Annotated in this window: 45 protein-coding genes and 2 pseudogenes (2 of these 47 cut by a window edge); 32 read left to right on the forward strand and 15 right to left on the reverse strand. The window is 45.2% G+C overall.

Going from position 1 to position 57,671, the window contains the following annotated elements:
- The 6 genes from ACQSGY_RS21225 to ACQSGY_RS21250 form a co-directional block, all read left to right on the forward strand.
- Window positions 1–1,042, forward strand: partial view of a peptidoglycan DD-metalloendopeptidase family protein gene (locus tag ACQSGY_RS21225; protein WP_289376263.1) — the 3' portion only. The gene continues 491 nt to the left of window position 1, outside the view; 1,042 of the gene's 1,533 nt are visible here — the last part of the coding sequence; the start codon falls outside the window, past its left edge; its stop codon occupies window positions 1,040–1,042.
- A 268-nt stretch (window positions 1,043–1,310) separates the two neighbouring features.
- A complete protein-coding gene (gene yycF / locus ACQSGY_RS21230) occupies window positions 1,311–2,033 on the forward strand; it encodes a response regulator YycF (protein ID WP_248063869.1) in 723 nt (240 codons plus the stop codon).
- Window positions 2,033–3,883: a cell wall metabolism sensor histidine kinase WalK gene (walK, locus tag ACQSGY_RS21235; RefSeq protein ID WP_427180499.1), complete on the forward strand. Its 1,851-nt coding sequence runs from the start codon at window positions 2,033–2,035 to the stop codon at window positions 3,881–3,883. Before yycF ends, walK begins: the two co-directional genes overlap by 1 nt.
- Complete coding sequence (locus ACQSGY_RS21240; protein ID WP_427180500.1) at window positions 3,858–5,147, forward strand: YycH family regulatory protein; 1,290 nt, start codon at window positions 3,858–3,860, stop codon at window positions 5,145–5,147. Before walK ends, ACQSGY_RS21240 begins: the two co-directional genes overlap by 26 nt.
- A gap of 357 nt (window positions 5,148–5,504) precedes the next feature.
- Window positions 5,505–6,248, forward strand: a complete 744-nt coding sequence (gene yycI, locus ACQSGY_RS21245) for a two-component system regulatory protein YycI (protein ID WP_145405233.1) — start codon at window positions 5,505–5,507, stop codon at window positions 6,246–6,248.
- Between the two features lie 6 nt (window positions 6,249–6,254).
- Window positions 6,255–7,061, forward strand: coding sequence for an MBL fold metallo-hydrolase (locus tag ACQSGY_RS21250; protein ID WP_111269826.1), 807 nt, complete (start codon window positions 6,255–6,257; stop codon window positions 7,059–7,061).
- Here ACQSGY_RS21250 and ACQSGY_RS21255 read toward each other — a convergent pair.
- Window positions 7,030–7,242, reverse strand: a complete 213-nt coding sequence (locus ACQSGY_RS21255; RefSeq protein WP_427180502.1) for a hypothetical protein — start codon at window positions 7,240–7,242, stop codon at window positions 7,030–7,032. The genes ACQSGY_RS21250 and ACQSGY_RS21255 overlap by 32 nt on opposite strands.
- A gap of 619 nt (window positions 7,243–7,861) precedes the next feature.
- Between ACQSGY_RS21255 and ACQSGY_RS21260 the strand changes: the two genes are divergently transcribed.
- The 7 genes from ACQSGY_RS21260 to ACQSGY_RS21290 all read left to right on the forward strand — a co-directional run bounded on the left by ACQSGY_RS21260 (window position 7,862) and on the right by ACQSGY_RS21290 (window position 17,234).
- A complete protein-coding gene (locus ACQSGY_RS21260; RefSeq protein WP_427180679.1) occupies window positions 7,862–9,139 on the forward strand; it encodes a S1C family serine protease in 1,278 nt (425 codons plus the stop codon).
- Window positions 9,140–9,557: 418 nt separating this feature from the next.
- Window positions 9,558–10,082, forward strand: coding sequence for a hypothetical protein (locus ACQSGY_RS21265; RefSeq protein WP_427180503.1), 525 nt, complete (start codon window positions 9,558–9,560; stop codon window positions 10,080–10,082).
- A 268-nt stretch (window positions 10,083–10,350) separates the two neighbouring features.
- The gene (locus ACQSGY_RS21270) at window positions 10,351–10,518 is read left to right on the forward strand and encodes a CxxH/CxxC protein (protein WP_090923561.1); all 168 of its coding nucleotides are present in this window, start codon (window positions 10,351–10,353) and stop codon (window positions 10,516–10,518) included.
- A gap of 1,054 nt (window positions 10,519–11,572) precedes the next feature.
- Window positions 11,573–12,052 carry a 23S rRNA (pseudouridine(1915)-N(3))-methyltransferase RlmH gene (gene rlmH / locus ACQSGY_RS21275; RefSeq protein ID WP_427180505.1) on the forward strand — a complete coding sequence of 160 codons (480 nt, stop codon included), beginning with the start codon at window positions 11,573–11,575 and terminating at the stop codon, window positions 12,050–12,052.
- A gap of 125 nt (window positions 12,053–12,177) precedes the next feature.
- Complete coding sequence (locus ACQSGY_RS21280) at window positions 12,178–12,558, forward strand: Imm1 family immunity protein (RefSeq protein ID WP_427180507.1); 381 nt, start codon at window positions 12,178–12,180, stop codon at window positions 12,556–12,558.
- Between the two features lie 1,266 nt (window positions 12,559–13,824).
- The gene (locus ACQSGY_RS21285) at window positions 13,825–14,784 is read left to right on the forward strand and encodes an AAA family ATPase (RefSeq protein ID WP_427180509.1); all 960 of its coding nucleotides are present in this window, start codon (window positions 13,825–13,827) and stop codon (window positions 14,782–14,784) included.
- Between the two features lie 11 nt (window positions 14,785–14,795).
- Window positions 14,796–17,234 carry a S8 family peptidase gene (locus ACQSGY_RS21290; RefSeq protein ID WP_427180511.1) on the forward strand — a complete coding sequence of 813 codons (2,439 nt, stop codon included), beginning with the start codon at window positions 14,796–14,798 and terminating at the stop codon, window positions 17,232–17,234.
- Between the two features lie 605 nt (window positions 17,235–17,839).
- On the opposite strand, the gene ACQSGY_RS21295 is transcribed toward ACQSGY_RS21290, so the two are convergent.
- The 10 genes from ACQSGY_RS21295 to ACQSGY_RS21340 all read right to left on the reverse strand — a co-directional run bounded on the left by ACQSGY_RS21295 (window position 17,840) and on the right by ACQSGY_RS21340 (window position 28,679).
- The gene (locus ACQSGY_RS21295) at window positions 17,840–18,859 is read right to left on the reverse strand and encodes an endonuclease/exonuclease/phosphatase family protein (protein ID WP_427180513.1); all 1,020 of its coding nucleotides are present in this window, start codon (window positions 18,857–18,859) and stop codon (window positions 17,840–17,842) included.
- Window positions 18,840–19,892, reverse strand: coding sequence for an NAD-dependent epimerase/dehydratase family protein (locus ACQSGY_RS21300; protein ID WP_111269821.1), 1,053 nt, complete (start codon window positions 19,890–19,892; stop codon window positions 18,840–18,842). Before ACQSGY_RS21300 ends, ACQSGY_RS21295 begins: the two co-directional genes overlap by 20 nt.
- A gap of 4 nt (window positions 19,893–19,896) precedes the next feature.
- Window positions 19,897–20,895 (reverse strand): glycosyltransferase family 2 protein, encoded by a 999-nt coding sequence (locus ACQSGY_RS21305; protein ID WP_426333808.1) that lies wholly within the window; start codon window positions 20,893–20,895, stop codon window positions 19,897–19,899.
- 6 nt (window positions 20,896–20,901) lie between these two features.
- Window positions 20,902–21,762, reverse strand: coding sequence for a glycosyltransferase family 2 protein (locus tag ACQSGY_RS21310; RefSeq protein WP_427180515.1), 861 nt, complete (start codon window positions 21,760–21,762; stop codon window positions 20,902–20,904).
- Window positions 21,763–21,802: 40 nt separating this feature from the next.
- A complete protein-coding gene (locus ACQSGY_RS21315; protein ID WP_427180516.1) occupies window positions 21,803–23,113 on the reverse strand; it encodes an oligosaccharide flippase family protein in 1,311 nt (436 codons plus the stop codon).
- 38 nt (window positions 23,114–23,151) lie between these two features.
- Complete coding sequence (locus tag ACQSGY_RS21320) at window positions 23,152–24,087, reverse strand: decaprenyl-phosphate phosphoribosyltransferase (protein ID WP_427180518.1); 936 nt, start codon at window positions 24,085–24,087, stop codon at window positions 23,152–23,154.
- A gap of 41 nt (window positions 24,088–24,128) precedes the next feature.
- Window positions 24,129–25,091 carry an aldo/keto reductase gene (locus ACQSGY_RS21325; RefSeq protein ID WP_427180519.1) on the reverse strand — a complete coding sequence of 321 codons (963 nt, stop codon included), beginning with the start codon at window positions 25,089–25,091 and terminating at the stop codon, window positions 24,129–24,131.
- Between the two features lie 899 nt (window positions 25,092–25,990).
- On the reverse strand, window positions 25,991–26,881 hold the full coding sequence (locus ACQSGY_RS21330; RefSeq protein ID WP_427180521.1) for a hypothetical protein: 891 nt from the start codon (window positions 26,879–26,881) through the stop codon (window positions 25,991–25,993).
- A gap of 455 nt (window positions 26,882–27,336) precedes the next feature.
- Window positions 27,337–28,209 (reverse strand): LysR family transcriptional regulator, encoded by an 873-nt coding sequence (locus ACQSGY_RS21335; RefSeq protein WP_427180523.1) that lies wholly within the window; start codon window positions 28,207–28,209, stop codon window positions 27,337–27,339.
- Between the two features lie 11 nt (window positions 28,210–28,220).
- Window positions 28,221–28,679, reverse strand: coding sequence for a hypothetical protein (locus tag ACQSGY_RS21340; RefSeq protein ID WP_216515406.1), 459 nt, complete (start codon window positions 28,677–28,679; stop codon window positions 28,221–28,223).
- Window positions 28,680–28,905: 226 nt separating this feature from the next.
- Here ACQSGY_RS21340 and moaA point away from each other — a divergent pair, with 226 nt between their 5' ends.
- The 9 genes and pseudogenes from moaA to ACQSGY_RS21385 all read left to right on the forward strand — a co-directional run.
- Complete coding sequence (moaA, locus tag ACQSGY_RS21345) at window positions 28,906–29,943, forward strand: GTP 3',8-cyclase MoaA (RefSeq protein WP_427180525.1); 1,038 nt, start codon at window positions 28,906–28,908, stop codon at window positions 29,941–29,943.
- A gap of 63 nt (window positions 29,944–30,006) precedes the next feature.
- Window positions 30,007–32,130, forward strand: a complete 2,124-nt coding sequence (locus tag ACQSGY_RS21350; RefSeq protein WP_427180681.1) for a molybdopterin-containing oxidoreductase family protein — start codon at window positions 30,007–30,009, stop codon at window positions 32,128–32,130.
- A gap of 100 nt (window positions 32,131–32,230) precedes the next feature.
- Window positions 32,231–33,454 (forward strand): molybdopterin molybdotransferase MoeA, encoded by a 1,224-nt coding sequence (locus ACQSGY_RS21355; RefSeq protein ID WP_427180527.1) that lies wholly within the window; start codon window positions 32,231–32,233, stop codon window positions 33,452–33,454.
- 25 nt (window positions 33,455–33,479) lie between these two features.
- Window positions 33,480–34,223: pseudogene (locus ACQSGY_RS21360) on the forward strand (molybdenum cofactor biosynthesis protein).
- Entirely contained in the window at window positions 34,210–34,710 is a 501-nt protein-coding gene (gene moaC / locus ACQSGY_RS21365) for a cyclic pyranopterin monophosphate synthase MoaC (RefSeq protein ID WP_427180529.1), read from the forward strand. Before ACQSGY_RS21360 ends, moaC begins: the two are co-directional and overlap by 14 nt.
- Window positions 34,711–34,753: 43 nt before the next feature.
- The gene (locus tag ACQSGY_RS21370; protein ID WP_427180683.1) at window positions 34,754–35,770 is read left to right on the forward strand and encodes a MoeB/ThiF family adenylyltransferase; all 1,017 of its coding nucleotides are present in this window, start codon (window positions 34,754–34,756) and stop codon (window positions 35,768–35,770) included.
- Between the two features lie 97 nt (window positions 35,771–35,867).
- A complete protein-coding gene (locus tag ACQSGY_RS21375; RefSeq protein ID WP_427180530.1) occupies window positions 35,868–36,854 on the forward strand; it encodes an NAD(P)/FAD-dependent oxidoreductase in 987 nt (328 codons plus the stop codon).
- A gap of 50 nt (window positions 36,855–36,904) precedes the next feature.
- Window positions 36,905–37,135 carry a ferredoxin gene (locus ACQSGY_RS21380; RefSeq protein ID WP_427180685.1) on the forward strand — a complete coding sequence of 77 codons (231 nt, stop codon included), beginning with the start codon at window positions 36,905–36,907 and terminating at the stop codon, window positions 37,133–37,135.
- A 264-nt stretch (window positions 37,136–37,399) separates the two neighbouring features.
- Window positions 37,400–37,632, forward strand: a pseudogene (locus tag ACQSGY_RS21385) (aspartate/glutamate racemase family protein); the annotation flags it as partial.
- 253 nt (window positions 37,633–37,885) lie between these two features.
- On the opposite strand, the gene ACQSGY_RS21390 reads toward ACQSGY_RS21385, so the two are convergent.
- Window positions 37,886–38,755 (reverse strand): AraC family transcriptional regulator, encoded by an 870-nt coding sequence (locus ACQSGY_RS21390; RefSeq protein ID WP_427180532.1) that lies wholly within the window; start codon window positions 38,753–38,755, stop codon window positions 37,886–37,888.
- Between the two features lie 85 nt (window positions 38,756–38,840).
- Here ACQSGY_RS21390 and ACQSGY_RS21395 point away from each other — a divergent pair, with 85 nt between their 5' ends.
- Window positions 38,841–39,563 carry a DUF4386 domain-containing protein gene (locus ACQSGY_RS21395; RefSeq protein ID WP_427180533.1) on the forward strand — a complete coding sequence of 241 codons (723 nt, stop codon included), beginning with the start codon at window positions 38,841–38,843 and terminating at the stop codon, window positions 39,561–39,563.
- 124 nt (window positions 39,564–39,687) lie between these two features.
- Entirely contained in the window at window positions 39,688–39,966 is a 279-nt protein-coding gene (locus ACQSGY_RS21400) for an alpha/beta-type small acid-soluble spore protein (RefSeq protein WP_427180687.1), read from the forward strand.
- Between the two features lie 40 nt (window positions 39,967–40,006).
- On the opposite strand, the gene ACQSGY_RS21405 is transcribed toward ACQSGY_RS21400, so the two are convergent.
- Together ACQSGY_RS21405 and ACQSGY_RS21410 are read right to left on the reverse strand one after the other, a co-directional pair.
- Complete coding sequence (locus tag ACQSGY_RS21405; RefSeq protein WP_427180534.1) at window positions 40,007–40,573, reverse strand: DUF4062 domain-containing protein; 567 nt, start codon at window positions 40,571–40,573, stop codon at window positions 40,007–40,009.
- 197 nt (window positions 40,574–40,770) lie between these two features.
- Entirely contained in the window at window positions 40,771–42,795 is a 2,025-nt protein-coding gene (locus ACQSGY_RS21410; protein WP_427180535.1) for a DUF1565 domain-containing protein, read from the reverse strand.
- A gap of 568 nt (window positions 42,796–43,363) precedes the next feature.
- On the opposite strand from ACQSGY_RS21410, the gene ACQSGY_RS21415 reads away from it, so the two are divergent.
- Together ACQSGY_RS21415 and ACQSGY_RS21420 are read left to right on the forward strand one after the other, a co-directional pair.
- Window positions 43,364–43,756 carry a hypothetical protein gene (locus ACQSGY_RS21415; protein ID WP_427180536.1) on the forward strand — a complete coding sequence of 131 codons (393 nt, stop codon included), beginning with the start codon at window positions 43,364–43,366 and terminating at the stop codon, window positions 43,754–43,756.
- A gap of 86 nt (window positions 43,757–43,842) precedes the next feature.
- The gene (locus ACQSGY_RS21420; RefSeq protein ID WP_427180537.1) at window positions 43,843–44,571 is read left to right on the forward strand and encodes a hypothetical protein; all 729 of its coding nucleotides are present in this window, start codon (window positions 43,843–43,845) and stop codon (window positions 44,569–44,571) included.
- A gap of 251 nt (window positions 44,572–44,822) precedes the next feature.
- On the opposite strand, the gene ACQSGY_RS21425 is transcribed toward ACQSGY_RS21420, so the two are convergent.
- On the reverse strand, window positions 44,823–45,773 hold the full coding sequence (locus ACQSGY_RS21425) for a YndJ family transporter (protein WP_427180539.1): 951 nt from the start codon (window positions 45,771–45,773) through the stop codon (window positions 44,823–44,825).
- A gap of 257 nt (window positions 45,774–46,030) precedes the next feature.
- On the opposite strand from ACQSGY_RS21425, the gene ACQSGY_RS21430 reads away from it, so the two are divergent.
- The 6 genes from ACQSGY_RS21430 to ACQSGY_RS21455 all read left to right on the forward strand — a co-directional run.
- On the forward strand, window positions 46,031–46,564 hold the full coding sequence (locus ACQSGY_RS21430) for an endonuclease V (RefSeq protein WP_427180540.1): 534 nt from the start codon (window positions 46,031–46,033) through the stop codon (window positions 46,562–46,564).
- Window positions 46,565–46,583: 19 nt separating this feature from the next.
- Window positions 46,584–47,912: an SMI1/KNR4 family protein gene (locus ACQSGY_RS21435; protein ID WP_427180541.1), complete on the forward strand. Its 1,329-nt coding sequence runs from the start codon at window positions 46,584–46,586 to the stop codon at window positions 47,910–47,912.
- A 134-nt stretch (window positions 47,913–48,046) separates the two neighbouring features.
- The gene (locus ACQSGY_RS21440) at window positions 48,047–49,786 is read left to right on the forward strand and encodes an ABC-F family ATP-binding cassette domain-containing protein (protein WP_427180542.1); all 1,740 of its coding nucleotides are present in this window, start codon (window positions 48,047–48,049) and stop codon (window positions 49,784–49,786) included.
- Between the two features lie 219 nt (window positions 49,787–50,005).
- Window positions 50,006–51,091, forward strand: coding sequence for a 5-methyltetrahydropteroyltriglutamate--homocysteine S-methyltransferase (locus ACQSGY_RS21445; RefSeq protein ID WP_427180543.1), 1,086 nt, complete (start codon window positions 50,006–50,008; stop codon window positions 51,089–51,091).
- Between the two features lie 14 nt (window positions 51,092–51,105).
- Window positions 51,106–52,596, forward strand: a complete 1,491-nt coding sequence (locus ACQSGY_RS21450) for an aldehyde dehydrogenase family protein (protein WP_427180545.1) — start codon at window positions 51,106–51,108, stop codon at window positions 52,594–52,596.
- A gap of 393 nt (window positions 52,597–52,989) precedes the next feature.
- Window positions 52,990–57,671: the 5' portion of a DUF7601 domain-containing protein gene (locus ACQSGY_RS21455; RefSeq protein WP_427180547.1), read on the forward strand. 1,447 nt of this gene lie beyond the right edge of the window; 4,682 of the gene's 6,129 nt are visible here — the first part of the coding sequence; it begins with the start codon at window positions 52,990–52,992; its stop codon lies off the right edge, out of view.

Below are 57,671 nucleotides of genomic sequence, written 5' to 3' on the forward strand. Positions count from 1 at the left end.
CATCGGTATTGTGAAGGATCAGGAAACGGCAGACGCGATCCTGCAGCAGGTACAGAGCAAATACATACCGGCATCGGCTGTGCGAAGCTCCCTGAAGACCAAGTCGGTATCGGCGAATTCTTCCAAGAAGGATAAAGGCCCAAGCACAACGTTAAAATCGGTAGACATTAAGGAAGATGTCACTACGGATGCGGTGAAGGCTGATCCGAATAAAATATGGGATGTGTCGGAGGCGGTTAAGGCGTTAACCGTTGGTAAAGACGCGCCTGTAACTTATGTCGTTCATGAAGGAGATACGATCTCTTCCATTGCGGCACGTTATGATATTACACAAAAAGAGATTCGCCAAAATAACCCGGGGATCAAGGAGACTTCTCTCCAAATCGGACAAGAGTTAACGCTGACTGTACCGAAGCCGGCAATTACGGTTAAATCGGTGGAGCAAGTGGTGGAGCAGATCGAAGTGAAACCTCAGGTTGAGGTGCGTAAAAGTGCCGAGCTGAAGGCAGGAACGACCAAAGTTGTTCGTCCAGGCCAAAGCGGACTGAAAAACATGCAGTATCGCATCACCAAAGAGAATGGTGAAGTGGTTCGGGAAGAATGGCTGGGTCAAGAAGTGATCAAAACAGCTGTGACGGAGGTTGTGCTCAAGGGAACCAAGGTTGTTGGTGAGGGCACAGGACAATTTGCGTGGCCTGTATCCAATGCAACGATGAGCAGCAGCTATGGGCAGCGTTGGGGCCGTCAGCATAAAGGTGTCGATCTGGTCGGTAACCGTGATGTCAAATCTGCGGATGAGGGTGTAGTTACTTTTGCAGGACAGAAGAACGGTTATGGGAATGTCATCATTATTAACCATCGTAACGGATACGAAACACTATATGGTCACTTGGACAGCATTGGTGTGAACGTTGGCCAAGTGGTTGAGAAAGGTGACAGTATCGGTGTAATGGGAAATACAGGGCGTTCCACGGGAACACATCTGCATTTCGAGATTCTCAAAAACGGCAGTGCCGAAAACCCGATGACGTATCTGAATTAATTGTAAAGCAAAGGCATCGCATATGTGATGCTGACATGGGAACAAGGTTGGCTGTACAGCTGGCCTTGTTTTTTGGTGTGAAATATTTTTAAAGGAAACAGCTTCCAAGTGCCCGAGCAGGATGTGACCGTGCCTCAGGTATGTTAAACTAGAGTATAGATCGTTGACTATAGTCAACAAACACGATATGGATTTATAGACTATCAAAATAGATCAGAGAGACAGCGCCAGTGGCGGATCAAGCAGGATATAGGGGTGAATTCAGCCGATGCAGGGAAAGATTTTGGTAGTGGACGACGAGCAGCCCATCGCAGACATTCTGAAGTTTAATCTGGAAAAAGAGGGTTACGAGGTTATCTGCGCATTTGATGGTATTCGTGCGGTAGAACTGGCGTTATCCGAAAAACCCGATCTGATGCTTCTGGATCTGATGCTTCCGGGCAAGGACGGGATGGATGTGTGCCGCGAGGTACGGGCTCATCTGGAGATGCCGATTATTATGCTGACAGCCAAAGACGGGGAGATCGACAAAGTGCTCGGTCTGGAACTGGGGGCAGATGATTATGTCACCAAACCTTTTAGTACTAGGGAGCTGCTTGCAAGGGTTAAGGCCCAGATGCGCAGACAGCAGAAGCCAACAGCGATTGTAGAAACGCCGGAGGAATCAGGGAAACAGGTGCTGCGGCTGTTTGATCTGGCGTTTGATATGGATATGTACACGGCGTACAAGGGCGGCGAGCCGCTTGATCTGACGCATCGGGAGTATGAGCTGTTATATTATATGGCCAAGCATTCCGGCAAGGTGATGACACGGGAGCATCTGCTGCAGGCTGTATGGGGATACGAATATTTTGGTGACGTACGTACGGTGGATGTGACCATCCGCAGGCTGCGGGAGAAGATTGAAGAAAATCCAAGCAAGCCGGAAACGATTCTGACTCGCCGGGGGCTTGGTTATCTCGTGCGCAGTGCCAAAAGCGTGGGGATATAATGGGCCGATTCGCGCGATTTTCGTTCTTTCGAACGATTCAGGCGAAACTGATTATTATCTATGTGCTGCTGATTCTGATTGCGATGCAATTGATCGGCGTTTATTTTGTCAGTGCGATGAAGAACTCGCTCACCAGCAACTTTACGGAGGATTTGCAAGCCCGGGCGGAGATGCTGTCCGTTCTGGTAGGTGAGACGATGGCTGGTGGAGAAGCGGAGGCTGGCGAGGACAAAACGGAGAATCTGCGGGTGCTGGTGAACAACCTGTTCAACATTAACGGTGCGGAGATTCAGGTGCTGGATGCCAGTGGCAAGGTGCTTACCACCTCGCTAAGTTCACATTCCGACTATATCGGGCGCAAAAACACCCAGACCGTTGTCAGCCGTGCGCTGCAGGGCATTCGGGACAATGAGGAATATATCGTAGATGAGGATAATGTTCGCAAAAAGGTTGTGGCCAAACCGGTATTATCCGGCGGCAAAATCATTGGAGCGGTCTACATCGCCGCTTCGATGAACGAGCTGTACGCGACGATGGAGGGCATCAACAAAATTTTCATCTCCGGCATTCTGATTGCTCTGGTATTAACCGCGGTGCTGGGGGTCATTCTGTCTCATACAATTACGCAGCCGATCAAGGAAGTAACGAGGCGGGCAACGGCTGTGGCTGAGGGGAATTTTGATCAACAGACACCGGTATTTGGCACAGACGAGATTGGTCAGCTTAGCCGTGCGTTCAATTATATGACAAGCAGACTGCGGGACGCACTCTCTCAGAACGAAGAGGAGAAGGAAAAGCTGACCTCCATTCTGACCAACATGAGTGATGGGGTTGTTGCGACCGATGAGTTTGGCAAAGTGATTCTGGTGAATCGCCGCGCCAGCAGCATTCTTGGCATGCGCCCATCCGACATTGAAGGCAGGCATTTCGCCGTTCTGCTCGGCATTGATCCAGAGGACGCGGAAGCTCTGGCGAGCGGTTTTACCGGTTCTACGCTGCTCCAGATTGCTCCGGCAGGTCAGGAGGAGCCGGTGGTGATTCGCATGACGTTTACTCCCGTTCATCGGCGTGAGCTTGGAATTACGGGTACCATTGCGGTGCTGCAGGATGTAACGGAGCAGGAGGAGCTCGAGGCGTCGCGGCGTGAATTCGTGGCCAATGTATCACATGAGCTGCGTACACCGCTGACTACGATTAAAAGTTATGCTGAAGCACTGGATGATGGGGCCTTGGAAGATCCGCAGCTTGCCGGACGTTTTGTCGGCGTCATTCAGAATGAGACGGAACGGATGATTCGTCTAGTAACGGACCTGCTGCACTTGTCCAGGCTGGATTCGAAGGAAGCACTGCTGCGCAAGCAGCCGATTGATATTTTGGAGATGCTGGAGGAAGTGACCGATCGTTTCTCCTTCCAGATGCATCAGAAGGATATTCAGTCTGTGCTGTCTGTGGAACATGATATTCCGCCCGTACCGCTGGACCGTGATCAGATTGATCAGGTACTGGATAATGTCGTATCCAATGCGCTGAAATATACGCTCGAGGGCGGTACGATTACGATTGCTGCCCGGCGCAGTGATGAACATACGCTGGCTATCTCCGTATCCGATACGGGCATGGGTATTCCACAGCGGGATCTGGATCGCATATTCGAGCGCTTCTATCGTGTAGATAAAGCACGTTCTCGCAGCATGGGCGGCACAGGGCTCGGACTGTCCATTGCCCGGGAAATTGTAAAGGCCCATGACGGCAGCATCTCACTGGAGTCTGAGGTGGATGTTGGCACAACGGTAACTTTTACACTGCCAATGCGTGATAAAGGGGGTGAGCACCTTGAAGGAACGGATTAAATCTTTGGTGCTCGCTGCTCTGGTTGCAGCCAGTCTGGTGCAAAGCTACTTCCTGATCTATCGTTTGCCCGGAGGCGGCGATTCGATCGTGACCTCGGAAACAAATTATGTGAAGACGGAAAATATGGGCCAGGAGCGCAGCATTGAGGAATTAATTTTCCCAGATCAGATGATTATTCATATGGGTCAGGACAAACATACCGTGTTTTACCCCGGTAACACGTTCTATCAGCTCATCTATTCCAGGTTAAAAGGCCGGACGTTTGAGGATTTTCAGCGCCGCAATGTGCAGTCGGTCCATTGGGATCAGATTCGCAAGGAAAGCCCGGGGTTTGAGTTATCTTTCAAAGAGGGCATGCCGGTTGCTTTGCTGCAGCGGGTGATGCGTCTGGGTACGGATACTCTTTTTCAGGGAGAGACGATCAATCGTATTGCTATATATACAACCCCGAATGATACGAAGGCACATGCGTTGTTCTTCAGTGCCAAGGGCGATGTGGTCTATGAGGCTACACAGGCGGATTTGACGGTGCAGGATGTGCAGCAGCACGTTGATTTTGGCACGAGCTGGACACCGTACACGTTGATGGAAGGCGGGTATTATATTCCCGCACAGGCACTGGATGCGATTGAGGCCGATGTGCCGACAGGCCAGTTCACGGTAGAGCAGATGCAGCGCAGTTTGTTCTTTGATCCAAGCATGACCCGGAATATTCGGGAAAAGGACGGCTCAGAGATTTATACCGACAGCAAACGCAGTCTGCAAGTGAAACAGTTTCAGCGCTGGATCAGCTATACGGACCCGGCGGCACCGCCTGCGGGACAGAGTGATGCGTCCAAGGATGCGCTGTCGGCGGTCGATTTTGTAAACCAGCATGGCGGCTGGAAAGGGCGTTCCCGCATGATGCTGAGGTCAACGGACAATAAAACGCAGCTGCAGTTCCAGCAGTATTATGGCAGTTTTCCAATCATGGATTCCATGCAGTTTCGCTTCGGCACGATCAATATGGAAATGCAGCAGGAGACGGTGTCGAGTTATGAGCGATCTTTGGAATATTTGAACGAGGGTGCGGAAACGAAGAAGTCGATCAAGCTGCCTGGCGGGGACAAGCTCAAAAATTTGATCCGAAAGGTAGCTGGCGAAAATCGCAAAGTTGTGGACGTGTACCCGGCCTATCGCACATCGGCAATGGAGGACGGCCTGCGGCTGATCCCGGTCTGGGTGATCCGGTTCGGAAACGGCGAGGAAACAACGGTATCTTAGCTGTTATTCAGGAGCATGACATGAAGAGTAGATGAGGCTGCTTTTGATGGGGTAGGCTGTTGGAGTAATCTAGGGTATTCGTCCGCGCTGGGCTGAATTCTAACGAATCACAGAGACGCTAAATGCCCCATTTTCGAGAGTTGGGCAATCTAACGATTCCTGGTGACGCTATTTCGGTAGAAATGGGCTGAAAACGGTGAAAACATGTGAGGAATCGCGAAATAAGGCTTCTCTGAATCGTTAAAATTAAACCGAGCGAAAAATGGGGCAAATAAGGCTCCTACGAATCGTTAGCCTGAAGTGCAGCGTCGTATGCGTTGGTGAAACAGCGGTCAAACGGAAGAGGAGGTGAAGGTTCTGGATTGGGGACGCGCGAAAAATGTATTAATCTATGCTTTTCTGCTGCTGAATCTGGTGCTGGGGTATCAGATCTGGATGGATGCGCGAGAGACGGCAGGGGCCAATCTGGACTTCACCTCACTCGCGGATAATACGCAGCGGGCTATGGAAGAGAAGGGCATCCAGGTGCTTGCGCCAATTCCAAACGAGACACCGAAGCTGCCGAAGCTGTCCTATGAGTTTATCGAAGAGGACAAGTCGGGTATTGAAGTAGAGCTGGAGCAGCCTGTGGACAGCAAGCTGATTTTCTCGCCAAGCGAGCTGGCGGATGCGCTGCAGGCGGAGATTCCGCAAATCGGCACGTACCGGCTGGACCAGCTGATGGCGGAGGATGGGGCATTTGTGCTCCACCCGCTGGTGGACGGCAAGTGGCCGCTCTTTAACGTGAGTCTGGAGCTGTTCTACAGCGATCAGAAAATCACGGGATATCATCAGACTCCTGTGCGGATTACGACCGCCGAGGAGAGTGATCAGCAGGTGCTTCCGGCGTCAAAGGCGCTGGGAACGCTGATCGAAAACTTTTTGCCAAACGATGCAATTGTGAAAGATATACAGCTGGGCTACTACGGCCAGTTGTTCAACTCAGATATACAGGTAGCGATGCCGGCGTGGCGGTTCGTGCTGGAAAGTGGCGAAGTGTTGTACGTGCAGGGCATCAGCGGGGATGTATTCAGTCCCAAGTCAGACAAACCAGGGGAGTAATGCGTTATGGGGATATATTTTACGGTGTTATCCAGCGGTTCGACAGGTAATGCCACGGTCATTCAGCATGGGGGCACCTCACTCATGATTGATGCGGGTCTCAGCGCGAAGCGGCTGGAGGCACTGTTTCTGGAACGGGAGATTTCGGGGACGGAACTGGACGGAATTCTGGTAACACATGAACATTCGGATCATATTAAAGGACTAGGCGCGATATCTCGGAAATATAATTTACCGATCTATGCAAACACGAATACGTGGGCGGCATTGGAAAAGTCAGTCGGAGCCATTCCCGAGGAGAACCGGCGGATATTTGAAACGGGTGAAAAGCATGATTTTGGCTCGCTGCGCGTGGAATCCTTCGGCATTTCGCATGACGCGGCTGAACCGGTAGGTTACACGTTCGATGATGGAAGCGAGAAGCTGTCCGTGGCGACAGACCTCGGTTATATGAGTGACAAGGTTCGCGATGCGATCTCCGACTCGGATGTGCTCGTGCTGGAGGCGAATCATGATGTCGAATTGCTGCGCATGGGACGGTATCCGTGGAACACCAAGCGCCGGATTCTGAGTGACATCGGGCATTTGTCGAATGAAGCCGCAGGTGCGGCGCTTAGTGAACTGATGAACGGACGCATCAAGCGCACGTATCTGGCACATCTCAGCCGGGATCACAATATGATGGACTTGGCAAAAATGTCGGTGCGTGATGCGATGGAAAGCCGGGGCTGTTTTTATCGGGATCATGAGTTCAAGCTCTGTGATACGTATTATGATCGTCCTACACCATGGGATAGGGTGGGTGAGCCATAAAGCTGTCCAGTTCGGCGGCTTTGCGCTCTACTTCCTCACGGGTCAGGATGTCCTTATCTATAAGCAATTCAATGATGGTGCTGAGCGCCAGTGTGTTACGATAATGCTCTTCTTTGAGATCGGCCAGCTTGGCCGCCATATGCACTTCGTCCATAGCGGTGAGTGTTCGCGTGCGTTCCATTGTGGAATCCTCCTTCGTTCTATGAAGCTCTGAATTGTTCTTTTACTATTATTGTAGTCAGGCTTGGTGGAAAACATTCCTCTTTTTGCCGCTAACATTCTCCGGGCAGGGTGTGTATGCTAAAACAGTAATGTTCGGACGGTTGTTCTGATAATGAACGGAAATGAAAAATATGAACGGCAAATGAAAAAGTTTGATCATTTAGCAAAAAGCACGCTTAGGGAACCCGGTTTTGTGGTGATAAATACTATGGACCTTTATTGTTAAGTGAGTTATTGGCGAGAATTTACGTTTATTTACGTAATTATGCAACTTTTCGGGATTTAAAGTGTTTAGTATAATAAGGAGCATTGTGATTTTGGCTGTTTTGCGTATGAAATGGAATCTCGAATCTCGCAGCATGCGAGAGCATGATTGATAGAGCATACAGAATGGAATGTCATTCTGTTGTATATAAACGCTCGTGCCCGGCATGATTCCGGGATGAGGCGAAGTACAGGACCATTTTGTGAAAATGCAAAAAAAGCATGGGGAACAGGGGGAGTCTTCTCTTTTTTCATGTAATAACTGGGCGGCAGTCAGGGTCTTGATGCGTGACAACGAAGGGGAGAGGATCACGATGGGATTGTTTGGAGATGATTTTTATTCAACCAAGGTATCAAGACGCGCCGAACCTGAACAGAAAGGCAAACTTCAGATTATCCGTCCGGGAGGCGGACGACGCACTCGTGATCGCTGGAGCAATCCGCGCAGGTCACGCTCGGAATTCAGTTCAACCGTCAAGGTAGCGGTCATCAGTTCGGTGATCAGCTCCATCGTGACGGTTACGTTGTTCAGCTTCATTAGCCAGCCCTCGGCACAGCTGCCTTTAGCCAATGCTGCCGGTCAAGGCGCTGGGGTGGCACAGACAACACAAGCGGCTGATCCTTACGACCGCATTATCACGGCTGCGGCAGAGGTGCGTCCTTCGGTGGTCAGCATCGTGAATCATAAAACAGGCAGCAGCCTGTCCATGGAGGATTCCGCGCTGGGCTCCGGGGTTATTTTCAAAAAAGAAGACGGCAAAGCCTACATTATGACCAATCACCATGTTGTGGAGGGCGCCAGTGATCTGGAGATCGTGACTGTAGACGGGGAAACACATAAAGCCAAACTGGTGGGCAAGGACCGGGTGAGCGATATTGCGGTATTGTCAACAGAGGATAAAGGGCTGGGTGCAGCGGCGAAAATCGGTGATTCCAGCAAGCTGCAGCGTGGACAGACGGTGCTGGCTATCGGTAATCCGCTGGGTCTTGGCGGTACGCTGACCTCCGGAATCGTGAGTTATACGGATCGTATTCTGCCCGTATCGATCAACCAGGACGGTGTGTACGACTGGGAGCAAAATGTTATTCAGACGGATGCGGCGATTAACGAAGGCAACAGCGGCGGAGCTTTGGTTGATCTGGACGGGAAAGTCGTAGGCATCAATACGATGAAAATCTCGGATACAGGCGTTGAGGGTCTGGGCTTTGCGATTCCGATGAATGAAGTGATGAAAACGGTGGATTCACTGCTTCTGAACGGCAAAGTGTCCCGTCCTTATCTGGGGGTATACACCGTTGATCTGAGCAATCCATATGCTCCACTGGATGATGAACAGCGTAAAGACCTGAAGCTGCCATCGCACGTGGACAGTGGTGTAGTTGTGCTGGAGGCTTCCGGCCCGGCTTCCGAGGCTGGTTTGAAGCTGAATGATGTGATTACGGAATTTGACGGGCAAAAAATTACCTCTACGCTTGATCTGCGAAAATTCCTGTACGATAAGAAAAAGATCGGTGATACGTTAGAGGTCTCGTTCTATCGGGACGGTAAAGCAGAGAAGGTATCGGTGAAGCTGACGGATAAGCCGGAGTAAGGCTTTAAGGCGGTTATGACGGTGATTCTCACATTGCATTGTGGAATGGGCTGTTGGCTTGGCTGAAGCGATGCAGTAGTTAAAGGCAATACTGGAAACAGGTACTCATAGAGAGAGTGATCAGAACTTCTGACCACTCTTTTTATATTGATACTGCACAGGGAGGGGCACGAGGGCGAACGGGTATATTTATAGAAACGAGTCTTTGTTCGGCACGGGGTGCATACCAGTGTTAATATGTAAAATTGGTTGAATGCTTGGGTGCTTCTAATCAGGAAGTCCCGGAGCCAAAGGCGGAGATACAATTGTTAGCCTGTATGGTAAACTATTGTCAATGTGTTTACATAGATCGTTGATGCAAATAACAGCTGTATAACGTGAGAACCGGCTGGCTAATCTGAAAATGGAGGGATTCAAGATGAATCTGTTGAAGAAAAAGGTACTTGGCGGAACCAGTTTGGCCTTATCCATGCTGATCCTGTCCGCATGTGGATCGGAAGGTACTCCGGCCTCACCTGTAGATACGAGTGCGCTGCAGGACAAAATCGCGGGGCTGGAGAAAAAGCTCACCGAACAGGGCATTAAAAGTGATGAACAGGCCCAGAAAATTGCTGCGTTGGAGAAAAAGCTGACAGAACTTGATGCAGCTGGGGCAGCTGTTGGACAAGGTGCGAAGGGTCAGACACCGGCCAGCGCAGGCAATAACGGGTCCGCCGGAAAAGGGGACGGGGTGCTGATTACGTTTGCCCAGTATGAGAAGCTGGAGGTTGGCATGTCCGTGGAAGAGGTCATCGACATTCTTGGCGGCGAAGGTGAAGCGCTAAGTGAAGCGGAGAACATGGTCGTGTATAACTATAAAGGCACAGCCGGCAACGGCGGTAACGCAGTGATTGCTTTTCAAAGCGGGAAACTGCTTACGAAGGCACAGTCGGGCTTGGAGTAGGGTGGAGAAAGAGTTAAGATAGGGCATTCCTGCAGGGGTACTGGAGTTGAGGTATCGTTGAGGGAATGCTTTTTTATCTTACGGGAAAGATTGTTGTGCTAGAGCTGGAAGAGCCTTGTCAGTTCAAGAATGGCAAGTTTTTGCGCAGATAAGCGATGTAGGGGTTTCTTTTCCGCGGCAGGTGTGATAGAACTGAGAAGTGGCTATCCTGTAGGATAAGCGGTTGTGAATCGGGAACATAGCTGGTGACAGAAAGGATGCTTGACGGATGTACGTTGTATGCAAAGAACACGTGGACATTGCCATCGACATGTTTGTAGATGAATATGAGGACGCTCCGGATATCGTGGATCTGAAGGAGACGGAATTTGCCGATTGGGACCCGCCTGCCAAATGCGCCGAGTGCGATCAGCATGCGGAGTTCCTGGTCGTTTAGCGTACTGTAGAGCAGGCCGCCGGGGAGTGCTATCTGATGTTGCTATAAGATGTTGTTGTGCATGGTGTAGCAGCTGTAGTGCTTCTGGCGTTAGACTTGGTTCGATCCGGTATGAACATCACAGCAAGGTGCAGAGAGAGCGTGTTGAGCGCTCTTTTTGCATTTTGTGGGGAGTGAGCGGCTGTGGCAGAGGGAGTATGTGTATGCTGGCGAGTGAATGAGCTGGAGCATGGGTTAGCGAAGAGAGCATGCTGGGGTGAGGAAGTGCGAGTTGACGCTTAAGGTGCAGGTGTAGGTGTAGGTGAGATATGGATGCAGGAGTTGGCGTGTGCAGATGGGGCATAAGTGTAAGTGGCTTGGGAAGATTCGCTGTGTCCGTGAGCGGCGTGGATTGTAACGATTCTGAGAAGCCTTATTTGGGTGAAATGAGTGTGTTTGAAAATCTAACGAATCGTAGAGACGTTATTTTGAAGAATTCGCCTGAAATGGACTAGAAAAAACTGTATTTCGGTGAAATAGCGTCAGCTGAGATCGTTAGATTTTAAATGTGGGTGATTTGGGCTGAATAGGGTTTGTGGGAATCGTTAGAATCTGGAGAGCTGGGGCTGGAGCAACAACTTGGCTGGGCTGCTTGGGAGAGCGGTTGATGATGGATAGGGGAGTAGGAAGTATCGCGGTAAAGAGAGTAGCTAATGAAGGTGCTTAGAGTTGAAGAAACCGGGCTGCTCGTTGCTAGTAAGTATGGGAGATGCTCCAGGGGCTGCGAAAGAAGATACGCTAATGAATGCAAAGTTGTGGTTGAGCAATCTTGTCATGAAGTGAAGTAATGTGTGATGGAAGAAAATGGGCACAGAATAGGTGATTCTCATGAACTCTACATATCGTACGAGGAATAAGAAGCATGCTGTGGAGATAATCTGGAGCAGCTTTTGTATAGGCTGACCATTTTATCATGGAACATGGCAACGCGTGCTAGGAAATGAATGATGCAATTGAAGCATCTGGTGTATAGACAGCTTGTGTGCTAGAACGACGACTCAGGAGGAATGATCATATGTTGATTCAAATTATAGGCGTAGGCAAATTGAAGGAAAAATATTTAACGCTGGGCATTCAGGAATATGCCAAGCGTCTCGCCCCGTACATCAAGTTTCAGATGATCGAGGTCGCAGACGAGAAAGCGCCCGATACCCTGAGCGAAGCTGAGGTACGGGCGGTAAAAGAGCGCGAGGGCCAACGCATTCTCGCGCATGTGAAGAGCGAGGCGCACGTCGTCGCGCTCGCACTGGATGGCCAGCTCTGGAGTTCCGAGGAGCTGGCTATGGAGATCGACAAGCTCGGCACGTATGGGACGAGCCATGTCGTGTTTGTCATCGGAGGGAGCCATGGGCTCTCCGATGAGGTGCTGCGCCGCGCGAAGCAGCGCTTGAGCTTCGGGCGCATGACCCTGCCGCATCAGCTCATGCGGCTGGTGCTGGTGGAGCAGATTTATCGCGCAGTGAAGATCAATCGCGGTGAACCGTACCACAAGTAGGGCGAAAAATTGGGATGAAGAAAAATAAGGAGGGCTCCCAGACACTTTTCAACTTAAGTTTAAGTGCCTCAAGTACTGATAGGTGAGAAAATCCCTTTTTATGTCACTGAAAGTAGGTCTTACAAATGTATGCTAATGATTTTAATGGAGAAATTGTAATAAATACAGAATCGCAGGTAGTTGAGTTTATTCGAAATCGTCCAGCATTTAATGCCAATCAGTTTATTTTTACCTTTGAAGAAAGTGGTGTCCCTCAATTATGTGCTTTTGTTCGGGATGATTATTGTGTGTTGTATTTTTTAGATTCTGAACAAAAGGGATCTTTTGCTTCTTACGGTGATGACAATATTAGGGACGAAACGGTTACCTTTTACGAGAATGTTCATGGCGCAGAAGTAGTTTTAGCAAGTACAATGGTTATTACAGTTAAACAAATGACTGATGCGTGCACAGAATTTTTCAAGACGAAAACTCGTCCAACATGTATTAAATGGATGGAATTGTAGTTTATTAGTATATCGTTTTGAAGTTGCAGGATGGGAGGGCGGTTCCATGTAGTCCTTATCATGTCCGTTCATGGCGATTCGTTGCTTGGGCATTAGGAAAGGGTCTTTGAGTTGGACGTAAAATGGCTCGGCCAACTCGACGATGGACTTTCTGCGCTCACTCGGCATGACGCTCAGGATCACGACGTTCGGCTCTCCCAATGGGCGACCTAATAATCTCAAATATTAATGTCCCTAGCGAATCAACCGAGAATCCGATTGTATTCATATCCGATTTGCATTTTGATTACACGAAAAGAAAATTCAAGGCAAAAGCAGCATTGCAAATGAAAAGTGATCTCATTACCTTTATAAAGGAGAGTGATCAACGTTCCCATTGCGATTGTAGCACTGATTTTGACCTTGGTGTATGTTCCTAAACATGCGGGCAATAAGGAAAAGAAGCCGGGGCCATCCAAGTTATGATTGGAATGGTAGTGCTTATATATGCCTTTAAAGAGTTTGCTCGGCGCGAAGGAATTCCGACATTTCATCTATCAGCGCCGTTATCAGGATCATGGCACTGATCATTTTTATTCGTCGTCAACTCAGAAGTACCATCCCGCTAATTGACCTGTTGCTCTTCAAAATATCTCCATTTACCACCGGGTTTATTACGGCTCTAGTCGGTCTGTTCGGACAGTTGGGCGTTCAGTATATAGTAACTTAACGACTTCAATTGGTTGAAAGTCTAAGTCCGTTGCAAGCGGGGCTCATTAGGCTCAGCATACCTGTCGCGGCTCTTATAGCGGACTCAGTGGTTGGGAAAATGTTATATCGCTAGATGCCGGTCGTACTGCTTTTGATGTCCTTTTTCGCTATCCTTGTGGGAGTAGCTTTAATTTTTGGAGTCGCTTCGTTGGTCATCGGTGTGGTAGGAGCCCGTTCAAAACAAAAAAGTTCGGAGGGGAGAATCTAAAACTGGCAATGGTAATTTCCTAATCTCATCGGACGATCTCCTTGGCGGTTGCTCAATTCAGTACGCTAACTTTAGTTGAACAAGCGCCATCAAAGAAAGGGCCATCCCGCAAGGGATGATCCTAATATTTGCCGTTACAGACAGCGCGGAGAACCATACCACAAGTAGGGCGAAATCTGATCTTTCGAGTTATTGTGTAATCATACAGCAACATCTTGTTAAAAATTTACTACTTATGGAAATCGAATTTCTGATAAAATCAAGTGTATAAGTATGTGATCAAAATTTATTGTGAGAGGGGTGATTAGATGGCAACAGCAGATCAAATAAAGATGTTAATTGAAGCTCATGTATTGAAGAATGACGATAGATTTAAAACCTTGGTACTTCAATTAGCGGCATATGAAGCAAAATTAGGTCACACTTCATTTGCTAGAGAAATAAGAAATATATTAAATAAAAGCCCAAACGAAGATGTTAAAATTATACATTTTAATAAAGAAATTAGTGAATTAATCGGAATAACTTATAGTGACCAGAGGATCACTGAGTTAGTTGTTGCAAATGAAGTGAAAGAACGAATTGAGCGCATTTTGAAAGAATACCAGATGCGAGAAAAATTGCGAAAATTCCATTTGGATAATAGAAGAAAAATCCTCTTAGAAGGTCCACCCGGTACTGGAAAGACAATGACAGCATCCGTAGTTTCATTTGAATTAGGTTTACCGCTGTGTACCATAAAGATGGATAAGTTAATGACTAAATTCATGGGAGAAACAGGAACTAAATTAAGAGGGATTTTTGATGCTATTCAAGAAAAACCAGCTGTATACTTTTTTGACGAATTCGATGCAATTGGAACAGATAGAAATAAAGATAACGATGTTGGAGAAATTAGAAGAGTTCTCAATTTATTTCTACAGTTTATTGAGCAGGATGACTCAGAAAGTATTATTATTGCAGCAACTAACAATTCTAAGCAACTAGATCCTGCGCTCTTTCGAAGGTTTGATGATGTTATTCACTATTTGTTACCAGATGAAATGCAAATTCCAAGCTTAATTATTAATAGACTTGGGCAATTTTCATCTGATGAGATACTAAATTGTATGGATGATATTATAAAGGTAGCTACATCGTTAAGTCATGCTGAGTTAGCAAAAGCATGTGATGACGCGATTAAGGCTACAATTATGAATGATCAGAAAACAGTGCACGGTAAAGTACTCTTACAAATGATTAAAGAAAAGATCGGAGCATATTTATAGGAGGGGACTAATTGAATAACAAGTCGTTTGGACATTTTTATATTGATACTGTTGAATCACATAAGTACAAAGGTAGAGGTCAAGGTGGGGCAAACTATCCAATAAGAAACAGAATAACACACAGCGAAAAGTTATTAAAACAGTTTGATAATATTTGGGATGATACATCTGGAATAAGTAAAACAGCAGTATCAGCTGTAACAAAAGATGGAGTATATGTTGAGTTCCATAATTCGGCAGGATATGATCTAAAAGTTGAGAGTTTGGAAAGTAGAAAAGATGGTATAAGATTGCTAAATATCCGTGAGAAAAAAGTAGATAATAAAGTGGAGAAGTTTGCCACTGTATACATTCCCAAAGATAAGCGTCATGTGTTTATAAAGAAAATAGAATCATATATGAATGAAAACACACCCAATGGTAAACCCAAAAACGCACCATTAATAGATGGGATAGAAGATATTACTCATGCAATACTTGAGTCTTTTTGGTCTATTAATGAACAAAAGTGGATACCCAATAAAGATAAGGCATGGTGTGAAATCTGGCTTAGCAGTGAGAGCGAAGAAGTATACGAAAACTTTATATTTATCACAAAGTCTATCCTCGGATATGATATAAAGGACAATTCAATTATTTTTCCAGAACGAAGAGTTGTTTTAGTTAATACCAACCGCGAGGGTTTACAAAACTTATTATCTCATTGTAATGATATAGCTGAAATGAGAAGAGCTCCAGAAGCTATATCGTTCTTTGTAGACATTGAGAACAGTGAGCAAATAGATTGGGCTACAAACTTACTAGATAGATTGGAAGTTTCAACTGAAACAAATGTCTATGTAAGCATCCTTGATACAGGAGTTAACAATGGACATATACTTCTAAATCCAATATTAAGTGATGAAGATTGCAAATCATTTAATCCAAGTTGGACAGCTTCTGATTTAGGAGGTCATGGTACTAAAATGAGTGGAGTGATTGCGTATGGCGATTTAAAGGAAGCTTTAATTGGTATGGATAAAATAGAAATAAATCATAGGCTTGAATCACTAAAAATCATCCCAGATAAGGGTAATAACCCCCCTGAACTATATGGAGATATTACTGGGCAAATTATAAGTAATGCAATAATTGATAATCCAGACAGACAAAGAATAATTTGTATGGCTGTCACAGCTCCTAACTACCAATCAGATGATGGGCGTCCTTCATCATGGTCTGCATCAATTGATGAGCTCACATCAGGATATATTGATGATATTAGGAAGCTATTTATTGTTTCTGCTGGTAATAATGAAATTAGTAATAAGGGTGATTATCCTGATAGCAATTACACAAGTATAGTCCAAAATCCAGGACAATCATGGAATGCTCTGACAGTTGGAGCATATACCGATCTACATAGACATTATGATACTTATTCGCCGTTAGCACCTAAAGGTGGTTTGTCTCCATATAGCACAACCTCCTATGTGTGGGATAAAGGCAAATGGCCAGTTAAACCGGATGTTGTATTAGAAGGTGGAAATATGGTTGTCGATAATTTCGGAACATGGTCAGACGAAAATCATTCAGTTCTTACAACTTCTCATAGACTTCAAAGTGAGCAATTTTCTATATTTAATGCTACAAGTGCAGCTACTGCCAAAGCTGCTTGGATTGCTGCACTTATTCAAGGGAAATATCCACAGGCATGGCCAGAAACAGTTAGAGGAATCATAGTTCATTCAGCAGATTGGACAGATGGATTAAAAAAGCAATTCCTCTCTGGTTCTGATAAAAAACATTATCATGATTTGATTAGAATGTGTGGATATGGAGTTCCAAATTTAGATACTGCACTAAATTGCCTTAAAAACAATGTAAGTATGGTTATGCAGTCTACAATTAAACCATTTAATAAAAGCAAGAGCACAGTCTCCTTAAACGAGATGCATTTGTACGAGTTGCCTTGGCCTAGAGAAGTTTTATTGGGTCTTGGTGAACTTAACGTTAAGTTAAGAGTAACACTCTCCTACTTTATTGAACCTAGTCCTGGAGAAGTAGGTTGGAAGAGTAGATATTCATATTCTTCTTATGGATTACGATTTGATATAAATGGTTCAGCTACAAAAGAGCAATTCATTAAACGTATTAATCAGGCAGCTCGGGAAGAGGATGAAGGGAAGGTTCCATCAAGCAGTATCAATTGGACAGTTGGACCGAATGCTAGAAATAAAGGTTCCATTCATAGTGATATTTGGGAAACTACTGCTTCAGAGCTCGCAACAAGTAATATAATTGGTGTATACCCAATAAGCGGGTGGTGGTCTAAACGACCGTGGCTAAATCGTTGGAGTAGAGAAATAAGATATTCACTAATGGTATCACTTTCCACACCAGTATCGAATGTTGACTTATATACACCAATTGAAAATATAATTACCAATCAAATTACCAATCAAGTTTAAATAAATGATTCAGATTTGTTTTTTCGTTTCAAATTGGGGTTTCGATGCTGAACCCTTATTTTCGTAGCTGACGGGATAGAACCACATCATAAATAGCGGCATTTTGTTGGTAGGGAACTGCGTAAAGGCATGAAAAGGATTAGCATGGAGTGGGTTCACCCCAAGTCAATTTATATGAAAATGACTGCTACAGACGCGATATGCTGTGATTTGAGGGCATGGGGCTGTCTGTAACTTATTTCGATTTGGTATCAGATGACGATGTTGTATGGAGCATTGAACTTTTGCTTGGAAAAAGCAAAAGCCCCTATCACCTTTTGTGTGGAAGGGGCGTAGGTTAAGATTTATGATGAAGTATCGCAAGCTTACTTGCGGAGCGGTTGGAAGGCAAGAAGTGAGTAAGGCATTTAACAAAGGAGCGAATCTCCGGTTATTGGAGAGTCGCTCCTTTGTACTTCGGTCTATGGCGGCTTGATTCAGCAGATTACGGGAAAGCGAAAGCCATCCGATCGCTAGAATTATTTCTGGTAATTTTCAGACAAGAACTGAAGCGCGGCAGTAATCCGGTTTCGAGATCCTTTTTTTGAGTGTTTCTACAGCTGATGCTACTTTATACGCAGCTTTACCTTCAGGGCCTTATGGTCAGATAGCTCCAATTGGGCAACGGCCTGGTAGGACTGAATTTCCACGTGCTTGTTGTATAAGAAATGGTCGATACGCCAGCCGAAATACCCCTTGGTTTCCCAGGTGGTAGGGAACAGCTGTTTTGAATATTTGACAGCATCCTCTAATTGGTCTCTTAACGGATCAAGGCTGCCCATCAACAGCGTCGTGTTGAAGTCACCAGTAACGATCAGTGGTTCGTCCCCTGCTTGCCTGATAAAGTCTTCGATTTCATCTAACCCCTCGTTCCGGGAATGGTGTCGTAAGTTGACGAAGTTCCAGAATTCTCGTGAGAGAATGCTGTGTCCCAGATCAACCTGGGGCTCCAGATGAACGCTCACCACATGAAAAGGTTTGTTATCAATCAAGAAGGTCAGCCATAGCACCTGCTTGGTCGGGGATAATGTTTGCTGAGTCACTGGATATTTGCTAACAATGGCGAATTGATCCTCCGTTACCACGTGATAATCGGGAAATTGTGCCTGAAGCTCCTGATGTTTATCAATTAAATAAGGTTTCCAAACGGGCTTTTCCTGTAAATATTCGTATTCTTCAAGAATATAAATGTCCTGGTTACTCTCCTGTAAAAAACGATACATCTGACCTGGCGGCTCGGATTGATCCCAGAATTCAGTATTCCAATTCATAACTTGAATTGAAGCTTGGTCTGATCCAAGGGCTGTGTCGGATAACCTCAAGGCATGGAAGTTAATGTCCGCCCGGGGGATTAGCAAGAGCATAACAATCAGGGAACAGCCGATTATGATTAACTTTCGCTTAGCCTTTATGGCTAGCAGTGCAATACAGCAGGGAAGCAGTAATATAGAAAAAGGTGGAACGCTAGCAGCTACATTCCACCACGGGAGCTGCCCCGCTATAAACCTATCGCAGATAAGTACAACGAGAATGGAGCCAAAAGCTACAATATGTTTCCATCGAAACTCAGAAAAAATACTTCGCATATTTAATGGCACCCTGTTTCCACAGTGTATTGTTGCCAAGCCCCGTGGCTGCATCCGGGTTTTTCTTCCGATCCTCCAAATACCAGTAATAATTCCGTATGAGGGAGTCTTTGTTAGAGAATTTCGGTTGATACCCTAACTGGTTGATGGCTTTATCTATAGAAACGTAATAGGGCTTGTTCAGTTTCTTATACAGCCGCTTGTAAAATGGGGACACTTTAAGTTTTTCCAGAATGGATAGGGCAATGGTCATAGGGAGTGCGGGGAGGCAAATAATACGTTTGCCATAGCCAGCTTCCGTTAATACAGACTGGTAGTCCTCTCTAATAGAGGAGAACTCCGCAGCTCCAATATTGAAGAGGTCATTAACTTTGTCCCTATCGCCAGACATAGCCATGTATATGGCCTGGCAGAGGTCTTCAACATCCAATAATTGATAACGGTTCTTTCCATTCCCAAGCATAGGAAAGTTTCTTCCTTCACTGGCCCACTCATACAGAATGGCGAAGGTTCCCAGACGATGAGGACCCAAAAATGATCTGGGACGCAGGATCGGGACGCATTTACCCTGGTCGCGCCAGCTTGCGCAATGCTGCTCTGCAATGATTTTACCTTTATTGTAGGGGTCATAAGGGCTCACCTTATCTGTCTCCAGAATTGGTGATTTGTCAGCCACTCCATAGACAGAAGTAGAAGAGATATAGACAAATCGTTGTACATTGCCTACTTCGAAAGAATTTTCTAATAGATTATCTGTACCGTTAATAATAATGTCCAATATTTCCTCATCCTCGAAGCTGGGGGAGGCTGAAGCGCAATGAAGCACTATATCTATATCCTTGATGATCTCTCGTACCTTGTTTTTATCACGGATGTCTCCGGTGATCGTTGTAAAAGCCGCAACATGCTCAGCAGGGTGCTGAATATCAAATAGAACCAGTTCATAATCATCGCTGTAATGCTTGTGAAGATAGTCTACCAAATTGATTCCCAGTACACCGCTGTTTCCCGTAATTAACACTTTTTGTTTCATAGGATCACTCTCCATACTTGTATTTAAGCCGGAATTTTCTGCTCGTAAAAAATTCCAGAAAGCCCCTCACGAAACCCCAGAAGCATACACTTGTAATGATCCAATGGGTACCTATAAAGAAAAGAGTGAAGAAGAAACCTTTTTCCTTCAGCACGAAAGTATATTGTCCAAAATCAGAAACAATAAATAATAGCAGACAACCAAGGAATAGTAAGAAAAATAATGGACTGAAGAAGGAGAAGGGCAATAGTACATTGCTCATTCCCACAAATAACATCCCGATTCCTCTCAGCGGCGTTTCAAAACCTTTGGTAAACTTCTTCCGGTGGAAGTAAAAAGGAACACGCTGTCTTGCTCGTTCATGCATTTTTCTGGCCAACTGGCGCAACTCATGTTCATCATCGTGGTTGCCCATCACTTTGCGAGTCAGCAGCAGCTTATAGTTCAGGTTCAAACGGTGCCCGAATTCGATATCTTCGGAATTGTTCAGGTTCTCATAGAATCCGCCCAGCTCATTAAAGACAGATTTCTTCACGGCTCCCAGCGAGAAAAAACCAGCGGTCACATAACCTTCTGAGCTGATTCTCCAGTAATATCCTTGAAGCGTTCGGTATTCCTCTACCAGACTGTCGTTGAAAAGTGCCTCTTTGGCGTAAATACCGCAAACAGAACCGAGCGAGGGATCTTTTTGGAATTCCAGAACGGTATTCTCAATGGCATCGGGAAATAGGGCTACATCACTGTCCAGAAAAAAAACAATTTCGCCCAGCGCATTGGCTACTCCGGTGTTCCTGGCTGCGGAAACCCCATTATTCTTCGTTTGAATGATGCGGCACGGATAGGCGGAGGCAATTTCCACCGAGTTGTCAGTACTGCCATCATCAACAAAAATGATTTCAATCGATTTATAGGATTGGTTCATTAGTGAATCAAGACATTTGGGCAGCGTTTTGGAATAGTTGTAGTTAGGGATTACCACGGAAACTAAAGGTAAGGTATCCAAGTAAGATCATCCTTTCACATGTTCGTTGGCCGGTTTACTTCTTACAACTTGCCTGTGGATGCTTAAACCTAATAGCTTCTGTTTAATATAAAAGATCAACAATATCCAAAAGGGCAGGCAGTATTTGTATTTATTCAGCATATATCTTAAATTCACTAAGGATTGCCTAGTCCTTTCTGCAACATTGAAGTTGCTATCGTGAAGTAGATGATAACTGACGATCCTGGTATCCTTTTTAAAGACGAGCCCTTCTCGGGATAAGCGAATGCCTAAATCCAGATCCTCATGGCCCCATCCCTTAAAATTTTCATCAAAGAGCCCAGCGTCTTGCAGTGCTTGTCTGGGAACGGAAACATTGCCGGTAAAGAAGGTCAGCCAGTTGAGTTTACCTGCTGGTTTAATGGGCAACTGCTTCTCTAGCCCCTGTTCCACTACCTTGGACTGTAAAAAGGATAGCTTGTCAGCAGCGGTTCCGGTATCAAACAACTGTGCGATTTCCTCTTCAGTGACAAGTGAATCTTTGCGTTCACCTAATACAATACAAGGAATGTTATGCCCATCTATATGCCTTTGCACAAAATCAGGGCCAGGAACTCGATCATCATCGAGGAAGATGACCAGTTCTCCTGTGGCTTTCTCAATTCCAAGATTCCTGGCTACAGCTCTTCCTACATTTTGTTCACATATTAGGTAAGTGGGGATATACGAGAATTGAATTCGTTGAAACTCAGCAATCATATCCGGGTGGCACCCATCAAATACGATAATAACTTCCACCTCGTTATCAATCTGACCCTCTAACCCCTGCAAGGTTAACCTTAGCCGGGTTAGCTTGTCCTTGGTAGGAATAATGATGCTTGCTTTCATAGGCCGCCATCCTCCTTCATCTGAAATGATGAGCCTGAGGTCAGGATTCCACCACTGCAACTGATTTGATTTTTCGGTTTAAATACTGGGTTTTGATAACAAAAGTGAAAGTTCCGATTAATACCAACTGAATAACCAGAGTCGCGAGCATGGTTCCAAGTATTCCATAGAACTGGGTGAGGAGTACAGAGATGAGGATTAGAACCGGTAGGGGAATACCTAGCGTGATCAGACACAATAAGGCTCCTCTTTTACCTTCCACCGAAAATACGGAATGGAATATCCAATAAATAAAATGGAAGCCAGTACTGATTGAAACAATGGCTACATATAGCCAATTCAGCGGATAGTCTTTACCATACAAGAGAATTAGAGTGATACATAAGAGAGCATTTCCAACGATAGCTAAAGGTAGCAGCCAGGTAAGCATACTGAGAATGCGAGTATACACCTTGCTTTTCTCCAATAGGGCAATTGCGGGTAGAAATACAATGGCAAATACCTCATGGAACAGTAGATTAAAAAAGTTTCTCACATTCACTTGATATACGGAGTACATACCCACGTCATAGCTGGAGCAAAAGTAGTTTACGATAAATAAATCACTGGAAAACAGTATTGTGGAAAAAGACACGCTGACCATCGTGATCCCGCCGTAACGATAGAGGTGTTTGGCAGTTTTCAGGGAAAAGGATAACTTGAAATCCCGAGAAAAGATCCAGGCGATAAGAGTGAATATGATGAAATTCACGATAAGAGCAAGGATGAAAAAATTAAAACTATCTGATCTAAAATAACTTGCTACTACGATCACAAAAAACACGGATGTCCCAATCAATTTGCCGATGCTGAGCAGAAAAAATTTGTTTTTTGCCCGCAGAATGGATTCGGAAATGGTGGCAAAGTTAATGACCACAGCTAAAGCGATGCTAAGAACCCATTGCGTCTCGGAAATATGAGCAATAATAGAAAAGGCTTCACTGAGTTTTAAAAAGACGACAACAAACAAGCCCGCCAGAACCCCGTTACAAATAACAGCTGATCCGATAATTTGTCGTTCCTGTTCTTTATCGCTTTCTGGAAGGTACTTAATAATTGAAATATGAATTCCGAACACCATAGGGATAATTAGAAAGTAAGCAATACTCTGGATCATGGAAATATCTCCAAGAGCAACGACACCCAGTTTTCTGGCGGCCATGACTAAACCAACTACATTTAATACAGCGGATAACATTCTAAAAATAAATACAATCCCCAAGTTGCCCAGGAAATTTCTTATATTGCGGTTGTTCAAAATATCCGAGGACTTTTCACGAATACGTTTTCGAAAAGTTGGGTTTTTATTCATTTTAATTTATCCTATCCACACTCAATTTGGCCTAACGTTTAAATGAATAGATTGCTTTGCAAAGAGATGTAGACAATGACCCACAGCAGTACGGCAAAACGAATAGGTCTGTCTCTGAGAACAATCATCTCAGGGCGTTCTCCGAGATCTGTTTTACTCAACAAATACTGATATCGAAATATGCCGTATACAGCGATGGGGAGCGTTGCGATCATGTATCTAGAGTTGGCTTCAAAAATAGAAAAACAAGCGTAGGCTACGACTGTACATGAGGTTAGCATGGGGAGCATCTCGTTAATCAGACCAATGGAATATTCGCTAAGAATTTTGCGTGTATTTTGTGTCTGACCTGATAAGGTAAGGATTTCCTTCTTTCGCTTGTTAAACCCTAGAAATAAAGTGAGAAACGCTACGCTTAATAAAAACCAGATAGGGATTTCGTCGCCAGTGGTCAAACAACCAGATAAAGATCTAAGCACGAATCCTATGGAGATGATCAGCACATCAATAATGACAAACTCTTTCAGCTTAAATGAATAACTAACATTGAGAATGAAATAGATCAGGATAATAGCTCCGAAGGTACTGTTTACAAGGAAAGAGAGAACTAAAACGCAGGGACATAATAAAATTAAAATCGTTAGGGCATGAGAGACTTTTATATCACCTGAGGCTAAAGGACGGAATTTCTTAACCGGGTGTCGTCGATCTTTCTCGATGTCTACCATATCATTCAGAATATAAACAGAACTGGAGATGCCGCAAAATAGCAAGAATTGTACCAGCGTCAATTGGATCATTTGGATGGATATATGGTTGAAAGATAACAGTAAACCTGAGAAAACAAATGCATTCTTAGTCCAATGGTGGACTCTCAATAAACGTAAAAGAGGCTTTATCCTCTTGGACTTCTGCAAAGGAGCACTAGCTGATCCCAGTATGGGAACGGAGTGGATTATTTTTTCCCTATTCATAGGGGACACCTCTCACAATTCAAATTTAATCAGCTAATATTTTAATAGGTTGCTTCATTTAACCTTTTAATCTGCTCCTGAGTAAGCGTTACATCAAGTGCCTGCAGGTTCTCCTGAAGCTGTTCCGTTGAGCTTGCTGCAATTACTGGCAGGGTAACCGGGGAGTTATTCAGCATCCAAGCGAGGACAACCTGATTATGCGTTGCACCCGTTTCTTTGGAGATTTCTTGTAAAACGGCAATTCTTGCCTCAGCATCTGGGCCAGTATATTGCACAGGAATCGGACGATCCTGGCGGCTGTACGCACCACTCAACAGAGGCGAATAGGCAAGTAAAGCGATTTCCTCATGGGTCTCAATATATTTGAGCATTTCCTCCGAAACGCTAATCTGTACATCGAAGTCTGCGCCTGGTCTAGGGCGCAAATAGCTATATCTCTGCTGAATACATTGATAGGGAGCAAAACCGTGGGATTGACTAATACTTCTTGCTTCTTCAAGCCGCCAGGTGTAATGGTTACTGCATCCGATCGCCCTTACTTTGCCGGATTGTACTAATTGATTGAAGGCCTCGAGCGTTTCTTCCAGAGGGACATCCATATCGTCAATATGGGCGTAATACAAATCAATATAATCGGTTTGCAGCCGCTTGAGACTTTCATCGACCGCTTTATGAATGGCCTTTTTGGATAACCCTTCTTTAGCAGGAAAACCGCCACCGGGAATGGTTGGGTTCGCTCCAACTTTGGTTGCCAGAAAGATGCGATTCCGGTTATTTTTCTCCTTCATCCATTCTCCCAGCAAGGTCTCGCTTTGCCCGCCTACTCCGGCTCCATTCCAAAAGGCATAGTTGTTGGAAGTATCCAGAAAGTTACCTCCTGCCTCCACATATTGATCCAGTAGTTGATACGATAAGCTTTTGTCGGTTTTCGTACCGAAGTTCAGACAACCAAGACATAGAGCGCTCACCTGCGGTCCTGATTTTCCTAAAGTAAGTTGTCTCATTTTTCTCCAATCTCCTTCCTGTGTAATTTCTCTCTTTACTACAATTCTAGCAGCTTGAAATTAACTTATAATAGTACTAAAGTTAAAAATTTCAATAACTGCTTGGGAATCAGTTTATAGGAGTTGTATACAACAGTCAAGATTTTTCTTGCATAATATAGTTTTATATGACTAAATATTACAAAAATAAAACTTAACCATGGAAAAGAAGAATAAAGTGCAAGAAGGTACAAAATTAATATGAATTAATATAAGGTAATAATCCGTTTCGGTAGATGCCAAAACTTCTTGAGTATATCAATTTCGCTTCTATATATAATGGAAGATTTTAAAAGTGTAAAGCGATTATGTAATTATTATACTATTGAGATAGTTAGAGATTATATTTACTTAATATTTCTATAATATAAAGGGATAATAAGACGCATCCTGAATTTTCCTATTCTGCTTTTGAGGTATTTAAGTATGATACTTCGACACCCTAAATCATGAACTTCTCCTGAACATACTACGCAGTGGAAGAAGCCGAGAGCGAAGGTAGAGACCTGCGAAAACTGGGCATGCCCGCGTGGTTAGCGTACCAATGGGAGAATACAAGACAGGGCTTTTGGCGAATCGCTTGAAGTGCAGTGTTGAATCGCTTGTAACAAAAAAAGGCTCGCACAGGCAGGGTATTATGATTTCCCTGCACAATACGAGCACTTACGTCAAAGCACTAAATCGGTTGAACCGCCACCGTATCCCGAAAGGTACGTACGGTGGTATGGGAGGTCGGCTGTCCAACCGATGGGCAGTCTCCTACTCGATTTTCGCCGTTATGATCACTAAGGTGAACGTACCATAAATGACGGCGAAAAATAGCCTTGATGGGGTACTCTGTTACTATCGGGGCCGTAAAATCAACCGTCCGACGGAGCATACTTACCTACGTCTGGCTCAAATGTCGCTCCACTCGCCAGGTCCAGCTCTACGTGGGTGGTTCCGCGTTCGTCGGTCAGCACGATCATTCGCGACCCGACGACGGGAACGCGGTCTGCGCTGGTGCGCATGTATGCTGAGACGACACGAGGAGCACCGTCAACGATATAATTTACCTCAACCGTGAACATCGGGAAATTAAAGAGCCAAGTGTTAGTAAAATTTACGGCGGTCAACGTCCCGGTGCATGACGAACCCTCCACGCGGAGTCGCTCGATGTCCGCCTGACGCCGCCGGGCGTGGGTGATAGAGGCGGGCAACCGCAGGAAAGCGATGGCGGCCCAGAGAGCGAAGGCAGCTCCGACGACGGCGCCGACTTCTTTCGGGATTGACGGTGACGTCGCTATTGCCTCGAGATCGAAGGGGCGCGATGGATTGCTTGTTAGTGTCCAGAACAGGAGGGTTCCCGCGATTACGGTGAGTCCTCCTGTAACTCCTAGCGTCCCGAACAGACCAGCTATCCTGGTCTGCCCAAACTGCTCGACCGCACTTGAGTACAATCCGCTTGTCACACTGATCGAGATGAAGAGCAGCACCACGGCGACGCTAACAGTGACTGGATGACCGAGGAATATGCTGATCGCCGGTGTCGGTGCTAGGCCGAGCAGGGCTCCGAACGGCACGGAGCCTGTTAGTGCCCACAGTACAGCCGATGCGAGCAACCACGGCAGCAGTGGAGCCACTCGTCCTATGCGTCGTCCCGGCTGAAGCGTAGTCATCCGTCCGTTCCTATCCGTGGTGGAGAACAATGGCAGCATCACAATGTGCTCTTGCTGCCCGTGCTTTTGCTGACCCACCGCAGCATCCCTCATAGACATCGCCCTCCACAGGAAGATACTTGTACCTTGAACGGCGGAAGGGGATTCCCCGCGACGCGACCAGGACGATCAACTATAAAATGGAGGAGTTTCTTCCTTCTTTCTTCCTCATTATTGAACGTTTTTTTGTAAGTGTTATGATATTCTAGGTATCGTAATAGAAAGTTCAACTTCCTGTTATCTTTTTCCTTAGCCATACATAACTTCACCCCCAGTACTTCATATCTATATTTTACCACCATAAGGTTGTCCACTGTAAACACCTTCAAGTCGACATGCATTTCAATATGGCGTGAGCAACTAATAGGTACAATAGTTGAACGGAACCAGCAGATCACCGCGGTTCCTTTCGTTTTTTCGCCGATAGCACCGTTAGGGTGAACCGTACCACAAATGAGGACAAGTTTTTTGTGGAATTCTTTGTGGAGTGGGCAGTGTACAAGTCTCACTCACTCCATACTCGTCAAATCGAGAAAAATCTCAATAAACTCGATTACGGGAGAGGTAACGCGATACTGAGCAATGATCGGGAAGTTTATTTCGGGCATGGGGGTTTGAAGCACCTGGAGCTTCTGGGATTGTACTTCGTCAGCAACACTATAGAGGGGAAGAACGCATAACCCCAGATCGGCTTCTACCAGCCTCTTTTGGGTAGTCAGACTGCCGATTTCTAGAAGGCGGTTAGCCGTCCTTTTATAGAGCAGACGGTTATAATGCTGGAAAGACGCGATGATAGACCCAAATGAATTATCTTTCGGAAAGGTGATCCACTTGGCATTGGCAAGCTGTTGGACGGAATGGGATTCCTTGATATATTGGCTGTTATGGGCCGCGATGATTGCCAATTGTTCATTGCCAATTTTGATTTGCTCTAGGTTTTTGACATTGATATCTTGAAAATACTTAATGCCGAGATCGACCTGCCCACTCAAGACCATCTCTGTGATTTTATCGTTCGCAGCTGTATATAAATGGATATCCGCCGAAGGATATAATTGGCAAAAGTCTTTAAACACAAGGGACAGCCGTGTTTCTGCAAGCACATCAACCATTCCGACGGTGAAGGTTTGCAGGTTCTCGGATACTGAACGCATTGTGTGCTCCATCTCCTTCATATCGGCCATAAAAGAGATGCAGTACTTTAGAAACACTTTCCCCGCTGGAGTCAGGACGAGCTTCGGTCCGATTCGTTCGAACAGCTCGTATCCTAAATCTTTCTCCAAAACCCCGATTCTTCGACTAAGCGCAGGCTGAGAAAGATGGAGATGTTCTGCTGCTGCTGAAATGCTGCCATAGGTGTTGACTTGCGCAAAAATCTCCATATCTCTAATATTCAAGGGACATCTCTCCAAACTGTATGAGGCATTTCTGCAAGATTGTTGCTTTGGATTTCAAGGAAGGCATACGCTTTGCGCAGTAGCTTATCCTGATCTCTGTCATAGAAGGATCTCAAGATCTTGTAGGAACCGCTCTGCTTGGATAAGCGATTCGTCTGAGCTTGCATGGCAAGCGTTCCACACAGGACAGCGACAGCAGGACTGTGCGAGATGAGCCATTCTTGAAGCTTCATCCATTCATCGCTGACGTTTCGGCTAAAAATTAGAGCATGACCATACTTGTCATAGGAATAACGCTTGTCTGCGATAATTTTCGCTTTCATATGCGGCATGCTTAGTACGAGACTTCTGATTAAATCGCAGATCTTTTTGGACTCAAGATAATCCAACTGATCGATGACTCGCCAGACCAGCACATTCTTTTCTTTATCCAATTCATATATTAATTTCCCCAAGTAGTTATGGAACATACAATCAATCCCCACATTTATCTATTAGATCAATGATATCATATTTTCTAAATTATTAAGTTACATTACATGTAATAAAAACTTCCTCATTCTATAAGAAAAAACCTTTCTTTATATGTATTTTGTTATAGGGGGTATGTTAAATCTGCATTGGATTCTCGAAATCAATAAAAATATAATAGCAATACCATCATTCACAGATTTAAATGTGATGATACATGACATAAAAAGGGGTGACCGAGTGAAAGAATCAATATTACAGGATCGGTTCGGGCGGAAACATGATTACTTGCGAATCTCGGTTACGGATAAATGCAACTTAAGCTGCGTGTATTGCATGCCTGAGGAAGGAATGGAATTCGAGCCTGAAGAGAAATTACTGTCCGATGACGAAATCGTCGAAGTGGTCGCTGTCGCTGCCCGGATGGGGATTCGTAAGCTTCGCATAACCGGCGGAGAGCCTCTGGTTCGAAAAAATCTGGATCAATTGATCTCGAGATTAACCGCCATTCCGGGTATTGAAGATACGGCGTTAACGACGAACGGTATATTCCTGGCAGCTAAAGCCGAAAAGCTGAGGGCGGCGGGAGTGACGCGGGTCAACATCAGCCTTGATTCCATGCGAGCAGACCGGTTTCGGCTTATTACACGAGGAGGGGACGTACGCAAGGTGTTGGCGGCTCTCGAGGCCTCCATCCGGGTTGGATTCGATCCAATCAAAATCAACGTCGTGCTGATGAAAGGCATTAACGACGATGAAATAGACGATTTCCTGGCTTTAACGCTAAATAGCAAGCTGACAGTCCGCTTTATCGAGTACATGCCGATCGGTCATGAGAGCAAGGATTGGAGAAGCCGGTATTTACCTTTGTCAACCGTATTGGAGCGCTGCCAGGCCCTCGGGATGTCATATGGGCGAATCAATGAAGTCTATGGCAATGGCCCCAGCGAGAATTACCAAATTGCCGGAGCGCAGGGATCCTTCGGATTAATTCATCCAGTCAGCGACCATTTCTGCTCCAACTGCAACCGGTTGAGGCTAACGGCGGACGGCATGATCAAGCCATGTCTCTACTGGAATTACGAGACCTATGTTCGCCCGGCAATTGGCCAGCCGGAGATGATCGAACGTTTATTCAGGGAGACGCTCGCCCAGAAGCCAGAGACGCATGAGATGGCCAAAGCATTGGCTAACCAAGAGCGTTCTCATCAGCCGACGGTCAGAAGAATGTCTCAAATTGGAGGATAGTAGGCTGCTTCGCTATTCCTATATGGCTTCACTACAACTATATATAAGGAGTTGACGAGAACCATGAGTACACCATCTGTTCAGTCCAAGCGCGTCGTAAAGGCAGCCTGTCCCCTCGATTGTCCCGACACCTGCACGATGTTGGTGACAATTGAGGATGGCGTGGCAACCTCCGTAAAAGGGGACCCGACACATCCTATGACTGCCGGGCATCTATGCGCCAAAATGAATCACTATCAAGAGAAAGTGTACAGCCCTGATCGAATTCTGTATCCGTTGAAGCGGGTCGGTCCGAAGGGAGAAGGCCAATTCGCAAGAATAACGTGGGATGAGGCACTCGACGAAATAGCGGAAAAGTTCAAATCGATAACGTCCGAATATGGCTCGCAAGCCATCCTCCCTTACAGTTACCTGGGGACTCAAGGGATTCTCAATGGGTTAACCGTGGGCGACGCCTTCTTCCATAAGCTGGGTGCTTCTGTATCAGAGCGCACTTTCTGCGACAGCGGTGCAACATCCGCATATGATTTTACGCTCGGACCGGCGGTGGGCCTGGACCCGGAAAGCATGGTTCACTCGAAATATATTATCGTATGGGGAGCTAATTTGCTGAGCAACAACCTTCATCAATGGAAGTTTATGACGGAAGCCCGCAAACGAGGAGCGAAAATTGTTGTTATCGACCCTGTGCACACGAAGACGGCTGCTCAAGCGGACTGGCATATCGCTCTTCGTCCAGGGACGGATAGCGCTCTGGCGCTCGGAATGATGAATGTAATCATTAACGAGAATCTGATCGATGTCGATTATGTGGAGAACTATACGGTCGGATATCCGGAGCTTAAGGAGCGGGCGCAGCAGTTCCCGCCTTCCCGAGTAGCGGAGATCACAGGTTTGTCTGAAGCGACCATCTTGCAATTGGCTCGGGAATACGCGACGAGTCAGCCTGCGGCAATTCGGGTTGGCGTCGGGATGGAACGCAACCGCAATGGCGGTCAGTCTATGAGAGCGATCGCAAGCCTTCCGGCTCTGGTCGGAGCGTTCCGCAAACCGGGCGGAGGCATCCTTCAACTGAGCTTATACAACTTCCCGCTCCGATGGGATCGTATGCTTCGTCCGGACATGATCAAGCCCGGTACCCGGGTTCTTAACCAGTGGCGTCTTGGCAAGGTGCTGGCCGGAGAACTGGAAGGTCCGCCGGTCAAGGCGCTGGTGGTTTACAACTCCAATCCCGCCGTATCGACTGCAGATCAAGGAGGCGTTCTGCGAGGTCTCGCCCGGGAGGATCTGTTCACGGTCGTCAGCGAGCAATTTATGACCGATACGGCCCGTTATGCCGATTTGATCCTACCGGCGGCGTCTCAGCTCGAGCAACTCGACATTATGTTCTCCTGGGGACACCACTATCTGACGTTGAATCAACCAGCCATTGCTCCGATGGGAGAGGCCGTTCCGAATACGGAATTGTTCCGTCGCCTCGCTGAGCGGATGGGATTTGACGATGATTGCTTCAAGTTGACCGATGAAGAAATGGTTGGGCTATTCTTAGAATGGTCAGCGCCTCAATTGCAGGGAATTACAATGGAGGGCCTTAAAGAAACCGGGTTTGCGCGTTTGAATTTGCCGCATCCGGACGAATATGCTCCGTTCGCGGAAGGAGGCTTCCCAACGCCTTCTGGTAAAGTGGAGCTGTATTCCTCTGAGGCGGCCAAGGGGAATATGGTGTCCATCCTGTTCCGCGAGGGCTACAACGAATTCCAGCCAGGCGAGCCGCTCGATCCATTGCCGAATTATCGGGAGTCTGCGGAGGCGCATCTTAAGGATAAGTATCCGCTGAACATGATATCGCCCAAATCTCATGCGTTCATCAATTCAAGCTTTGGCAATTTCGATAGGCAGCGTCGGATCGTCGGGGAGCCTCACATCGTGCTGCACCCGAACGACGCCGACAAGCGTTCCATTCAAGATGGCCAGAAGGTCAGAATGTTTAATTCCCGAGGTTCGATGGAGGTCGTCGCCAAGGTCAACGACACCGTGCTTCCAGGTGTTGTAGTGGCACCCGTAGGCTATTGGGCAAGCCTCTCCAACTCACCTACCTCCAATGCGCTCACTGCTTTGGAATATGCCGATTTCGGCCGAGCGCCAACCTTCTCGGATACGCAGGTGGAAGTGGAAAGCGTTAGATAATTGAAATAGCATAAAAGTTTCTGCTTCGTCGATCAACATGCGAAGCAGAAACTGTATTATTGCCCATTGTGGGGCAGATCTTCGAGAAAGGGGTGTTGGCATGTCTTTATATTTAACGTACGACGAGGCTTTGGATCGTATTGCAAAGCTTGCTCGATCTGTTCGTATAGAGACGATCCCCGTTGCAAGCGCGCATAATCGGGTTCTTGCCGTCGACGCCGTTGCCACAATCAACAACCCTCCTTTTCCAAGATCGATGATGGACGGCTTCGCCATCCGTGCCGAGCATGCTGTGCCCGGTACAAGTCTGGAGATTGTCGGAATGATCGCGGCAGGAGATAAGGCAGCGAATACTCTTCAGGCTGGACAGGCTGTTCGAATTATGACAGGAGCGCGGATGCCGGAAATGGCCGACAGCGTTGCCAGATATGAATGGTGCGAGGAATCGGAAGGCTTCGTTACTTTATTGAGAAGCGTAACCAAGGGGGAATCGGTTCAGCAGGTCGGAGACGATGCCGCCAAGGGAGAAGTGCTGGTCGCAGCCGGTACCCGGCTGACGGGGACACATCTGGCTGCGTGCAAATGTTTTGGGATCGAATCTGTTCAGGTCAGGTGTTCTCCTGCAGTGTCCATCATTGTGACGGGAAGCGAGCTAGTGGAGGAGGTAACAACTCCATTGCAGACAGGACAAATTTACGGGGTCAATGATGTCTTCATTCGGCATGCAGTCGAGCGGGACGGTTACCGGGTCATTGACGTGCAGTATGTGGGTGATAGTAAGGAATCGATTCGCGTTGCCATTCTGGAGGCTTCCTACTACTCGGATTACGTTCTTGTTACGGGCGGGGTATCGGTAGGAGATCTCGATTATGTGCCGCAGGTACTACACGGTCTCGGAGCTGAGCTGGCTGTCCGCAAAATCTATATCCGCCCTGGATCTCCGTTTGTCGCGGCATCCTTGAACGATGCGGTTATCTTCGGATTGTCGGGTAATCCAGCAGCCTGCTACATTCAGTTCGAAACGCTCGTTCGACCCGTTCTTCTTCGTTCGCTTGGCATAGATGAGATTCCATTCGCATCTTCAGGGAGATTGGCGCACGATATCGAGCTGAAACCGATCAAACCCGAACGCATCTTTCGAGCGAGAGCCTGGATTGAGAGCGGGGCCGTGCAGGTAGACGCGAGAAGCGCTCAATCGCCGGGAGTGATGTCGAGTCTATCATCATCCAATTGCTTAATACGGCTTGATAAGCCTGATTATACGCAAGGAAGTGTTATTCAACTAAGATGGTTATCTGCTCCGCATACACCGACAGAAACATAACGAGATCGAATAAGGAGGATGGCCGATGCAATATCGAATTCAGGTTTTTGCCGGTTTGATTCAATTGACTGGCAGCACGATCATTATCCTTGAAGCCCCGGAAGAGAAGATGACGATAGATGAGTTAAGATCGCGGGTGATCGATCAATATCCGCAAGCTGCGCCGCTTCTGAAGCAATCCTTTATGGCGGTTAACCATGCGTATGCCTTGCTCAGTCAAGCGATCACCCCTACTGACGAACTGGCGATCATTCCACCAGTGTCTGGAGGATGAGTCATGATGAGCACTTCGCAATTCTATAAGATTGTGTATGATCGAGTCGACCCTGAGTCAGTCTTGAATGCCGTACTCGACCCGGATCACGGTGCCTCTATCGTGTTTGTGGGCACTACACGCGAGCATACGAAGGGACAGCGCACTTTGCTGCTCGAATACGAGGCGTATGAGCCAATGGCACTTCGAACAATGGAGCAGATTGGAGCGGAGATTGCACAACGCTGGCCGGGCTCTAAGGTTGCCATTACGCATCGTCTCGGAATCGTCGGCATTGGAGAAGCGAGCGTTGTCATCGCCGTATCTTCACCGCATCGCGATTGGGCCTATCAAGGGAGCAGATATGCGATCGATCGGTTGAAGCAAATCGTCCCAATCTGGAAGAAAGAAGTGTGGGAGGATGGGTCCGAATGGAAGGGACATCAGACGGGACCTTGGAATCCGACCGCCGACCTTAAAACCGCTGAACAGGAGGGTGTTCATGAATCAGGGTGAAACTGATCAATATCCTCGACTGACACATTTTAATTCTGAAGGGCGAGCCCGGATGGTGGACGTCTCGGATAAGCCGGATACAAAGCGTTCGGCTACCGCCAGCTGCGTTGTACAGATGAAGCAAGAAACGATGGAACTGATTAAGCAGGGCAAGATGGCTAAGGGGGACGTACTGGCTGTGGCACAGGTGGCTGGTATTATCGCTGCCAAGAGAACTCCTGAATGGATTCCGATGTGTCATCCTATCGCCATCTCCGGCGTGGACATTCGGTTTGTTGACGACGGGGCGAGAGAGTTAACCATTCTGGCGACGGTCACGACGACAGGGCCAACCGGTGTGGAGATGGAAGCTCTGACCGCTGTTTTGGCCTCAGCGCTGACGGTATACGATATGTGCAAGGCTGTCGATAAGGGAATGACGATAAGCTTTGCGAAATTGCTGGTCAAGACCGGCGGCAAAAGCGGAGATTACACCAGGTCTATGTAATGGATACCAAGGGGCTAGGCAGGTCCGGCAGGGGGAGAGCAACATCGGAAGATACTCAAGACAGGAATTGTTCGTAGGAATCGGTCCTGAGGGACAACGGAAGCTAAGCGGCAAGCATGTGCTTCTCGTAGGAGCAGGAGCCCTTGGCACGGGAAATGCCGAAATACTTGTCAGGGCGGGCGTTGGCAAAGTAACGATCGTTGACCGCGACTATGTAGAATGGAGCAATCTGCAGCGCCAGCAATTGTATGACGAGGTGGCTGCCCGCGCTCGAATCCCCAAGGCGATAGCAGCCAAGCAACGGCTGCAGCAAATAAATTCGGAGGTTCAAATTGAAGCTCGGGTCCTTGATCTTACCTTGGAGGAGCTTGACACGGTTGTGACGGACGTGGATCTGATCATTGACGCGACCGACAACTTCGATACCCGCTTGCTGATCAATGATTATGCGCTGAAACAAAGGATTCCTTGGATATATGGAGCTTGTGTAGGTAGCTATGGGACGACGATGACCATTGTACCCAGAAGGACGCCGTGCCTTCATTGCTTGCTGGAGACGATACCTCTGGCTGGCGCAACCTGCGACACCGTTGGCGTTATTTCATCAGTCGTTCAGATGGTCGTTGCTTATCAAACTGCCGAAGCGTTCAAGCTCCTAGTCGGGGACATGGCAGCTCTGCATGGCAAGCTGATTTCATTCGACTTGTGGTCCAACCAACATACCTCTATTTCTATCGATAATATGAAGAGGGAGAATTGCCTGTCCTGCGGCTCCCAGCCCGTCTATCCCTATCTCCAGTCGGAACGTCAGTCCAAGACGGTTGTTCTATGCGGACGGGATACAGTGCAGATTCGTCCGTCCAAAGCGGGACAACGAGATCTGGCTGAAGTCGCACGGGCATGGTCGAGGCTTGATGGACGAGTGGAATCGAACCCGTATTTAGTCTCCCTGACGCTGTCGTCTCATAGACTGGTCCTATTTCAGAATGGTCGCGTTCTGGTGCACGGCACGAAGGATATTGCCGAGGCACGGTCGCTTTATTATAAGTACTTAGGTTGATTATTCATTAAACAACTGATTAAGTACATCTCATTTGCCGCCTTCAAGGCTCGGTCGAGCTAATAACAGAACATATTACTGAGAGGGAGATCGCATAATGCAACAGACAACGGATTTAATTGTCATCGGAGGGGGACCTGTCGGTTTGTTCGCCAGCTTCTATAGCGGAATGCGGAAGGCTACGGTCAAAATCATTGATAGCATGCCGCAGCTGGGGGGGCAGCTAGCTGCTCTGTATCCAGAGAAATATATTTACGACGTAGCCGGATTTCCCAAGGTTACGGGACAGGAGCTTGTAGATCGGCTTGTCGAACAGATGAAACAATTTCCGGTACAAGTCCGATTGGAGGAAAAGGTGCTCTCTGTCGCTAAGCTGGAAGAACGTTTGTTCAAGATAACAACGGACAAAGAGGTACATTATGCGAAGGCCATTATTTTGGCGGGTGGAGCAGGAGCCTTTCAGCCGCGCCGGCTGGGAATCTCGGAAGCGCAACGATTTGAAGGGCTTAATCTGCATTACTTTGTAAGCGATGTTCGGCGATTCGCCGGCAAGCGAGTGCTGATCACCGGAGGCGGCGACTCCGCGGTTGACTGGGCCCTGATGCTTGAGCCGGTAGCTGCACAGGTGACTCTTGTGCATCGGCGCGATAAATTCCGGGCTCACGAGTACAGCATCGACAAGTTAAGGAATTCGAAGGTAGACGTACAGACGCCTTGGGAGATTAAGGAGCTTCAGGGAGAAGAGAAGGTGGAGAAGGTGAAACTTCGCCATACGGCTTCCGGAGAGGAGCGGCAGATCGAGGTGGACGAGGTCATTGTCAATTACGGTTTTGTTTCTTCGATTGGGCCGATTGCGGAGTGGGGACTGGCGATCGAGAGTGGATCGGTTGTCGTCGATACCCGTATGGAGACGAATATCCCGGGCTTTTTTGCGGCGGGCGACCTCGTCCATTATCCTGGCAAAGTAAAGCTGATTGCTACCGGCTTCGGTGAGGCGCCAACGGCGGTCAATAACGCTATGGTTTATATCAACCCGGAAGCGAAGCTATCTCCCGGGCACAGCAGCAATATGAAATTCGCATAGCAGTGCTCATGCTTCAATAGATTAAACTATGATTGATAGGAGAACTTATTATGGCTATTTATACTTGGGTAGATCAAGATACTTGCATTGCTTGCGGGGCTTGCGGAGCGACGGCTCCCGACATCTTCGATTACAATGATGAAGGACTGGCCAAAGTCATCTATGCCGGTGACGAAAATACCGGATCGACCAAAATTCCTGCCGAACTGGAAGACGACCTGCACGACGCGGTTGACGGATGCCCGACAGATTCGATTAAGTTAACCCATGCACCTAGATGACTTTTTCGGGCTTTCATCGCCCCCGAGACCACTGAATAACTGACGTTTCTTGAGGACAGTTCGGAATATAGATAGAGAACACGCCATCTTGCACCGATCTCTGGGGTAGGATGGCGTGTTTTCTGAGCGGAATGCTGCCTGCTTTTGCCTTACGCATTATATGAAAAAAGAAATATTAAATGACGGCAAGCTTGATCCATCTTAATGAAAACTAAAAATACTTATGCCAAAATAAGATAAAAAAGGTTGGGATGTGGGCAAGTAATGAAAACAATAGGACTTATAGGTGGGATAGTTGGGAATCATCCTTACTCTATTATCAAATCATTAATGAAAGGGTAAAAGAAAGGAAAGGTGGGCACCACTCTGCAAAAAGTTTGCTGTATTCCGTAGATTTTCAAGAAATCAAGGATCTCCAGCATCAAACAAATTGGACAGCGGCAACGAAGATCATGATTGAATCGGCACAAAAACTTGAAGCAGGTGGAGCAGATGTCTACGACTTCATGCCGAGGCTGCCGTTGATTTTGCGTTAGGAGACAATGAACACATCGGCAATACTGATTGAAAGCAACAAGTCCAGGAGCCAAAACGGGTGCATCTCGAGAGAGATGCTTTTTTTCGTTCCTAATTACAGCAAGATGTGGAAAGTCGAGCGAAACCCGTTATGTTATTTTATTTGCTGAAAAGGAATGATCAAATTCGATCAAAGAAAGGAGCAGCAAACAGAATGACAGGAGATCCGCGATCTTACAAATCAGAATCGGTAGGGAGTTTTTTGATAGGCGCATAGATATGGTAGGTCGAATTCAGATGGTGTACATCATCAAAAGCTTGAATGAGTTCAATATCGGTTTCTGCTGTCTCTTGCTTGGAAATCTTTAAAAATCTGGCATAGTCGCTTTCCAGTACATCCCCAATGTCCAGTAATTCACCACAATAGTTGAACCTTGCACAAAAAAATTGAGGCACATCAACCGTGAAAAAGTAAGGTTTATCAATTTCAATGCTGCTTGGGATTCCAAACAGTACCTTAAATTGAGTTGAATCGGGTTGACAGTTTGAATAAATGACATAACAGGGACCATTTATGGTTTGATCAATATGACTCAACAGCATTTTTGAATGTGCGCGAATCTTCTCTTTGTAATCTTCATTGGCTAAATCCACTTCAAAAGCAATCCCGCTGATTCGGGTCTCCTTGAATTCGGTCAAGGTGAAGTCCATGACGATGTCACCGTTAATGTTTTTAAAAGGTCTCTTCACCACCGTAGGTAAGGGGACGGGAGAGATGGTCGTAAGTCCTGTTTTTAAAGAACTTGGAGCTACGCCGTATTGTCGTTTAAAAGCACGAGTGAACGAGGCTTGTGTACCGAAGTTGAGCTGATATGCAATATCGGTAAGAGAGCTGTTTTTGTTTTGAATAAAGGCCAAAGATGCATTCAATCTTCTAGATAGAATGTATTGGTTTAACGAACAGCCCATCATAGCAGAGAATAGCCGATGAAAATAGTATTTAGACATGTTAAAGGTATGGGCAACGGATTCTACGGTTAAGGACTGTTGTAAATGGCCCTCGATATGGATCAAAGCACGTTCGATGACTTCGTTATGGTCCATAACTACTCCTTATATCAAGTTTTATAGGCAGAGTATACCATACGTCCATCCACAAATAAATTTATTGTATTAGGAGGCAAAGAAGATGACAAGAGACCGAAGGAATGCAAGGATACTGGGGATTTTTTATATTGTTGCTGCAGTGACGTCAATTATAGCAGTTGTTTTGTATGGGCCGGTTTTGTCAGAACAATGGCAGATGGCCGTGGCAAATGGATCGAAAACAAAAGTCTTAATTGGTGGATTAAATGACCTCTCACTTATTGTAACGGCTGTTGGTACAGCAATCATGCTTTTTCCCTACGTTCGGCATTGGAACGAGCATCTTGCACTTGGGTATCTTTGTTTTCGGTTTATGGAAGCTGTTTTTATTGCGATTAGTCTCGTAAGTATATTGGGTTTGTTACAGCTTAGTTCATTTTATGATACACCTAGCTTAGCAAGTAAAACCAATGTTGAACCCATAGGGCTGTTGATGCAATCGATTTATCAGTGGACGGCTATGTTGGGTCCAAATCTCATGTTGGGTATAAATACAAGTCTGTATAGTTATTTGCTTTATCGAACAGGCTATGTGCCTAAACCGTTAGCAATGTTCGGAATGATTACAGCAGTTATGGTATTTTTAGCTGGTTTGCTGCAGATGTTTGGGATCATCGGACCCTATTCGGCGGCAAAAGGATTGTTGGCGCTTCCTGTAGGAGTTTATGAGATGAGCTTGGCAGTCTGGTTAATTGTGAAGGGATTCCATGGGGAGAACCTTGCTAAATTGAGAGCAAAAACAGCTTCTTCAGTCTTTAGTAAATGAATCAAACGGTCTTTGATCAGGAGACAAGAGGTGATGATGATTCAACTCATACATTGAAGCGGATAGGGATGAAATTTTGTGCTTCCGGGCATGTTATGGAATAACATCAAGGGGGGCTGTTATGATGGCAAGAAGAAGGAGAAAGTATGCAATGCCAGGGGTCGAACAGGGAATGCAAGCGTTCAAAGCAGATGTAATGAAGCGCGAAGGATATACTGTAAATCCGAACCAACCAGACGATGTAAAATACGAAGTGGCTAAGGAGCTTGGCGTGCCTCTGCACCCAGGAAACAATGGTCAACTGACAACCGAATCAGCAGGCCATGTCGGTGGCAAAATTGGCGGTTCCATGGTGAGGGAATTGATTCGTCTCGCTCAGGAGCAATTAGCGAACAGGGAGTAATCCTGAACTGAAACGTTCTGATAAGGATTTGCCCCCTCTTTCATTTCTTTTTCTCCAACTCCGCCTTTAATCTTGCATTCTCTTCCAACAGCTTTTGAACGTCCGGAACATCCTTGCCAGAAACCCAGCCATACAAATCGTCTCTTGCTGCATACGCTGGCAATTGATCATGAAGCACCATCTTAATGTGCCTTACATCTTCAACATAATAGATCGGGATTTGTTCCATGACGGATTGCTTAAATTCTTGAAACTCCTGATAGTATTCAATTGCTGCGAAGTCATATGGCTTTTGTCTTAGTGCTTCATCTGTGACAACAAAAGCAAATCTAGGTTTGCCCGCTTCTCCGGCATACTCATACTCCCAATGGATATAGCTCTTGGATTCATCAGGAAGTGTTAAACCATAGAATCCTCCGAGAATCAGGACATATACATCGGACTCGTCGATCCATCTCTTTCTAATTTTCATTGGACTTTCCTTGAAAGATTGCTCGATTCCCGCAGGGATATGGCCGGCTTGAAGTACGGCTTCAACAGCGGTATGTCTTTCCTCAATAAGATCATAGTAAGTAGACGATATGTAAATTTGTAGTTTTTTTCTCATAGGCCCACCCCAATTAAAGAATTAGTATAATTAGAATCTATCACTCGTTCACATTATTTGTCAAAAGAATCGGGGAGAAATAAGGTTTAGATTCGTATTCCTCTGAGGAAACCAGAGCGCGTATTTATTAGGATTAATTTGGGGCTGTACACACAAATAAAGATCCAATCACTAAAGTGACTGGACCCTCGATAAAACTAAATTTCAAAATCAATCGTACCCTTTTCGGTTAATTCAAACGGACCAGGTGTGACATCTGCATCGGGTCTCTTTGTTCTGAAAAAGTCGAAGTCAAACTGATATGGAGTGCTGTCTGGTTCCTCATACTTCATATTGGCGTGATACGTTTTTCCAAGCAGGTCCGTAGTTACCAACATTGTATGGGTTCCTCGAAGCAATTCGGGCTCATTGATCTGAATGTGGACCTTACCTAGCGCAGGATCAATCTCAACATTTATGCCCTTCTGTGCAACTATCTTCGCATCTGATTCGTGACGACTTGGAACCGCATGATTGAGATATACATTTCCACTCATAGCTACCGGAAGAACCGCATTGCCTATAAAGAAATCCTTCGCAGCATCGCCAAGCTCAAGAAGCTCCTCTTTGGTATATTCCCACCATTTTTTATCTTTTACATCAGGATGTTGATCGTAGCCGCCCAGTCCCACAGCATGCAAATAGCAAATGGAATTGTCCGGTACACCATCCATGACCGTCTTCCCGTCCTCTCCAACCTCATCCCTTGGTTTAAGTGGAAGATGCTCAAAGAAGGTAATAGGAACAGGCTCCTTATGCGCATCGTTATCACCCAAAAAGATATTGTTGTAGTACCTGTCATCGCCTCCAGTGATATTGGAGTATCCGGCCATGGCCGTCTCGTGCGGGAAATGATAAGGCGTGATACGGGTAATCTCGGAACGAACTACAAATCTGCCTGCAAATAAATTATGAGCAAATGCTCCGCCCTGGGCCATATTTCTGAAATTCATAGGAGAGAGAAATAGATTATGATCAACCATGTATGGACCATGGCACACTTCAACGAAGAGGTCTTCTGAAATATTGTCAAAAAATACGTTACGGCTGATACGGGTGCCCTGTGCCTGCCAGTCAAGCCAGAGCGCACGGTAACAGCTATAGATGATATTTTCGCTAATTTGAGTATCCAGGGAAGCATGCAGCTTGATTCCCGCTACTTCGGCACCGTGTCTGAGTCGTTTGTGGTGAATGTTATAAATACGGTTCTGAACAATGTGGCTGAAGGCAGCTCCCATATGGCCCACAATGCCTGCCTGTTCACAATCATGAATCACATTACCTCGAACGATGTGACTGCCGACGTTATCCTTATGCCAACCGGAGCGTAATGCTCGTAAAATAACCTCCTGCTCCCGTTGAGTACCCCCTTTGCTTTTCTTCTCTATAGAATTGGTGTGACCTGTACCAATTTCGGTACCCAGACTAATACCAACGCATTTGGATTCACTAATTATATTGTTTTCAATAATCCAGCCCTTGCTCCAGTGAGGTCCCATCAAACCTTCCTGGTAGTCCGTAGGCGGTGCCCATTGAGGCGAGGCTTGACGAAGTGTGAAGCCACTTACGGTTATATAATTGATTCCCGGTTTCTCAGGCCAGAAGCAATAAGGACGGACATTAATTTCTACATTTTCTTTTCGAGGATCTTTCCCGCCAAAATTAGCCCAGATTTTTGTTGTCGTAGAACCCACTTCTGCATACCATTTCAACAATGAATCCTTGGGATACTTGGCTTCGGACCAAGCCTCAGGATTGAGAACGCTTTCAACACTATTGCACTCATACAATGATTTGCCATCCAGATATACATCGCCGAGATGAATCGGGAAGGGCCCGTCAAACAACCAGTCTCCACTGAGTTCCACTTCAAAGGGGTTACGGACGGAAAAGATGGAATTAAGCACTTCTGTGCTCCAAACGTTGTCTCTTTCAGAACTCCAGTTGGTAATCCGTTCAGCTCCTGTAATGACGACTTCCCCGTCTCCTGCGGATCGGTATATGATTCGATGCTCCGCTGTTCCTCCATTAGCCGGGTTGACCCATTCCCTGTATACTCCCGCATGAACAATAACGGTATCACCAGCCATGGCATGAGCCGCAGCGCGTGATATGGTACGAAGGGGTTGCTCCGCTGTTCCTTTGTGGTGATCATTCCCGTGTATGGATACATGATATTCCATAACAACGCTCCTTCTTCCTACCTTATATAAGTCGTAAGAATTGCTTACAAGCTGAAGGCAGGATATTTTTTTAAATATTGTTGTATTAAGTCATTATACTAGAAAATATATACAATAGGAGAGATAGGAATATAGATGTTTTATGTACAAGTGCGTTATGATGTCATCCTAAATCGCAGAGTGACCGATAGATGATGAATGGTTGACTCCTTTTCCTACGCTTAAATTTCTGTCTCTGCAATGATGAGGGAATGAAGGTTTCACTGTTACGTTGAAGCTTGATCTTAGAAGGGATAAAAGGTGTATTTGAGCCTTATTCATATCTTATAACTCCATAAGTTGTATTCTTAAGTATGATTTAAAATAAAAATTCATTTCTAAAAAAGTTGATCTTTTTATTACAATATATAAATATTGTCAAGTTATAATAATTTCATAAAGAATGTCTTTCAGAGATGTAGAATAGCTCATTTAATTAGTGTATTCTTTTTATGCAAATCTAAATGAAAAAGGGGGTTTTTTTAATAGTAAATTTAAAAATCGTTTACAATAAGGAGTGCTGATCCTAATGAAAAGAACTCGACTTTCTATAATTATTCATCCTTTTATATCAATATTTCTTATTTCTATTGTTATTACAGGCGTCTTATTCTTTACGGAGACTAATTTGACTGGTGATTCCCCTATTAATTATTCTGAACAGGACAATTTCATTATTTTTATTGTAACTATTTTCTGGGTATACTTTACTTTTGTTGTATCTTTAGGAATGACAAGTTTGCTTATGGAGTTGTTTGAAGTTAAACAAATTTTACGCGCAATTATTTATGTTGCCATAGCGATTATTTGTATGTTCCTACCTACGGTACTCAAAGAATATAATTGGTTTTTTATTTTTGTAACAATAGCTTTTTTTATTATAGAGATTCTATGGACGAAACGTACAACAAACAAAGATTAAAAAAACAACCGGATTATTTTTAATTCCGGTTGTTTTTTTAATCTCATTTTACCTACATAGTGAGAATAAATTAGGAGGAATAGAATATGGCAAATTATGAGTACTATACATGGAAACACATACCTGCATCAATTGGTGAACAGCATATAATCAAAACCTCTTTGAGTAACATTAAAACGGAAACTGTATTAAGTCCAGTAAGAAACACTAGCTATGTTGGTGTTAATGGAGGCTTTTTTGAGGCAAGTGATGGCTATACCAAGCCACCAACAAAGGGGGCGTCTATTGCATACTCGTCTGTTGATGAGAACTCATCGGTAACTTATCAGGGGCGCACACTCAAGAAAAACTATTTATCTAATACTTCTGTAAATGGTAATGAAATCTCTAGAAAAACGGCTGTATTCTATCGAGATATGAATGGATCACTTCGTGCAACGCATCTTTATGTTAAGAATGTTAATGAAGTGTATCAATATTATCCTAAGCGGACAGTTGAAATGATTATTGGAGGGAACGATTATAATTTAGAGAACTGGGGTGGGTCTTCGATAAAGGGTGAGGTGGGTTATTATCTACCTATTGCACGTACTGTATTAGCTTGGAAGAATAATGATGCTTATCTCATTGCTGGATCAGGAAGTGTTCCCTTCATGAAAGGTATTATGGATGACATGGGCTTAAATGCAGTTGATTCAATAATGCTTGATGGTTCAGGATCAACACAAATGCAAATCTATCAAAACAATAAGTGGAGCAGTCCAGTAGATAGCGATAGATATGTCTTTAATATGATTCGGCTTAAAAATAAATAACTGTAGAAAACTATACTTTACTATTCTTAACTAAGTAGACAAAATAGGTTTTATTATAGGACGACTTCCTCCGAAGGCATTATGGGGGAATCGTCTACTTGTCTTGGTATCAAAATTTATGGGGATTTGGCTAATGTTAATTTTACTCTTTGCTCACAATTGAATATCGGTCAACAGACGTTGAACAGATGCAAAAAAATGTTACAACAATTATCTCTGTAATCAATCCTTCATTCACAAAAGAGGATTACTCAACTATTCCCGCTGGTAAGTTGTTTTTTAATAGAATCTACCATGTACACCCAACCGATCAGTCCACATAAAACAAAACCAAATGCATGCAGCGCTCCGTAAATGGGAATGAAATCGAGAATGGTTAAGGAAAATATTTTTTTCAGTAACGGATACAAAATAGAGAGCACGATAACTGTATAAAAAGCGAAGCAGGAAAGACATAAGAAGAAGGTTGCCTTTTTGTGTAAAGGGTTTCTTCTCAAATAAGAAAGGAGATAAGTGGTGTAAACGACAATATTACAGGCGAACAAAGTGACACCAATGTATTCGATCGGCTTGGAGAAAATCATACCAATGGCAATCAATATGGGTCCGATGATATCAATGGCAACGATCCACGGATACCAGCTTTTTTTCGTCATGATCCGTCCCAGTGCACCAATAAAAATCGGAACGATAGCAGATGAAAAATGAAAGTGGACCGAGCTTAACGCGTGAGTTGCAACACTAGCATTGAAGAGATCCAGCTGATATTGATATAAGGTAAACCAGATGCCCCCTATAAAAAAATAAACGAGTCCTGCGCCAATGGCTATTTCCGCAGCTTTTCCTTTAGCTATCACAATCGTGATCAAGCCATAGATGCCAAGCAGTAGTGTGAACAGAAGCCAACCTAGGGAGAGCATGCCTGGGATGGCCGTGCCTTCTAATCCCCACATCGTACTGCTCATCACCGAAATTAGCGTAAGAAGCGCTGCGGTAAATTGAAGCCATTTCATAGCGACATAAACCATTCGTTGCTGTTTATTCTTGTCATCATACTTCAAAAGCAAGATGACGAGAGGTACAATGACGAAAGCCGCAAACAGTATAAATTTTTCAACAAGCTTGAATGGGAAGTAATCCAAACTAAATATAAGAATCGTCATGATTCCACCGGGAATCACGGGTACTAACAATGACTTCATTGGTTGCTTCAGAGAACACTTCATAGTGGTTCCTTTCTAACTATGTATGGAATATAAACTGCTTACAGCGTGTTGTGTAGCATCCTTTAGGATAGATAGGTAATTCTCGTTCAAGTTTAACACTACGTAGGAACAACTGGAAGTCGAGTGAGTGAATCCCTTCTTCATAAGGTAAGCTCGCAGTGCAAAATATCCGATGTGATATAATGGAAGTAATCTACAATTTAAATTGATTTATAGGGAAGGAATCGCAATTCATGATCATCGCTGTCGATGTGTATTATGAGGAAGATCAAGCGAAATCAGTGGGGGTTATTTTTGAAAGCTGGGACGATTCCAAACCACTCGACGTCATCACGTCTTATACGGAAAACCCTCATGAATACGAACCAGGTTTTTTCTATAAACGAGAGCTTCCTTGCATACGGGAACTGATGAAACATACGGATATTAACCAGATACACACCATTGTAGTGGATGGTTATGTGTACTTAGACAATGAGAAAAGACCCGGACTCGGACATTTTGTTTATACAGATTTTTCAGAGAACATTCCAGTGATTGGTGTGGCAAAAAATGCTTTTCACGATAATAAGGCTGTTGTCCAACACGATAATGAGGCTTTTGTTCAAAAGGTTTATCGTGGCAAAAGTGCCAAGCCTTTGTATATCACTTCCATTGGCATGGAGTTAGTCGTCGCTGCCCAGCACATACAGAGTATGTATGGGGAATACCGGTTTCCACATCTGCTGAAATTGCTGGATAAGCATACGAAGGAAGCCCGGCTATAACCAATTGGGGGAATTCAATATGTTGTTTCGGAAGAAAGAAACGCAGCTGGATCGAATAAAATACAAGCTCGAACAAGCCAAGCAAAAAGATGCGGCTTTTTTGGTGTTTGGATCATCTTCACACCAGTATAAGGTTGATAAAAAGCTTAGCACAAAAGAGCTTGCACAGTGGCAAGCAAACAACCAGGTCACACTCCCGGAGCCTTATGCGCAGTTTCTGACGGAAGTGGGAAATGGAGGTGCCGGACCGTATTACGGGATATATTCGATTGAGAAGGCAGCTTCTTACACGGCTAGTCATGCACTTACTACAAAATGTGTTTTGCACCCCAAGATGACAAAAGAGGAATGGAATCATCTTATCGAGCCCTTGATTAGTGATGAGGACATCTCCGATCTGGAATATGAAGCAGCACGCGATCAGGTGCTGGGCGGTATGTTGTGCATTGGCACACAAGGCTGCGAATACGATATGTATCTCATCCTTGAAGGCACGAATAGAGGGAAAGTCGTTTACACTTCAGATTTTCATCCGGATCATCCCTTTTTCTTTGTCTACGAAGAACACTTTCTGGACTGGTATGAGCGCTGGCTGGACGAAATTATTCTGGATTATGATATCACGTGGTTTGGTAGTCGAATGCCGGGTGATGAACAGGCGTTGATACAGGTTTATCAAAACGCTACAGATGAAGAGATTAAAATTAAAGCTCTTGAGGGAATGTTCAAGTTTAGAAAAATCTCGCAGCCAACCATCGATTTCTTAACCAGCGTTGCGGAGCAAAGAGGAAATGATCGTACTACAGCCATTCAGTTAATCTGCAAAACCTCTATTGACGCGGGAAGAAAATTTCTCCTCGAGATGTTGCGTCCAGAAAGAAACGAAGAGTTTTTACAAGCTTTAAACATTTTGAACTGGTATGGTAAATCTGTTGATTTAACGGAATTTATACAATTGATATTGCAAAGTCTTGACCGAGTTCACAGAGCGGAGACGTTACGTCATGTGGGGTATGTTTTGGAATCCTCCGGCGCGATTACACTCCAAAACTTTGCACCTTTTCTGTGCCACAACGATTCTAATACACAAGCTGCTGCAATCTATGCTACACGCAATTGTCCTAACAAGCAGGAGAGCTGGAAAGTCATTGAACAGATGTTTGCCGGCAGCAACAAACAAGAAGCTTTGAAAAATACAATTTCATATTGGGGACTTATTCCTCATGCAAAGTTATTGCCTTATTACAAGGCGGTGTGGCCTGAATATAAAAACCAACATCATTTTAGAGAAAAATTTACAGGCTGTTTGAAAGAGTTAGATTTGCCAGATGATTATTTTGACAAATAGAATGCCTTAGAAATACAAACCAATTGTACTCACCCTCAATCGGTGTTACGCTGAGATTCGACATCCTCAAATTTACGTTCTGTAACAATCCCAAACAATAAATCACTATTTCAGATACCAAGAAAGGTTACACCATGATTAACGTTGAACATCTATCTTTTTCTTTTCCGCAAAAAGAGCTTTATAAAAACATTTCATTTACGCTTGAAGAGGGTCAACACTGTGCTTTTATCGGCACAAGCGGTAGTGGCAAAAGTACGCTGATCGAGATTCTGATGGACCCGGACAGACATTTGTTCGAGGGGAAGCTGGAGATCGATCCTGATTGCAAAATCGGATATGTGAGTCAGTTTTCGCAGGTAGATCCCACGAGAGATATGACTGTATTTGAATATATCGGAGAAGAGTTTATCAAGCTTCAGGATGAAATCACAGCGATCTATGCGGAAATGGAATCTGCGTCGGATATGGATTCGCTGCTGGAAAAGGTTCAATCAGCTATGGATGCACTGGATGCCATGGGCGGTGATGATTTTGAAAGTACTATTCATAAACAGCTGAATCTGGCCAATCTCTTGAAGCTGAAGGATGCTAGCATATCCTCCTTAAGCGGCGGGGAATTCAAGCTAATTCAGGTGATGAAGGAAATGCTTCGCAGGCCGGACCTGATGATTATGGACGAACCGGATGTATTTCTGGATTTCGAAAACCTCAATGCACTTAAAAAACTGATCAACTCCCATAAAGGCATGCTGCTGGTCGTTACGCATAACCGCTATCTGTTGAATCATTGTTTCAACAAAATCATCCACCTTGAAAACATGGAACTCCAGGAATTTGACGGACGATATATCGAGTACAATTTCTCCTTGCTTCAGACGAAGATCGAACTGCAAGAAATCGCGGTTGCTGAAGCGGAGGAGATCGAAAGATACGATGGTGTCATCGAAAATCTCAGAGCCATCGCAACGATTAATTCGGAAGCTTCCAGAGGAAGAGCGTTAAAAGCGAGAGTGAAATTTCAAGAAAGATTGGAAGCGCGCAGAATCAAAGCGCCGTTTGTCGATATTAAACAGCCGAATATACGATTTGGTCTGATTCATAAAGTGGAAGACAGCATTGCTATCAAGGTAAATAACTATAGCGTTTCCTTTGATGAGCTGCTTTTGCAAGATGTGAACTTCGAGATCAAATCGACAGATAAGGTGGCCATAATCGGCCCCAATGGTACGGGGAAAACGACGTTGCTCCGGGATATTTTCAAAAACAATCAGCCATCCATTGAAATGAATGACGATATCAACGTGGCTTATTTATCACAGCTTCAAGGCGAAACGCTAAAAGAGTCAAATACGATCCTCCATGAATTTATCGATGCCGGGTTTGAAACATATGATAAGATCAGAGCCTATCTTGTGAACTACGGCTTTGAAGGTGAGATTCTGGATCAAAAGATCCAATCACTGTCCGGCGGCGAAAAAAATATGCTTCAATTGGCTAAAGCTGCTGGGGTGCAAGCTGACCTATTGCTTCTTGACGAACCGACAAGCCATCTGGACATCTATTCGCAGATCGCACTGGAGAGAGCCATCGAAGAATATCAAGGTGCGATTCTCATGGTTTCGCATGATTTCTATTCCGTTGTAAATGGTATGGATTATGTACTCATTATTGAGGACAAGACGATCAGAAAAATGAGTATGCGCAAATTCAGACAGATGATTTACGCAAGTCATTTCAATAAAGACTATCTGCAAAATGAACAAAAGAAAAAGGCCGTTGAAATGCAAATCGAGTTGGCTTTGAAGGATACCGATTTTGAACGCGCAAAAGGCCTGGTTGATGAGCTGGAAGGAATAATCAAGCAGCTATAATCGTAGTAGTTGAGGACTGTACATTTTATTAAAGAACGATGAATTAAGCATATCGCTCCACTCTATAAATCCACCACCCTATGAGGTTGTGGATTTTTGCTTTTTGAGGTCTTTTAGCTATTGCTAAAAGCTATGACCAGTCATGCTTTTTTCATATAACATATAGTCAATTCGATCATGCTATACTCAGGAAACTAAAAGTTAGAAGGAGATTTTTCTATGATACCATTTCGTAATGATCACGTTGGAAGCTTCCTGCGTCCTGCAAACTTAAGTCAGGCACGTGAACAATATAAATCAGGCCACATCACATACGAGGAACTAAAAGCTGTAGAAGATCAAGAGATTATCCGATTGATTGAGAAACAAAAGGAGAACAGTGTATTCGCAATTACGGATGGTGAGTTCCGCAGAAGCTGGTGGCATTTTGATTTTCTGGGCGGTTTGGATGGCGTGGAGCTGTATGAGGAAATTGATGGACCTCAATTCCATAACATGAAGACTCGCAAAGGTGGAATTCGGGTTGTCGGTAAAGTCGATTTCTCTGCACATCCCTTTGTAGAGCATTTTAAATTTTTGAAAAAGCATGCAGGTGATGCCGTCGCAAAACAAACCATTCCAAGTCCGAATATGCTTCTTTATCGATTGGAAAACGGCGCTAATATTTATACGGACCGGGAGCAATTCCTTCAGGATACAGTTGCAGCATATCAAAAAGCTATTCAATCCTTCTATGATGCAGGATGTCGTTACCTGCAATTAGATGATACCGCTTGGGCAGACCTCTTCTCAGAGGCCGGTCATGATAAGCTGCGCGCTAAAGGGTTGGAACCGGCAGTAGAGTTGAAAACGATGCAGCGCATGATTAATGAAACGTTGGCTCATAAACCGGCAGATTTAGTGGTAACGATGCATATTTGTCGGGGGAACTATAAATCCAACTATTTCTCAACCGGTGGTTACGATTACGCTTCGGAAGTTATTTTTGGAGGCTTGAACGTGGATGGCTTATTTTTAGAATTTGACGATGAACGCTCAGGTAGTTTCGAGCCATTAAAATATGTGAATCGAACAGATTTGAAAATCGTGCTTGGTTTAATCACATCGAAAACCGGCGAGTTAGAAGATAAAGAGCAGATTAAAGCCCGGATTGCCGAAGCGGCAACCTATGTACCTCTTGATCAGCTTTGCTTGAGCCCCCAATGCGGCTTTTCATCCACAGAAGAAGGCAATATTTTAACAGAAGAACAACAATGGCGGAAACTTCGGTATGTTAGGGAAATTGCAGAGGAAGTTTGGAATTAACGGAGGGGATTCAAATGACGATTCAAGCAGACCAAGAGACCGTTATCGTTGAAGCCTTCATTAATGGTCAGCATGTAAAATCCCTTTCGCAGGTAGCAAAAGAGAATCCGGCAAATCCAGCTGAAACCGTAGGTTATTTCCCTGTCACGACGAAAGAACAAGCCGCCTCCGCAATTGAAGCGGCAGCAGGGGCTTTTAAAACATGGAAGCAGACCTCGGTTGATGAACGCATTATTCGGATGCGAAAGGCGATAGAGAAAATTAAAGCAGCAGAGAATGAAATTGTGCATTTGCTGTCCAGAGAGCATGGCAAGCCTCTGTATGATGCACATGGTGAAATTTTTGTTTCATTAATGTGGATGGAGTTTGCTTGTAATGAAGCCAATTCAGTTCTGGCGGAAGAGATCCAGGAGCATGACCATGGGAAAACCATTATATCCTATGATCCAATCGGTGTGGTGGCAGCGATTAGTCCATGGAACTACCCTATTGCCTTATCTACGATTAAAATCGCACCTGCCTTGCTTGCGGGCAACACGATTGTGCTCAAACCAAGTCCATATGCACCACTGGCGGCGGCGAAGGTGGCAGAGATCATTGCGAGTGAGTTCCCGGCTGGTGTGATCAATGTCGTTTATGGTGATGCGGATGTGGGTGTTGAACTGACGAGTCATCCGCTTGTGACTAAAATCGCCTTTACAGGCGGAACGGCAACAGCGAAGCATATTATCAAAGCCGCTTCAGAAACGATTAAGGATATGACGCTGGAGCTTGGGGGGAATGATGCGGCGATCTTCCTGGAAAGCTTTGATGTTCATGACGAGCGAGCCATGCGCCGGATTGTCATCTCTAATTTCCTGACAACAGGCCAGATCTGTATGATTGCCAAACGTGTATATGTACACCATTCTATTTATGATGAATTTGTGGAAAAATATATAGAGGCAGCAAATCGCTGGATTCGAATTGGTGATCCATTTGATCCAAACACGACGGTGGGGCCCGTTAATAACCTGAAGCAGAGAGATTACGTGCATGGTTTGGTTGAAGATGCACAGAAGCGCGGAGCCAAGGTCATCCCGCTCGGCCAAATTCTTGATCAGCAGCGGTTTGAGCAAGGTTACTACCTGCAACCTACGCTTGTGTTAGATTGCGATTATAATGATCCGATTGTGGTGGAAGAACAGTTTGGTCCTACCGTTCCGATTCTGCCATATGACAATGAAGAGCAGGTCGTTAAATTACACAATGAAAGCATATATGGATTGACGAGTTCTGTATGGGGAAAAGAAGAGGATGCCATTTTGGTTGCACGTCAACTCGAGGCTGGAACGACAATGATCAATACAGCTGCTGTGCAGGGGCTTGATGTTCGGTTCCCTTTTGGTGGCTTCAAGCAATCGGGTATTGGTCGTGAATACGGTGCGGATGGGATCCGCACGTATACGGAAAAGCATGTGATCAACGTTCCGAAGACGCTGGATCTTCCCTATATACCCGAATAAATTTAATCTCATAGCACACAACTATAGATATCGTACAGGGAATTGAAAATGGTGTGAAATCAAAACTAAATTAGGGTCAACAAGTGCGCTTTGTTTACTGATTGTTAATCAGTAGACAGGGCGTTTTTTGTTATATATGTGATTTGTAACCGTTATTTTAACGCTAAAAATGCAGCACATATCTGATGGAGGCTCAGTACGAATCATGTCTAAAGTGCATATATACTGGTGGTCAGAATTTGGTTAGACCTCTAATTTATAATGGACAGGTATGCCCTACAAATGGAATGTAATTTTTTATCAATTTCCTGTTGTAAGGAGAAGAGCGGGTAGAGGGAGAGAAAAAGTCTCTCGGTTCCGCCAAAAATTTTAGAAATGGAGGAGATTCTCGTATTGAAGCAAAGACGCAATGTAGGTAAACCGTTATTGTCCTTATTTCTGGCAATTATACTTGTTTTGCAGACAGTGACGTTTTCTACTGCTGCATATGCAGAGAGTGGGCCTAACGATACTGAAATGGGAGCGGTTAGCGAGCCCGACTCGTCAATTGTGGACGAACCATCCGAGGAAGTGGTTGGCGAGCCCGACTCACCGAATGTGGACGAGCCGTCCGAGGAAACGGTTAGTGAGCCCGACACGCCGATTGTTGACGAACCGTCCTCAGTATCTAAGGAAGAGCAAGATGTATCAAACAACTCCATCATGATGGAAGCAGTCCCGATGGATAAAACAGCAGTATTTATGGGATCTAATTCATCCTTTCCGCTGGAGTTGAAACAAGGGAATGTGGTTATTGATCTGAATGGTATTATTCAGGGCCGACAACCATTTACGCTCAAATCGGAAGGGCTCAAGGTACCCGTCAATGGGGATGATGCCAATCCAACAAATGCAGATCCTGAGAAATACATTCAAAAGGGTGACTGGATTGAGCTGAAACGGGAAGATCATTTCAAGGAAGTCGTGCTTCCGACAGCTACCAAAACTCTGTTTGCACAGACTGACTCAGGCACCAAACAGTTAGGTACTGCCTATTTTACTCCAAATAGCATTCGAGTTGTCTTTGACGGTGATGATAACTTTTTCAATGGGGTAGGACGAGGTATTACCTTCAGTTTCGAGACGACAGCTGATGCAGATGTGACAGGATTGAATTATGGCGATAACAAGCCTGTCAACATCTTTGGTAGTACATATCAGCTAGAGAATCCAAATGTTACAGCAGAGTACGGTATCACGTTAACCTCGCCTGGGATGATCCGATGGGATCAGTATAGTTATCGCGGCATTCAACCGGCTCAGTTCGTTGAAGGCGCGATTACTTGGCAGTCAACCGTATCTGCGTCGGACCAGTTTGATAAAACGATCAAATTGCCATTAGACGGGAAGACATTTTATACGAATCCCTCAACATATAATACAGGCTTTGGAAATTCACGCGGTATTTATGTGGAGGGGTCCTTCAAAGTTAACGATCAGAACGCAACCCCAGTTGTTGGAGCAGACGGATCGCTGACTTACATTTTCCCTTCGGGAACAGGTCCGGAACCAAAAGTGGAATATAAAACCTGGATTCCTAAGGAATCGTATTATTATGAGTATCGGAATCCACCAAGCAATCTGGGGCGTAGCTACCGAGATATGACTGGTAAAGTGGAACTGAGACAAGACAATAGCATGCTGGTGCAGGCTGGGCTGGAGATGTCCTTTGCTCCCGACTGGATTCAATCCAGTGCCTCATACGATCATGCGAGTGAGACCATTCTTTGGAAAGTCACGGTTAACCAATATAACAAAAAAGGGTTGAAGGACTTTACAATTACCAATGTTTTACCTGCCGGGCTGGACTTTTTATCGGCTGAATGGCAAGAGAATGGCACCGAATCTGGATTAACACCCATTACACCAGATGCAAACGGCGTGTATTCTTTTGGAAATATTAACGGTAAAGTGGATCTATTTATTAAAAGCAAAGTAATAAGTGGTTCCAGTTTCAGAATCGACCCTCGTGCCAATTGGAATCTGGATACATCAGATGGCATACAGAACAACGATGTGAAGGCGGGTACGAGACCCGCAGCTGTAACGGACGAGGCCATCGTTAACATCGGCGCGCATAATTTCACAAAATCAGGTGCTGTTTCTACAGAGGATTATAATCAAGGCAGCATCACGTGGACGGTTAACCTTGCTCCACAATATGCTCTGCCGAATGCGGCAGTATATGATGTCCTCGTACATGGTGGTAATTTGGACGTCTTGGACAACGCCGTAGATGTAACTGATGAAGTGAGTGCAGGAACCATTGCAAAGATCAAAGCAAATGTAACTTCCGCGCAGCTTTGGAAGCAGTATAAGGCAGGAACGCTGAAGACGAGTGTAGCCAATCTGAACATGAAGGTAATCCCTTTAACGGTGGACGGTAAAGTGGTGGCGGATCTGATCAAGGTGACCGGATATACGGAAAATTCCGCATCCTTCAGTTTCCGTGCACTGGAGACTAATCCCGACATCCTTTTTAGACAGGATATCAACGTAGGGAAAACAAGCTCTAATCGCGCTTTGCTCATTGATGGCGAAAGTGTAATACAAGCGCAAAACAGCGCCAATTTACACCTGCGTATGCTGAACAAGGATATGCTCTTTGCATCGAGACCATTGAAGGCAGATGGCACACTTGAAAATGTTAGCCCAAATAACGTTAACAGCTACATTAGAAACGATAGTAATGATGCATGGACGATTTCTGCTTATGACCGGACAACCAAGACAGTCACCTTCCGTCTAGGGGTAAATATGCCTGGATATAACACAGAAGAAATGGCTAAGGACGGCGGTAATCGAGTCATTAGCAATATAAAGTTAGTGGACACATTGCCTGAAGGCTGGGAGTTTGTTCCTTTTTCTGAAGGTAAAGATTATGAGCTTTGGAAAGGATCTTCTGACAATGGTTCAGGTACAGAGTATGGTGTTAGAAACGACGCTAAATCGATCATTGAACCAGGCACTGATGCTCATGTCGTAAGCTCCTTTTCCTATAGTGGAAACGTAGGAACGTTCACTTTTTCTAAATTGGAAAGTCCTTATGTGATCTTGGTGAAGGCAAGGCCTTCTAACGCAGCTTTAGAGGAATATTTGGACGAATACACGACCAATGGCACGGACAAGCAAGTGTTATATAACAAAGCTGACCTCCATATGTCTTGGGGCGGAGTGGAAAAAATTCTCTCCGAACAGCGTAAGATTATCGTACCGATCCAGACTTTGGGCAAGTCGGTAACTAAACCTGTTCCAGGTGTGTTGGAATGGACAGTAAACTATACTCCGCCATTTAACATGAAGCAGGGCGTTTATCTGGAGGATACTCTGGGTGCAGGCATGAACCTGCGTTATGAAGATAACGGAAAGCTTGTGCTGACATCACCTAGTATGGCCGTCTATCCTGCTAAACTAACGGCCAGTGGTACTCTGGAACGAGGTGAAGCTCTTGACCTGAGCGACCCTGATAGCGAAGTTCAAGTAGAGGTTGCACCAGGCGCAGGAAGAACTACGGTTCTGAAATTCAAAATGAATGATCCTAATAAGTTTTACCAATTTGTGTACCAGACAGAAGTTGATCCCTCTACAGCGAAAACTGGAGACAAAATGGGCAACGAGGTAAAACTGGAGGGCGATGACAGCCTGAGTGCTGTCAGTGCCAGAAGCGAAAGTACACTGGACAGCTCAGACGTAGCAGGTAGCTCAAGCTCGAATGCCCTGTTGCCTCTGAGAAAAGTAGATCCGAATGGAAATCCGCTGAAAGACGTAGAATTTACACTCTATAAAAAAGATACTGGAACTACAGTTACCAAAGGGAAAACCGATAGTGGAGGGAAACTTAATCTGCTATTCCCTGACCCAGGCTACTATGAGCTGAAGGAAACGTATATTGACACAAATACTTGGTTGCCTACGACAAGGATTTATCAAGTATACGTAGGAAATACACCGGGGAAACCTCTCTGGGTAGACGGAGTAAAAGTAACCTCGGATCAACCGCTGATTGTGCCTACACCTGCCCAAGGCAAGCTGACCATTACCAATAAGGTAGAAGGCAACGGCAGTGATCCGAACAAAGCATTTGTATACACCGTGACCCTCACGGGCGAAGGTCAGGACCAAGAGTATACGTATAAAAAATCGGATAATACGTCTGGAACGCTCAAAAATGGAGATAAGATCGTCCTCAAGCACGGGGAATCTGTAGTTCTTCCGGCTTTGCCTGCGAATCTGGTCTATACCGTAACCGAGGACGATTATACGACCGTTGATGGCTATACGACTACACCTGATACGAGAGAGCTGTCCGGCTCCATTGTGAACAAAGGTGATCATAAAGCAGACTTCATCAACGAACGAATCGTCAACAAGCTGACCATCAGTAATACGGTCATGGGCAACGGTGGCGATAAGACGAAGGAATTCGAGTACACCATCCACTTTGAGGATACAGGCAAAGATGAAAGTTACTCCTACGTGAAGTCGGATGGTAGTACAGGCACGATCAAGTCTGGCGACACCTTCCGCCTCAAGGACGGAGAGACACTGGATATTTCAGGCCTGCCTAAACATCTGAAATACACCGTTAGCCAAAAAGATTACACAACCGATGAATACATGACTACTCCTGAGGAACGGAATTATTCCGAAGTGATGAAAGGCATGGATGAAGAAGCTCCATTCACGAACGTGCGCGTCTTGAAGGGCGGACTACTCATCAGCAACATAGTGAAGGGCAAAGAGGAAGATAAGAGCAAGCTGTTTAAGTACACCATCACCTTCACAGGCGAGGGATCAGATGAGTCCTACGTCTATGAGAAGTCAGACGGCAGCAAGGGCGTAATCAAGAACGGCGATAGCTTCGAGCTTGCCGATGGCCAGACGCTTGTTGTGCAAGGACTGCCGGCATCTCTCGAGTATACGGTAACCCAGGACGATTATACGAAAGATGGTTATGTGACGGATCCTGAACGTTTTGTTCGCACGGGTGTGATTCCGGAGAAAAAAGTGGCTGAAGCTAAATTTAAAAATACTCG

Origin of the sequence: Paenibacillus sp. TC-CSREp1, from assembly GCF_050171015.1 — a bacterium.
In the GTDB taxonomy this organism is placed as follows: domain Bacteria; phylum Bacillota; class Bacilli; order Paenibacillales; family Paenibacillaceae; genus Paenibacillus; species Paenibacillus silvae.

What these genes read in the sequence shown, in the direction of transcription:
- yycF (WP_248063869.1), top strand. Translation starts at nt 1,311, where the DNA reads ATGCAGGGAAAGATTTTGGTAGTGGACGACGAGCAGCCCATCGCAGAC.
- walK (WP_427180499.1), top strand. Translation starts at nt 2,033, where the DNA reads ATGGGCCGATTCGCGCGATTTTCGTTCTTTCGAACGATTCAGGCGAAA.
- ACQSGY_RS21250 (WP_111269826.1), top strand. Translation starts at nt 6,255, where the DNA reads ATGGGGATATATTTTACGGTGTTATCCAGCGGTTCGACAGGTAATGCC.
- ACQSGY_RS21255 (WP_427180502.1), bottom strand. Translation starts at nt 7,242, where the DNA reads ATGGAACGCACGCGAACACTCACCGCTATGGACGAAGTGCATATGGCG.
- ACQSGY_RS21260 (WP_427180679.1), top strand. Translation starts at nt 7,862, where the DNA reads ATGGGATTGTTTGGAGATGATTTTTATTCAACCAAGGTATCAAGACGC.
- ACQSGY_RS21265 (WP_427180503.1), top strand. Translation starts at nt 9,558, where the DNA reads ATGAATCTGTTGAAGAAAAAGGTACTTGGCGGAACCAGTTTGGCCTTA.
- ACQSGY_RS21270 (WP_090923561.1), top strand. Translation starts at nt 10,351, where the DNA reads ATGTACGTTGTATGCAAAGAACACGTGGACATTGCCATCGACATGTTT.
- rlmH (WP_427180505.1), top strand. Translation starts at nt 11,573, where the DNA reads ATGTTGATTCAAATTATAGGCGTAGGCAAATTGAAGGAAAAATATTTA.
- ACQSGY_RS21280 (WP_427180507.1), top strand. Translation starts at nt 12,178, where the DNA reads ATGTATGCTAATGATTTTAATGGAGAAATTGTAATAAATACAGAATCG.
- ACQSGY_RS21285 (WP_427180509.1), top strand. Translation starts at nt 13,825, where the DNA reads ATGGCAACAGCAGATCAAATAAAGATGTTAATTGAAGCTCATGTATTG.
- ACQSGY_RS21295 (WP_427180513.1), bottom strand. Translation starts at nt 18,859, where the DNA reads ATGCGAAGTATTTTTTCTGAGTTTCGATGGAAACATATTGTAGCTTTT.
- ACQSGY_RS21300 (WP_111269821.1), bottom strand. Translation starts at nt 19,892, where the DNA reads ATGAAACAAAAAGTGTTAATTACGGGAAACAGCGGTGTACTGGGAATC.
- ACQSGY_RS21310 (WP_427180515.1), bottom strand. Translation starts at nt 21,762, where the DNA reads ATGAAAGCAAGCATCATTATTCCTACCAAGGACAAGCTAACCCGGCTA.
- ACQSGY_RS21315 (WP_427180516.1), bottom strand. Translation starts at nt 23,113, where the DNA reads ATGAATAAAAACCCAACTTTTCGAAAACGTATTCGTGAAAAGTCCTCG.
- ACQSGY_RS21320 (WP_427180518.1), bottom strand. Translation starts at nt 24,087, where the DNA reads ATGAATAGGGAAAAAATAATCCACTCCGTTCCCATACTGGGATCAGCT.
- ACQSGY_RS21325 (WP_427180519.1), bottom strand. Translation starts at nt 25,091, where the DNA reads ATGAGACAACTTACTTTAGGAAAATCAGGACCGCAGGTGAGCGCTCTA.
- ACQSGY_RS21330 (WP_427180521.1), bottom strand. Translation starts at nt 26,881, where the DNA reads ATGAGGGATGCTGCGGTGGGTCAGCAAAAGCACGGGCAGCAAGAGCAC.
- ACQSGY_RS21335 (WP_427180523.1), bottom strand. Translation starts at nt 28,209, where the DNA reads ATGGAGATTTTTGCGCAAGTCAACACCTATGGCAGCATTTCAGCAGCA.
- moaA (WP_427180525.1), top strand. Translation starts at nt 28,906, where the DNA reads ATGATACATGACATAAAAAGGGGTGACCGAGTGAAAGAATCAATATTA.
- ACQSGY_RS21350 (WP_427180681.1), top strand. Translation starts at nt 30,007, where the DNA reads ATGAGTACACCATCTGTTCAGTCCAAGCGCGTCGTAAAGGCAGCCTGT.
- ACQSGY_RS21355 (WP_427180527.1), top strand. Translation starts at nt 32,231, where the DNA reads ATGTCTTTATATTTAACGTACGACGAGGCTTTGGATCGTATTGCAAAG.
- moaC (WP_427180529.1), top strand. Translation starts at nt 34,210, where the DNA reads ATGAATCAGGGTGAAACTGATCAATATCCTCGACTGACACATTTTAAT.
- ACQSGY_RS21375 (WP_427180530.1), top strand. Translation starts at nt 35,868, where the DNA reads ATGCAACAGACAACGGATTTAATTGTCATCGGAGGGGGACCTGTCGGT.
- ACQSGY_RS21380 (WP_427180685.1), top strand. Translation starts at nt 36,905, where the DNA reads ATGGCTATTTATACTTGGGTAGATCAAGATACTTGCATTGCTTGCGGG.
- ACQSGY_RS21390 (WP_427180532.1), bottom strand. Translation starts at nt 38,755, where the DNA reads ATGGACCATAACGAAGTCATCGAACGTGCTTTGATCCATATCGAGGGC.
- ACQSGY_RS21395 (WP_427180533.1), top strand. Translation starts at nt 38,841, where the DNA reads ATGACAAGAGACCGAAGGAATGCAAGGATACTGGGGATTTTTTATATT.
- ACQSGY_RS21400 (WP_427180687.1), top strand. Translation starts at nt 39,688, where the DNA reads ATGGCAAGAAGAAGGAGAAAGTATGCAATGCCAGGGGTCGAACAGGGA.
- ACQSGY_RS21405 (WP_427180534.1), bottom strand. Translation starts at nt 40,573, where the DNA reads ATGAGAAAAAAACTACAAATTTACATATCGTCTACTTACTATGATCTT.
- ACQSGY_RS21410 (WP_427180535.1), bottom strand. Translation starts at nt 42,795, where the DNA reads ATGGAATATCATGTATCCATACACGGGAATGATCACCACAAAGGAACA.
- ACQSGY_RS21415 (WP_427180536.1), top strand. Translation starts at nt 43,364, where the DNA reads ATGAAAAGAACTCGACTTTCTATAATTATTCATCCTTTTATATCAATA.
- ACQSGY_RS21420 (WP_427180537.1), top strand. Translation starts at nt 43,843, where the DNA reads ATGGCAAATTATGAGTACTATACATGGAAACACATACCTGCATCAATT.
- ACQSGY_RS21425 (WP_427180539.1), bottom strand. Translation starts at nt 45,773, where the DNA reads ATGAAGTCATTGTTAGTACCCGTGATTCCCGGTGGAATCATGACGATT.
- ACQSGY_RS21430 (WP_427180540.1), top strand. Translation starts at nt 46,031, where the DNA reads ATGATCATCGCTGTCGATGTGTATTATGAGGAAGATCAAGCGAAATCA.
- ACQSGY_RS21435 (WP_427180541.1), top strand. Translation starts at nt 46,584, where the DNA reads ATGTTGTTTCGGAAGAAAGAAACGCAGCTGGATCGAATAAAATACAAG.
- ACQSGY_RS21440 (WP_427180542.1), top strand. Translation starts at nt 48,047, where the DNA reads ATGATTAACGTTGAACATCTATCTTTTTCTTTTCCGCAAAAAGAGCTT.
- ACQSGY_RS21445 (WP_427180543.1), top strand. Translation starts at nt 50,006, where the DNA reads ATGATACCATTTCGTAATGATCACGTTGGAAGCTTCCTGCGTCCTGCA.
- ACQSGY_RS21450 (WP_427180545.1), top strand. Translation starts at nt 51,106, where the DNA reads ATGACGATTCAAGCAGACCAAGAGACCGTTATCGTTGAAGCCTTCATT.